Annotated in this window: 51 protein-coding genes and 1 pseudogene (1 of these 52 only partly in view); 30 read left to right on the top strand and 22 right to left on the bottom strand. The window is 69.9% G+C overall.

Annotation, left to right across the window (positions count from 1 at the left end):
• Positions 1-58: 58 nt before the first annotated feature.
• Positions 59-694, bottom strand: a complete 636-nt coding sequence (locus P2Q00_RS17885) for a TetR family transcriptional regulator (RefSeq protein ID WP_275773609.1) — start codon at positions 692-694, stop codon at positions 59-61.
• Between the two features lie 135 nt (positions 695-829).
• Between P2Q00_RS17885 and kbpA the strand changes: the two genes are divergently transcribed.
• Positions 830-1,585 carry an AfsK-binding protein KbpA gene (gene kbpA, locus P2Q00_RS17880; RefSeq protein ID WP_275773540.1) on the top strand — a complete coding sequence of 252 codons (756 nt, stop codon included), beginning with the start codon at positions 830-832 and terminating at the stop codon, positions 1,583-1,585.
• Positions 1,586-1,795: 210 nt separating this feature from the next.
• Positions 1,796-4,156, top strand: coding sequence for a protein serine/threonine kinase AfsK (gene afsK, locus P2Q00_RS17875; protein WP_275773539.1), 2,361 nt, complete (start codon positions 1,796-1,798; stop codon positions 4,154-4,156).
• Positions 4,157-4,399: 243 nt separating this feature from the next.
• On the opposite strand, the gene P2Q00_RS17870 is transcribed toward afsK, so the two are convergent.
• From P2Q00_RS17870 to P2Q00_RS17860, 3 genes are read right to left on the bottom strand one after another with little or no spacing between them, the layout of a single operon-like run.
• A complete protein-coding gene (locus P2Q00_RS17870; protein WP_425579572.1) occupies positions 4,400-5,158 on the bottom strand; it encodes an enoyl-CoA hydratase/isomerase family protein in 759 nt (252 codons plus the stop codon).
• 8 nt (positions 5,159-5,166) lie between these two features.
• The gene (locus P2Q00_RS17865) at positions 5,167-5,583 is read right to left on the bottom strand and encodes a Zn-ribbon domain-containing OB-fold protein (protein WP_275773537.1); all 417 of its coding nucleotides are present in this window, start codon (positions 5,581-5,583) and stop codon (positions 5,167-5,169) included.
• Between the two features lie 3 nt (positions 5,584-5,586).
• Positions 5,587-6,735, bottom strand: a complete 1,149-nt coding sequence (locus P2Q00_RS17860) for a lipid-transfer protein (RefSeq protein WP_275773536.1) — start codon at positions 6,733-6,735, stop codon at positions 5,587-5,589.
• A gap of 104 nt (positions 6,736-6,839) precedes the next feature.
• Here P2Q00_RS17860 and P2Q00_RS17855 point away from each other — a divergent pair, with 104 nt between their 5' ends.
• Positions 6,840-8,402: a FadD3 family acyl-CoA ligase gene (locus P2Q00_RS17855; protein WP_275773608.1), complete on the top strand. Its 1,563-nt coding sequence runs from the start codon at positions 6,840-6,842 to the stop codon at positions 8,400-8,402.
• 131 nt (positions 8,403-8,533) lie between these two features.
• On the opposite strand, the gene P2Q00_RS17850 is transcribed toward P2Q00_RS17855, so the two are convergent.
• Positions 8,534-8,740, bottom strand: coding sequence for a hypothetical protein (locus tag P2Q00_RS17850; protein ID WP_275773535.1), 207 nt, complete (start codon positions 8,738-8,740; stop codon positions 8,534-8,536).
• Between the two features lie 203 nt (positions 8,741-8,943).
• Positions 8,944-11,895, bottom strand: a complete 2,952-nt coding sequence (afsR, locus tag P2Q00_RS17845) for an SARP-family global regulator AfsR (RefSeq protein ID WP_275773534.1) — start codon at positions 11,893-11,895, stop codon at positions 8,944-8,946.
• 209 nt (positions 11,896-12,104) lie between these two features.
• On the opposite strand from afsR, the gene P2Q00_RS17840 reads away from it, so the two are divergent.
• The 7 genes from P2Q00_RS17840 to P2Q00_RS17810 all read left to right on the top strand — a co-directional run bounded on the left by P2Q00_RS17840 (position 12,105) and on the right by P2Q00_RS17810 (position 20,444).
• On the top strand, positions 12,105-13,331 hold the full coding sequence (locus P2Q00_RS17840) for an amidohydrolase family protein (RefSeq protein ID WP_275773533.1): 1,227 nt from the start codon (positions 12,105-12,107) through the stop codon (positions 13,329-13,331).
• Positions 13,328-14,257 carry an LLM class F420-dependent oxidoreductase gene (locus P2Q00_RS17835; RefSeq protein WP_275773532.1) on the top strand — a complete coding sequence of 310 codons (930 nt, stop codon included), beginning with the start codon at positions 13,328-13,330 and terminating at the stop codon, positions 14,255-14,257. Before P2Q00_RS17840 ends, P2Q00_RS17835 begins: the two co-directional genes overlap by 4 nt.
• Before the next feature lie 18 nt (positions 14,258-14,275).
• Positions 14,276-15,046, top strand: coding sequence for an SDR family NAD(P)-dependent oxidoreductase (locus tag P2Q00_RS17830; RefSeq protein WP_275773531.1), 771 nt, complete (start codon positions 14,276-14,278; stop codon positions 15,044-15,046).
• Positions 15,047-15,160: 114 nt separating this feature from the next.
• Entirely contained in the window at positions 15,161-16,279 is a 1,119-nt protein-coding gene (locus P2Q00_RS17825; protein WP_338059320.1) for an LLM class flavin-dependent oxidoreductase, read from the top strand.
• 6 nt (positions 16,280-16,285) lie between these two features.
• Positions 16,286-18,103, top strand: coding sequence for an N-acyl-D-amino-acid deacylase family protein (locus tag P2Q00_RS17820; protein ID WP_338059319.1), 1,818 nt, complete (start codon positions 16,286-16,288; stop codon positions 18,101-18,103).
• Positions 18,104-18,108: 5 nt separating this feature from the next.
• Positions 18,109-19,560 (top strand): aldehyde dehydrogenase family protein, encoded by a 1,452-nt coding sequence (locus tag P2Q00_RS17815; RefSeq protein ID WP_425579568.1) that lies wholly within the window; start codon positions 18,109-18,111, stop codon positions 19,558-19,560.
• Positions 19,561-19,667: 107 nt separating this feature from the next.
• Entirely contained in the window at positions 19,668-20,444 is a 777-nt protein-coding gene (locus P2Q00_RS17810) for an alpha/beta fold hydrolase (protein ID WP_275773528.1), read from the top strand.
• A 7-nt stretch (positions 20,445-20,451) separates the two neighbouring features.
• Here P2Q00_RS17810 and P2Q00_RS17805 read toward each other — a convergent pair whose 3' ends face one another.
• Positions 20,452-20,850, bottom strand: a complete 399-nt coding sequence (locus tag P2Q00_RS17805) for a nitroreductase/quinone reductase family protein (protein WP_275773527.1) — start codon at positions 20,848-20,850, stop codon at positions 20,452-20,454.
• Between the two features lie 174 nt (positions 20,851-21,024).
• Between P2Q00_RS17805 and P2Q00_RS17800 the strand changes: the two genes are divergently transcribed.
• Positions 21,025-22,437 carry a M14 family zinc carboxypeptidase gene (locus tag P2Q00_RS17800; protein WP_275773526.1) on the top strand — a complete coding sequence of 471 codons (1,413 nt, stop codon included), beginning with the start codon at positions 21,025-21,027 and terminating at the stop codon, positions 22,435-22,437.
• 72 nt (positions 22,438-22,509) lie between these two features.
• Here P2Q00_RS17800 and P2Q00_RS17795 read toward each other — a convergent pair whose 3' ends face one another.
• A complete protein-coding gene (locus P2Q00_RS17795; RefSeq protein ID WP_275773525.1) occupies positions 22,510-24,879 on the bottom strand; it encodes a sigma-70 family RNA polymerase sigma factor in 2,370 nt (789 codons plus the stop codon).
• A 328-nt stretch (positions 24,880-25,207) separates the two neighbouring features.
• On the opposite strand from P2Q00_RS17795, the gene P2Q00_RS17790 reads away from it, so the two are divergent.
• The gene (locus P2Q00_RS17790) at positions 25,208-25,396 is read left to right on the top strand and encodes a GntR family transcriptional regulator (RefSeq protein WP_275773606.1); all 189 of its coding nucleotides are present in this window, start codon (positions 25,208-25,210) and stop codon (positions 25,394-25,396) included.
• 264 nt (positions 25,397-25,660) lie between these two features.
• On the opposite strand, the gene P2Q00_RS17785 is transcribed toward P2Q00_RS17790, so the two are convergent.
• Positions 25,661-25,888 (bottom strand): hypothetical protein, encoded by a 228-nt coding sequence (locus P2Q00_RS17785; protein WP_275773524.1) that lies wholly within the window; start codon positions 25,886-25,888, stop codon positions 25,661-25,663.
• Here P2Q00_RS17785 and P2Q00_RS17780 point away from each other — a divergent pair, their 5' ends adjacent.
• Both P2Q00_RS17780 and P2Q00_RS17775 read left to right on the top strand, forming a co-directional pair.
• Positions 25,889-26,335 carry a hypothetical protein gene (locus P2Q00_RS17780; RefSeq protein ID WP_275773523.1) on the top strand — a complete coding sequence of 149 codons (447 nt, stop codon included), beginning with the start codon at positions 25,889-25,891 and terminating at the stop codon, positions 26,333-26,335.
• A gap of 13 nt (positions 26,336-26,348) precedes the next feature.
• Positions 26,349-26,642 (top strand): DUF6087 family protein, encoded by a 294-nt coding sequence (locus P2Q00_RS17775; protein ID WP_275773522.1) that lies wholly within the window; start codon positions 26,349-26,351, stop codon positions 26,640-26,642.
• Positions 26,643-26,804: 162 nt separating this feature from the next.
• Here P2Q00_RS17775 and P2Q00_RS17770 read toward each other — a convergent pair whose 3' ends face one another.
• Positions 26,805-26,987 carry a DUF397 domain-containing protein gene (locus P2Q00_RS17770; RefSeq protein ID WP_275773521.1) on the bottom strand — a complete coding sequence of 61 codons (183 nt, stop codon included), beginning with the start codon at positions 26,985-26,987 and terminating at the stop codon, positions 26,805-26,807.
• Positions 26,988-26,997: 10 nt separating this feature from the next.
• Positions 26,998-27,852: a helix-turn-helix domain-containing protein gene (locus P2Q00_RS17765; protein WP_275773520.1), complete on the bottom strand. Its 855-nt coding sequence runs from the start codon at positions 27,850-27,852 to the stop codon at positions 26,998-27,000.
• Positions 27,853-28,053: 201 nt separating this feature from the next.
• On the opposite strand from P2Q00_RS17765, the gene P2Q00_RS17760 reads away from it, so the two are divergent.
• The 6 genes and pseudogenes from P2Q00_RS17760 to P2Q00_RS17735 all read left to right on the top strand — a co-directional run bounded on the left by P2Q00_RS17760 (position 28,054) and on the right by P2Q00_RS17735 (position 31,693).
• On the top strand, positions 28,054-28,494 hold the full coding sequence (locus tag P2Q00_RS17760; RefSeq protein WP_275773519.1) for an ATP-binding protein: 441 nt from the start codon (positions 28,054-28,056) through the stop codon (positions 28,492-28,494).
• The gene (locus P2Q00_RS17755) at positions 28,491-28,736 is read left to right on the top strand and encodes a hypothetical protein (protein WP_275773518.1); all 246 of its coding nucleotides are present in this window, start codon (positions 28,491-28,493) and stop codon (positions 28,734-28,736) included. Before P2Q00_RS17760 ends, P2Q00_RS17755 begins: the two co-directional genes overlap by 4 nt.
• Entirely contained in the window at positions 28,733-28,918 is a 186-nt protein-coding gene (locus tag P2Q00_RS17750; protein ID WP_275773517.1) for a hypothetical protein, read from the top strand. The genes P2Q00_RS17755 and P2Q00_RS17750 overlap by 4 nt, the downstream gene beginning before the upstream one ends.
• Positions 28,919-29,297: 379 nt before the next feature.
• Positions 29,298-29,634, top strand: a pseudogene (locus P2Q00_RS17745) (transposase); the annotation flags it as partial.
• A 513-nt stretch (positions 29,635-30,147) separates the two neighbouring features.
• Positions 30,148-30,612, top strand: a complete 465-nt coding sequence (locus P2Q00_RS17740; protein WP_275773516.1) for an RICIN domain-containing protein — start codon at positions 30,148-30,150, stop codon at positions 30,610-30,612.
• A gap of 325 nt (positions 30,613-30,937) precedes the next feature.
• Entirely contained in the window at positions 30,938-31,693 is a 756-nt protein-coding gene (locus P2Q00_RS17735; RefSeq protein WP_275773515.1) for a transposase family protein, read from the top strand.
• Positions 31,694-31,786: 93 nt separating this feature from the next.
• Here P2Q00_RS17735 and P2Q00_RS17730 read toward each other — a convergent pair whose 3' ends face one another.
• Positions 31,787-33,436: a trypsin-like serine peptidase gene (locus P2Q00_RS17730; protein ID WP_275773514.1), complete on the bottom strand. Its 1,650-nt coding sequence runs from the start codon at positions 33,434-33,436 to the stop codon at positions 31,787-31,789.
• Here P2Q00_RS17730 and P2Q00_RS17725 point away from each other — a divergent pair.
• Positions 33,435-33,782, top strand: a complete 348-nt coding sequence (locus P2Q00_RS17725; protein WP_275773513.1) for a hypothetical protein — start codon at positions 33,435-33,437, stop codon at positions 33,780-33,782. The genes P2Q00_RS17730 and P2Q00_RS17725 overlap by 2 nt on opposite strands.
• A gap of 161 nt (positions 33,783-33,943) precedes the next feature.
• Entirely contained in the window at positions 33,944-34,600 is a 657-nt protein-coding gene (locus P2Q00_RS17720; protein WP_275773512.1) for a hypothetical protein, read from the top strand.
• A gap of 12 nt (positions 34,601-34,612) precedes the next feature.
• Here the strand turns inward: P2Q00_RS17720 and P2Q00_RS17715 are convergent, their stop codons facing one another.
• Positions 34,613-36,124 (bottom strand): CehA/McbA family metallohydrolase, encoded by a 1,512-nt coding sequence (locus tag P2Q00_RS17715; RefSeq protein WP_275773511.1) that lies wholly within the window; start codon positions 36,122-36,124, stop codon positions 34,613-34,615.
• Positions 36,125-36,317: 193 nt separating this feature from the next.
• Between P2Q00_RS17715 and P2Q00_RS17710 the strand changes: the two genes are divergently transcribed.
• The 3 genes from P2Q00_RS17710 (at position 36,318) to P2Q00_RS17700 (ending at position 40,496) form a co-directional block, all read left to right on the top strand.
• Complete coding sequence (locus P2Q00_RS17710; protein ID WP_275773510.1) at positions 36,318-37,163, top strand: LLM class F420-dependent oxidoreductase; 846 nt, start codon at positions 36,318-36,320, stop codon at positions 37,161-37,163.
• A 132-nt stretch (positions 37,164-37,295) separates the two neighbouring features.
• Positions 37,296-39,881, top strand: a complete 2,586-nt coding sequence (locus P2Q00_RS17705) for a bifunctional FO biosynthesis protein CofGH (protein ID WP_275773509.1) — start codon at positions 37,296-37,298, stop codon at positions 39,879-39,881.
• Between the two features lie 54 nt (positions 39,882-39,935).
• Positions 39,936-40,496: a hypothetical protein gene (locus P2Q00_RS17700; RefSeq protein ID WP_275773508.1), complete on the top strand. Its 561-nt coding sequence runs from the start codon at positions 39,936-39,938 to the stop codon at positions 40,494-40,496.
• 87 nt (positions 40,497-40,583) lie between these two features.
• Here the strand turns inward: P2Q00_RS17700 and P2Q00_RS17695 are convergent, their stop codons facing one another.
• Complete coding sequence (locus P2Q00_RS17695) at positions 40,584-41,120, bottom strand: DUF2165 domain-containing protein (RefSeq protein ID WP_275773507.1); 537 nt, start codon at positions 41,118-41,120, stop codon at positions 40,584-40,586.
• A gap of 198 nt (positions 41,121-41,318) precedes the next feature.
• Between P2Q00_RS17695 and P2Q00_RS17690 the strand changes: the two genes are divergently transcribed.
• On the top strand, positions 41,319-42,434 hold the full coding sequence (locus tag P2Q00_RS17690; protein WP_275773506.1) for an ADP-ribosylglycohydrolase family protein: 1,116 nt from the start codon (positions 41,319-41,321) through the stop codon (positions 42,432-42,434).
• 16 nt (positions 42,435-42,450) lie between these two features.
• Here P2Q00_RS17690 and P2Q00_RS17685 read toward each other — a convergent pair whose 3' ends face one another.
• Complete coding sequence (locus P2Q00_RS17685) at positions 42,451-44,031, bottom strand: sodium:solute symporter family protein (protein ID WP_275773505.1); 1,581 nt, start codon at positions 44,029-44,031, stop codon at positions 42,451-42,453.
• A 125-nt stretch (positions 44,032-44,156) separates the two neighbouring features.
• Positions 44,157-44,942: an SDR family oxidoreductase gene (locus tag P2Q00_RS17680; protein WP_275773504.1), complete on the bottom strand. Its 786-nt coding sequence runs from the start codon at positions 44,940-44,942 to the stop codon at positions 44,157-44,159.
• Between the two features lie 80 nt (positions 44,943-45,022).
• Between P2Q00_RS17680 and P2Q00_RS17675 the strand changes: the two genes are divergently transcribed.
• Complete coding sequence (locus tag P2Q00_RS17675; RefSeq protein ID WP_275773503.1) at positions 45,023-45,862, top strand: hypothetical protein; 840 nt, start codon at positions 45,023-45,025, stop codon at positions 45,860-45,862.
• A gap of 135 nt (positions 45,863-45,997) precedes the next feature.
• Here P2Q00_RS17675 and P2Q00_RS17670 read toward each other — a convergent pair whose 3' ends face one another.
• The 3 genes from P2Q00_RS17670 to P2Q00_RS17660 all read right to left on the bottom strand — a co-directional run bounded on the left by P2Q00_RS17670 (position 45,998) and on the right by P2Q00_RS17660 (position 48,428).
• Positions 45,998-46,189 (bottom strand): DUF397 domain-containing protein, encoded by a 192-nt coding sequence (locus P2Q00_RS17670; protein ID WP_275773502.1) that lies wholly within the window; start codon positions 46,187-46,189, stop codon positions 45,998-46,000.
• A gap of 212 nt (positions 46,190-46,401) precedes the next feature.
• Positions 46,402-47,259, bottom strand: coding sequence for a helix-turn-helix domain-containing protein (locus P2Q00_RS17665; RefSeq protein WP_275773501.1), 858 nt, complete (start codon positions 47,257-47,259; stop codon positions 46,402-46,404).
• Positions 47,260-47,669: 410 nt separating this feature from the next.
• Positions 47,670-48,428 (bottom strand): GOLPH3/VPS74 family protein, encoded by a 759-nt coding sequence (locus P2Q00_RS17660; RefSeq protein WP_275773500.1) that lies wholly within the window; start codon positions 48,426-48,428, stop codon positions 47,670-47,672.
• A 213-nt stretch (positions 48,429-48,641) separates the two neighbouring features.
• Between P2Q00_RS17660 and P2Q00_RS17655 the strand changes: the two genes are divergently transcribed.
• Both P2Q00_RS17655 and P2Q00_RS17650 read left to right on the top strand, forming a co-directional pair.
• Positions 48,642-51,593, top strand: coding sequence for a D-alanyl-D-alanine carboxypeptidase family protein (locus P2Q00_RS17655; protein ID WP_275773499.1), 2,952 nt, complete (start codon positions 48,642-48,644; stop codon positions 51,591-51,593).
• Between the two features lie 202 nt (positions 51,594-51,795).
• Positions 51,796-53,706 (top strand): DUF8823 domain-containing protein, encoded by a 1,911-nt coding sequence (locus P2Q00_RS17650; RefSeq protein ID WP_275773498.1) that lies wholly within the window; start codon positions 51,796-51,798, stop codon positions 53,704-53,706.
• A 122-nt stretch (positions 53,707-53,828) separates the two neighbouring features.
• On the opposite strand, the gene P2Q00_RS17645 is transcribed toward P2Q00_RS17650, so the two are convergent.
• The 3 genes from P2Q00_RS17645 to P2Q00_RS17635 form a co-directional block, all read right to left on the bottom strand.
• Positions 53,829-54,695: a MerR family transcriptional regulator gene (locus tag P2Q00_RS17645; protein WP_275773497.1), complete on the bottom strand. Its 867-nt coding sequence runs from the start codon at positions 54,693-54,695 to the stop codon at positions 53,829-53,831.
• 78 nt (positions 54,696-54,773) lie between these two features.
• Complete coding sequence (locus P2Q00_RS17640; RefSeq protein ID WP_275773496.1) at positions 54,774-55,277, bottom strand: glutathione peroxidase; 504 nt, start codon at positions 55,275-55,277, stop codon at positions 54,774-54,776.
• A gap of 10 nt (positions 55,278-55,287) precedes the next feature.
• A complete protein-coding gene (locus P2Q00_RS17635) occupies positions 55,288-56,271 on the bottom strand; it encodes an ArsR/SmtB family transcription factor (RefSeq protein WP_275773495.1) in 984 nt (327 codons plus the stop codon).
• A 72-nt stretch (positions 56,272-56,343) separates the two neighbouring features.
• Here P2Q00_RS17635 and P2Q00_RS17630 point away from each other — a divergent pair, with 72 nt between their 5' ends.
• Positions 56,344-56,542, top strand: the 5' portion of a protein-coding gene (locus tag P2Q00_RS17630; RefSeq protein ID WP_275773494.1) for an MFS transporter. The gene runs 1,022 nt beyond the window's last position; only the first 199 of its 1,221 coding nucleotides appear in the window; its start codon is at positions 56,344-56,346; its stop codon lies off the right edge, out of view.

Here is a 56,542-nt window from a genome sequence, read left to right as displayed (position 1 = left end):
CACCTCGGGTGAACCACCGCCTGCCAGACAGGACTTGGGCCTGGAAAAAAGAGATGCGCTACTTCGTCGGCTTCTTGCCCGTGACGCCCAGGTGCACCAACAGCGCCAGATTCGGCTTGAGTTCAGCCTGCTTGACGCCCCATGTCTGGAAGCCCTTCTGGTGCGAGGCGACGGCCGCAAGCATTGCGACCAGCGAACCGGCGACCGCCGCCGGGTTCACGTCCTTGTCGACCCTGCCCTTGGACTGCAGTTCGGTGATCGAGTCGGTGAGGGAGTTGTTCACCGAGTTGAGGATCTTCATTCGGATCTTGTAGAAGCGCTTGTCGCCCTCGGCCGCACCGAGGTCGACGACGCGCAGAATCGCGTCATTCTTGCGCCAGAACTCCAGGAAACCGTCCACGAGTTCCTGCGAGGTCTGCCAGCCGGCCTTGCCGACCCAGGAGCGGCCCTCAAGGAGGGCGGTCAACTGGCCGCCCTCGGTGGCCATTTGCTCGGCGATCTCCAGGACGGCGCCCTCGACGTCCGGGAAGTACTGGTAGAAGGTCGCGGGCGAAGTGCCCGCTTTCCGGGCGACATCGATGACTTTGACGTCCCGGTAGGGGGAGGAGCTGAGCATCTCGCTTAGGCAGTCGAGCAGCTTCTGCCGGGTCGCCTGCCCACGCCGACCGGCCACGCGGCCGTCGACGGTACGCACTTGTCCTGTCATGTCGTCAGCTTACCGAGGGGTGATCGGAGCGCGATTCGGCCGACTGCAAATGGGGTGCATGAGTGGGGAGAGGCAGGTGTGCCTGGTCCTGCGGGGTGCGTGAGTCGCCGTTAGTTTGGCGCTATGGCCGAAAACAGGGCATCCGCGTACGGAGAGGGCGTCCCCTGCTGGGTGGACGCGCAGCTTCCCGACGTGGAGGCGGGCAAGCGGTTCTACGGTGAGCTCTTCGGGTGGACCTTCGAGGACCGGTCGGAGACGCCCGGCGGCTCCGTGTGGGCCCGGCGCGAAGGGGAGCCCGTCGCCGCGCTCGCACGCAAGACGGACGGGCGGCTGCCCACCGTATGGACCGTGTACTTCGCGACGCCGGACGCCGAGGCGCTGGCCGACCGGATCTGGGCGGCCGGCGGGCAGGTCGTCACGGCGCCCACGCCCGTCGCGGAGCTGGGCACGACCGCGCTGGTCACCGACCCCGAGGGCGCCGTCTTCGGCCTCTGGGAGCCGGGCAGCCACCCCGGCTTCGGCAAACGGCACGAGCCCGGCACCTTCGTCTGGGCCGAGCTGTACGCCCGCGATGTCGAGGTCGCCAACATGTTCTACGGCGAGCTCTTCCACGACGCCCTGTTCGGGCCGGACGCCAGGCCCGACTTCGGGCGGGCGGCCGTCTCGGACGTCTTCCCGGCCGAGATGCCGCCGCATTTCCTGGTTCACTTCGGCGTCGAGGACTGTGAGGCCGTACTCGGGACGGTGGGACGTCTCGGCGGTCGGATCCAGGCGCCACCATTCGAGACGTCGTACGGAAAGGTGGCTCTCGTCACCGACAATCAGGGGGCGTCGTTCGCGGTGCTGGAACGATTGAATCGGTTGAAGAAGACCGACTGAACGACCGAATGAAAGACCGACTGAAACAGACCTAGGCGTGAAACGTACCGTTTTGCGGTGAGACATCCTGACTCGGTCCCGGGTTCGCAACCAGTGCCCCGGACAGGAAGAATCGGGGTGCGTGCCGCCATGGCGGTGCGGTGGTGAGACGCTGCACGGGGTCGCGTAGAGATGTGGCCGGCGCGGCCCGTACGGGGAGGTGGCAGGCAAGTGGTGGATCAGCTGACACAGCACGATCCGCGGCGTATCGGGCCGTTCGAGGTGCTGGGGCGGCTCGGTGCCGGCGGCATGGGGCTGGTCTATCTCGCGCGCTCGGCGTCCGGGCGGCGGGTGGCGATCAAGACGGTCCGTACGGAACTCGCCGAGGACCAGCTGTTCCGCGTCCGCTTCTCGCGCGAGGTCGAGGCCGCACGGGCGGTCTCCGGCTTCTACACGGCGGCCGTGGTCGACGCCGACGCACGCGCCGCCGTGCCGTGGCTGGCCACCGCGTACGTCCCCGCGCCCTCCCTCGAAGAGATAGTGAACGAGTGCGGGCCGCTCCCGGCCCAGGCGGTGCGCTGGCTCGCGGCGGGTGTCGCGGAGGCGCTGCAGTCCATCCACGGCGCCGGACTCGTCCACCGCGACCTCAAGCCGTCGAACGTCCTCGTCGTCGAGGACGGCCCCCGGGTGATCGACTTCGGTATCGCCTCCGGTGTTTCGAACACGCGTTTGACGATGACGAATGTGGCGGTGGGTACGCCCGCCTATATGTCGCCGGAGCAGGCGAAGGACTCGCGGTCCGTGACCGGCGCGAGCGATGTCTTCTCGCTCGGTTCGATGCTCGTCTTCGCCGCGACCGGGCACCCGCCCTTCCACGGCGCCAACCCGGTCGAGACCGTCTTCATGCTGCTGCGTGAGGGCCCGGACCTGGAGGGCCTGCCGGAAGAGCTGCGCCCGCTGATCGAGTCCCTCATGCAGATGGAGGCGACGGGCCGCCCCAACCCCGCCGACCTCCAGGCCCAGCTGGCCCCGCACCTCTTCGGCTCCGGCTCCGACGACAGCGGTACGGCCTCGGCGTGGCTGCCCGAGCGCGCGGTGAGCCTGATCGAGGCGCGCCGCAACGGCCGTCCGGCGGCGAAACCGGGCCAGGGTGGCGGCCGCAGCGGAGGCGGTGCGCGACCCGCGCCTCTCCCGCCCCCGCCCTCGCACGACCCCGTCGTACCGTCGTCCCCCGTGTCCGTCGGCGCCCCCGACACCGGCCCCGTCCGCCTCGCCGGCGCCCAGGTGCCCATCGGGCCCGGACCGCGGGTCTCCGACGTCCGCGCCGCCGCCGTGAAGGCGCCCCCTCCGGAGGCCGCCCTGGCCGCCTCCTGGTCCAAGCCGCGCCCCGGCGTCAACGGCGCAGACCCTGCCGTGGGCCCTGTCGTACCGTCGTCGCTACCCGCGCCCCCGGAGGCCGCGGCAGGCTGGCGCCCCTGGCGTTTCCGCATGTCGAACGACGTGTGGGGCACCCCGTCGGTCTCCGGCGACCTCGTCTACGTCACCTCCTTCGAGGTGCACGCCCTGGACGTGGCCACCGGCCGCCGACGCTTCAAGACGCGGGACGTGGCCTGGTCGATGGCGGTCGCCGACGGCCGTATCCACGCCTCCGACGGGCCGACCCTGTTCGCCCTGGAGGCCCGTGAAGGCGCCGACCTGTGGCGGCTGCAGACGGACGCCTGGGTGTACTCCCTCAAGGCCGACCGGGGCACGGTCGTCACCGGCACGCGCGGCGGCGGCGTCCAGGCCTGGGAGGCCTCGGGCGGCCAGAAGCTGTGGGAACTCACCGGCGCCCAGACCGACTTCGAGTCCCCCGAGGCCGGGCCCGCCGTCCACGAGGGCACCGTGTACGTCTGGCAGGACGCCCGGCTGCGCGCCCTGGACGCCCGCACGGGCAAGGAGCGCTGGTCCTACCCGATTGGCGACGCCGCCTCCTGCGGCGGAGTGCCGGTACGGGTGACGCATGCGCCGGACGGATACGTGTACGTCTCCGCCGGCACCCGGGTCCTGGCGATCGACGTGGCGAGCGGCCATGTGAAGTGGCACTTCGAGGCCCCCGCGGTCTTCCTCTGTCCGCCCACCTTCGCACCCGGCCCCGCGGTCACCGGCGGCGGCATCTACCTGGTCGACTACCTCGGCACGGTCTACGCCCTCGACGCCACCGACGGCCGCGACCGCTGGCGCATCGCCACCGAGTCCCGGGCGTCGATCGATCCGGTACTGGTGGCCGCCGGGCACGTCCACGTCGGCAGCGGCAAGGGGCTGTACACCCTGGACGCGGTCACCGGCACGCCCAAGTGGCGCTTCCAGGCGGGCGGCGACATCGTCGGCGCGCCCGCGGTGGCCGAGGGCCGTATCCACTTCGGCTCCACCGACCACCTGCTGTACACCCTGAAGGCCGACGACGGCCGGCTGAGGTGGAAGCTCGCGACCGGCGGTGAGATCACCGGGTCGCCGGTGGTCAAGGACGGCGTCGTGTACGCGTGCAGCAAGGACCGGTGCGTGTACGCCCTGGACGCGGAGAAGGGGACGGGAACCGCCCGGACCGCATGAGTTCTTGCTGGTGACGGCCGTCGTACCGAGTCACGGAAGGGTGTGGACGGCGGCCGTCCCACCTAGACGCTACGCCGGGTGCGCGGTGGTCGCCACGCGGTCCGGGTCACGGGATGTTCTTCGCCCCCGCCGCCCCTACCCGTCCCGTCCCTGGGGGCTGCCGCCCCCAGACCCCCGCATCGGCCTGAACGGCCTCGTCCTCAAACGCCGGACGGGCTGAAAGAAAATCAGCCCCTCCGGTGCTCACCGCGTTCGGAACGACGCCCGCCGCCCCGCGAACAGCTCCGCCTGCCGCTCGTCCGGGAGGTTCCCGAGCGAGACCAGGTGGCCCGCCTGCGCGAACCCGGCGGCGACGGCGCTCTCCCTCGCCGCCCACAGCGCCCGCACGGTCCCCTGGACACCCTCCGGCGGATACCCGGCGATGACGGCAGCGCACTGCTCGGCGGCCGCCAACGCCCCGCCGGGCTCGGTGAGTTCGGAGACGAGGCCGATGTCGTAGGCCCGCTGGGCGGAGATGCGCTCCGCCGTCCCCATGAGCATCATGCGGGCCGCTTCGCCGTACGGCATCCGTTGTGCCATGAGCACCGACTCGTACGCGCTGACCATGCCGTAGGTGGTGTGCGGGTCGAAGAAGGCGGCGGTGGTGTCGGCGACGAGGAAGTCCGACTCGCCGAGGAGGTAGAAGGCGCCTCCGCAGGCCATGCCGCGCACCGCGGCGATCACCGGCTTCCAGAGGTCGTTGGACTTGGGGCCGACGCGCAGCAGCGGATCGTCCGCCATGTAGGGGGAGTTGGGCTGCCGGACCTCCGCATCCCGGTCGAGGCCGGTGCAGAAGGCGCGCTCGCCGGCGCCGGTCAGGACGACGGCCCGGACGGAGTCGTCGAAGCGTAACTCCCGCCAGATCGAACGGAGTTCGTCACGCATGGCGAGGTCGATGGCGTTGAGGCGCTCGGGCCGGTCGAGGGTGACGACGGCGACGCCGGTGTCCTTGTCGGCGAGCATCTTTACGTTCACGGGCGCTCCAGGACCCACTGCGGCAGCCCGTCCTCGGTGAAGACGACCTGCACCTTCGCACCGATGCGGAGGCGCTCCGGGGGGACGGAGTCCAGGCGGGCTCCGGCTTCCGTGACCAGGTTGCCGACGAGGCGGATGCGGGGGGCCTCGGTGAGTTCGACGACGATCACGTTGTACGGGGCCTGGTCCGCGTAGGCGGGGAGGAGTGGGGGGTGGGGGACGACGTAGGACCAGATGCGGCCGTGGCCGGAGACCGCGCGCCACTCGCTGTCGAAGGACTGGCAGTGCGGGCAGCAGGGGCGGGGCGGGAAGCGGAGTTCGCCGCAGTCGGTGCAGGCCTGGATGTGGAGTTCGCCCTGGCGGGCGTAGCCCCAGAAGGGGGCGCCGTCGGCGTCGATGACGGGATCGAGCATGGGTCAGCTCCTCAGGAGGAGAGCGGAGGTGGGGACGCCTTCCCCTGCCGTGACCAGGCAGGTGGCGGCGTCCGGGACCTGGGCGGTGCTGGTGCCGCGGAGCTGCCGTACGCCTTCATTGATGAGGTTGAAGCCGTGGACGTAGGCCTCGCTGAGTCCGCCGCCGCTGGTGTTCAGCGGGAGGCGGCCGCCGATCTCCAGAGCTCCTTGCTCGGTGAAGGCCCCGCCTTCCCCTCGGCCGCAGAAGCCGTAGCCCTCCAGGGAGAGCGGTATGAGCGCCGTGAACGCGTCGTAGATCTGGGCGACGTCCACGTCCTGGGGGGTGAAGTCGGCGTGCTTCCACAGGTGCCGGGCGGCCGTCCAGGCGGGTCCGGTGAGCGGGTCGTCGTTCCAGTAGTTGACCATGCCGTGGTGCTGGGCGGGCAGGCCCTGGGCGGCGGAGTGGACGTAGACGGGCGGGCGGCGGCAGTCGCGCGCCCGCTCTGCCGATACGACCACGCAGGCCAACGCGCCGTCCGTCTCAAGGCAGTTGTCGAAGAGGCAGAGGGGCTCGCTGATCCAGCGGGAGGTCATGTACATCTCGCGGGTCAGGGGGCGGTCGTACATGACGGCGGCGGGGTTCTGGTTGGCCCGGTTGCGGCAGGCGAGGGCGACGTTGAAGAGGTGGTCGCGGGTTGCGCCGTACTCGTGCATGTAGCGGCGGGTGAGCATGGCTATCTCGTCGGCGGGGCGGAGCAGGCCGAAGGGGCGGGTCCACTGGGCGGGGGTGGGGAGTTGGGCGGTCGTGTTCTTCCAGGGGCGGGGACCGCTGCCGCGCTTGCGTGACCGCCAGGCGACGCCGACGCTGGCCTGACCTGCGGCGATGGCGGCCGCGAGATGCGCGACCGTGGCGCAGGAACCGCCGCCCCCGTACCCGACCTTGCTGAAGAAGGTCAGATCCCCGAGGCCGACCGCCTTCGCCAGCTCGACCTCGTCCGTCTCCTCCATGGTGTACGAGGCGACGGCGTCGACCTCGCCGGGTGCGATGCCGGCGTCGTCGAGAGCGGCAAGGACGGCGCGACAGGCGAGGGTCTTCTCGTCCTCGTCGAGGTGTTTGGCGAAGGGGGTCTGTCCTATGCCGACGATCGCGGTGGCGTCCTTGATTCCGGCCATGTCGGGGCACCTCCGCGTGATGTCCGGGCAGCTGACAGTCCGTCAGGCTACAGCTAATCTGACGGGTAGTCAGCTAGTCGTAGGGGGCTGTTGTGCGCGGTGACATGGAGTGGGGCAGCATCCCGGGTCTGGTCCGGTCGGCGGCCGAGCGGTACGCGGACACCGAGGCCGTGGTGGACGGCCGTACCCGGATCTCGTACGCCGAACTGGGCGCCCGTGTCGAACGGTCGGCGGCGGCCTGTGTCGCGGCGGGCGTCGTGCCGGGCGACCGGGTGGCGGTCTGGGCCCCGAACTCGCTGGACTGGATCGTGGCGGCGCTGGGCGCGGTGTCGGCCGGGGCGGTGCTCGTGCCGGTCAACACGCGCTTCAAGGGCACGGAGGCGGCGGATGTGCTGCGCAGGAGCGGGGCGCGGCTGCTGTTCGTGACGGGGACGTTCCTGGGGACGTCGTATGTGGCGTCGCTGCGGCGGGCGGTGGACCGGGGGCCGGGGCTGCCTGATCTTGAGCAGGTGGTGGTGCTGTCGGACGACGCGCCCGAGGACTTCCGTACCTGGAAGGACTTCCTCGCGGGCGGGGACGGGGTGGGGCCGGCCGAAGTGCGGGCGCGCTCGGCGGCGTTGGACGGTTCCTGGCCGTCGGACATCGTCTTTACCTCCGGTACGACGGGCCGTCCCAAGGGTGCGGTGATCACGCATGCGCAGACGTTGCGGGCGTACGAAATCTGGTGTGATCTGGCGGGGTTGAGGCAGGGCGACCGGTATCTGATCGTGAACCCGTTCTTCCACACCTTCGGTTACAAGGCCGGAGTGCTGGCCTGTCTGATGCGTGGCGCGACGATGGTTCCCCAGCCGGTGTTCAACATCGACACGGTCCTCGCCAACATCGCGGCGGAGCGGGTGTCGGTGCTGCCCGGCCCGCCGACCCTCCATCAGTCCCTGCTGGACCACCCGGCGCGGGATGCGCATGATCTGTCCGCCCTGCGGCTGGTGGTGACGGGTGCGGCGGTGGTGCCGCTGCAGCTGGTGTCGCGGCTGCGCGGGGAACTGGGCGTGGAGACGGTCCTGACCGCGTACGGCCTCTCGGAGGCCAGCGGCATCGTGACGATGTGCCGCCGCGGCGACGACCCCACGGTGATCGCCTCGACGTCCGGGCGGGCGATACCGGGCACGGAAGTGCGGGTCGAGGCACCGCTCGGCGAGCCCGGCGAGGTCCTGGTCCGCGGCTTCAATGTGATGCGCGGCTACTACGAGGACGCGGCGGCCACGGCGGAGGTGGTGACGGGGGACGGCTGGCTGCGGACCGGGGACGTGGGTGTGCTGGACGCCACCGGGAACCTCCGGATCACCGACCGGATCAAGGACATGTTCATAGTCGGCGGCTTCAACGCCTACCCGGCGGAGATAGAGCAACTCCTCGGCCTGCACCCGGAGGTGGCGGACGTGGCGGTGATCGGCGTACCGGATCCGCGGCTGGGGGAGGTCGGGAAGGCGTATGTGGTGCGGCGTCGGGATTCCCCGATGACTTCGGACGACCTGATCGCCTGGGCCCGGCGGGAGATGGCCAACTACAAGGTGCCGAGGGCGGTGGAGTTCGTGGCGGAACTGCCTCGGAACGCGAGCGGGAAGGTGGTCAAGGGGGAGTTGCGGGGGCGCGAGACCCGGCCCTGACGCACATCGGCCCTGACACAACACATCGGCCGCGACACAACACATCGGCCGCGGTGGCTCCCCCTCCGAGCCACCGCGGCCGATCCCCCGTCGCGGCCGATCCCCCGTCGCCGCCCGGTCGCCCCCGGTGCTTACGCCTCCTCGGAGCCGGCGTGGTTCTCCAAAGTCGAGGCGAGGGCCTCCGGCACGAGGCCGGCGTGGTTCTCCAGCGGCTTGACGGTCTCGCCCCCGGTCGTGCCCCCGGCGTGGTTCTCCGCAGGCTTGATCGTCGCGCCTTCCTCCGAGCCGGCGTGGTTCTCCAGAGGGTTGATCTTGTGCTTCTTCGAGGCGTCGGTCATCGTCCGCACCTTCCTGTCGAACGTTCTGGATGAAGAGGCCCGCCCGGAGGCTCCCCCGAGAGCCGCCGGACGGGCACTGCGGCCGCTCACCCTAGTGATGCGGCCAGGCGCCGAGCCGTCTGCCCCCCGACGCGACGGACCAGCACTGATGAGCATGGTGGCCCGCGATAAACAAACAATGAACGTGCGCTGCGGGCCATCGCTCAGGCGGCTGCCGCCGGCCTGAGCAGCGCCCTGACCTGCTCGGCCTCGGCCGCGCCGAACTCCTCGTGGATGCTGAGCGCCTCGCTCCAGCAGGCCTTGGCCCGGTCCGTCTGCCCCAGTCGGCTGAGCGCCTGTCCGAGCGTGGTCAGGACGTTGGCACGCATCCAGTCGCCCCCGATGACCTTCAGGGCGAGCGCCGTCTCCGCGTGCTGTGCCGCGAGCGCCGGCCGGCCTCCCGCGAGGTGGGCCTCGGCGATACGGAAGTTCGCCGACCCCTCCCAAAGTCGCTGCCGGTTCTCCTGGAACAGCCGCAGCGCCTCGTGGAGTTCTTCGAGTGCCTCGTTGTAGTGGCCGGCCGCGCTCAGCGCGATGCCCAGCGCGAGCCGGCCGTTGGCCAGCCGGACCGTCATCCCCAGCTGGTCGTAGATGGTGACCCCACGTCGAGCGAGTTCGACGGCGCTGTCCATACGGCCCAGCTTGACGTGGATGCGCGAGAGGTTGCAGAGGGCGCTGGCCTCGCCGGGCAGGTTCCCGTCCGCGCGGTAGTTGGTGATCGCCTCCTGGAGGTGGCGTTCGCCGTCGTCGTGGCGGCCTTCGTAGAAGGCGATGATGCCGCGGTCGTTCGGAGCCCAGCAGCATGGCGCGAGATCCCCCGCCTGCTGGGCGAGGAGCGTGGCGAGCCGGGCCTCCTCGTCGGCCTCTGCGAACCTGTCGGAGGCCAGCAGGAGGACGCTGGTCAGCGCCGTACGGGCGCGTCCCTCGGCCCGGCCGTCGCCCGTTTCGTGGGCGAGGTCCCGCAAGGCCACCGCGGTCGTCTCGTACTGGTGCGAGTTGGCACCGGACTCCGCGAGGTCCTTGGTGACCCACAGCAGATCGACCGCGCGCCGCAGCATTCCGCTTCCGGCGCTCTGCCGTGTGCAGGCCAGCAGGGAGTTGGCCTCCGAGTACAGCCAGTCGACCGCGGCCTTGGGGTCGGTGAAGGCCAGTCCGGGATGGCGGGTGGCCTCCAGATGCTTCACCAGGCGGTCGCCGGGGCGCTCGATCGAGTAGACCCCGGCCGCCGTGGCCAGATAGAAGTCCAGCAACCGCGACATCGCCGCATCCGGCTCGCTCGGCGGCCACTCGTCCCGCTCCGCGCACGCACGCGCGTAGAGGCGTACGAGGTCGTGGTACCGATAGCGGCCGGGAGCCGCCGACTCCAGGAGCGAGGTGTCGACCAGCGACTCCAGCAGGTCCTCCGTCTCCTCCACGGGAAGGTCGAGGACCGCCGCGGCCGCCGCCAGCGAGATGTCCGGCCCGTCCGCCAGGCCCAGCAGCCGGAACGCCCGTGCCTGGGGCGGCTCCAGCGCGCCGTAGCCCAGTTCGAAGGTCGCCTTGACGGCCAGATCGCCGGCCTGGAGTTCGTCCAGGCGCCTGCGCTCGTCCGCGAGTTTCGCGGCCAGTACGGAGACCGTCCAGGTGCGGCGGGCCGCCAGCCGGGACGCGGCGATGCGGATCGCCAGCGGCAGGAAACCGCATGCCGCCACCACGTCCAGGGCGGCCTCGCGCTCGCTCGCCACCCGTTCCTCGCCCACGATCTTCGTGAAGAGCGACAGCGCCTCGTCGGGGGACATCACGTCCAGGTCCACCAGATGGGCCCCGGCGAGATCGACCATCCGCACCCGGGACGTCACCAGCGCCGCGCAGCCCTCCATGCCCGGCAGCAGCGGCCGTACCTGCGCCGCGTCCCGTGCGTTGTCGAGCAGGACCAGCACCCGGCGGCCGTCCAGCACGGAGCGGTACAGCGCCGCCCGCTCCTCCAGGGAGTCCGGGATCGCCGAGTCGGCGGTTCCCAGGGCCCGCAGGAACGAGCCCAGTACCGTCTCCGGTTCCGCGGCCCGTGACCCCGCGCCCTGCAGGTCGACGTACAGCTGGCCGTCAGGGAAGGCCGTCCGGGCCTGGTGGGCGACGTGCACGGCCAGTGTGGTCTTGCCGACGCCGCCGATTCCCGCCAGCGCCGACACCGCCATCACACGGCCCTCGGCCGAGGACAGCACCTCGCTGAGTTCGTGGACGATCGCCGCGCGGCCCGTGAAGTCGGGGACGGTGGCGGGCAGTTGGGCCGGGCGGACGGGGGTGGCGGCCGGTTCGGCCTGCGGGGCGGACGACTCCGCCAGCGACGGGTCCGCCTGCAGGATCCGCTGCTGCAGCTCCCGCAGCCCCGGCCGCGGGTCCACACCCAGCTCGTCCGCCAGCAGTCGGCGGGTGTCCGCGTAGACCGCCAGCGCTTCCGCCTGGCGGCCGCTGCGGTACAGCGCCAGCATCAGCAGTTCGCGCAGGCGCTCGCGCAGGGGGTGGGCCGCGGTGAGGGCGGTCAGCTCGGACACCGACTCCGCGTGGCAGCCCTGCTCCAGGTCCATGTCCAGGCGGGATTCGAGGAGTTGGAGCCGCCACTCCTCCAGGCGGACCCGCTGGGCCTCCGCGTACGGGCCGGGTACTCCGGCCAGCACCTCTCCGTCCCACAGCGCCAGCGCGCGGCCGAGTACCTCACGGGCGTGGCACAGGTCCCCGGCGCTCTTCGCCTTCTCCGCCTCGGCGGCGAGGTCCTGCGCCACCGCCAGGTCCAGCGCGCCCTCGCCGAGCCCGCGCACCGCGTACCCGCCGGACTCGCTCACCAGGACCCCGGGGTCCAGCACCTTCCGCAGCCGGGAGGCGTAGGTCCGCAGTGCCGCCAGCGCCTGCGACGGCGGTTCCTCGCCCCACACGGCGTCGATCAGCTCGCCCGCGGTGGCCGTGCGGCCCTCGCGCAGCAGCAGGGCGGCGAGCAGGGCGCGTTGCTGCGGGGAGCCGGTGCTGAGCTGCTCCACTCCACGCCGGGCCCGTACCGGACCGAGCACACCGAAGCTCAGCGCGGCAGGCTCCGCAGAGGAGCCGGCCCGCCTCTGTTCCGGCACTCGCGGTACACCGTCCATCGCCGTCTCCCTAGACACAGTGGGCAACTCCGTCAGTTTGCCTTGTTCATGGCGGATGCGTCAGCTGTGGAGAGCGCTTGCACAGGGAGACGCGCGGGATATCACAAGGCCCTCACCTGCTCTTCGCACACTTCTGAACAGATCCGAGCAGCAAGAAGCCCACTACCGCATAGCTGACGGACCGTCAGATCGGCGCTACCGTGGCCGCCATGGACACGAAACCCGAGTTTCCGCTGATCATCTCGGTGGACGACCACACCGTGGAGCCGGCCGACGTCTGGCAGAGCCGTCTGCCGAAGAAGTACCTCGACACCGGCCCGCGCATAGTCCGTGCGCCGCTGAAGGAGATCTCCTTCCTCGGTGGCCGCTTCCGCCCCGTGATGGGCGCCTCCGGCGAGGACGGCCCGCTCGGCGACTGGTGGCTGTACGAGGGCCTCCAGCGTCCCCTGACCCGCCTCGACACGGCGGTCGGCTACAGCAGGGACGAGATAAAGCTGGAGGTCATCACGTACGAGCAGATGCGCCCGGGTTCGTACGACGTCCCGCAGCGCCTCGCCGACATGGACGTCAACCATGTCCAGTCCTCCGTCTGCTTCCCCAGCTTCCCGCGCTTCTGCGGCCAGACGTTCACCGAGGCCAAGGACCATGAACTGGGGCTGCTCTGCGTCCAGGCGTACAACGACTGGATGGTGGAGGAATGGTGCGGGCCGGACGCGCAGGGCCGGCTGATACCGCTCACCCTCATCCCCCTCTGGGACGCCGAGCTGGCGGCGGCGGAGGTACGGCGGAACGCCGCTCGCGGAGTCCGGGCGGTCGCCTTCTCCGAGATACCCCCGCACCTCGGCCTGCCGTCCGTCCACTCGGACGACTGGGACCCCTTCCTCGCCGCCTGCGACGAGACCGGCACGGTCATCGCCATGCACATCGGCTCCAGCAGCCGTATGCCGTCGACGTCGAAGGACGCACCGCCCGCGGTCGGTTCGACGATCACCTTCGCCAACTGCTGCTTCTCGATGGTCGACTGGCTGATGAGCGGCAAGTTCGAGCGCTTCCCGAACCTCAAGGTGATGTACGCGGAAGGCCAGATCGGCTGGATCCCCTACATCCTCGAACGCGCCGACGTCGTCTGGGAGGAGAACCGCGGCTGGGGCGGCGTCGCCGACAAGGTCCACCGCCCGCCGTCCGAGATCTTCGCCGAGCACGTCTACGGCTGTTTCTTCGACGACGCCTTCGGCCTGCAGAACCTCGACGCGATCGGCCTCGGCAATGTGCTGTACGAGACCGACTACCCCCACTCCGACTCCACCTGGCCGAAGTCGCGGGAGGTCGGCGAGGCGCAGATGGGGCATCTGGAGCCGGACGTCGTGGAACGGATCGTGCGCACAAACGCCATCGAGCTGCTGGGGCTGACCCCCGAGGGGCTCTGGCGGCGATGACCGTCACCGTCCTGTCGTACGGGATGCAGCTGCCCGTCCAGTCCCAGAGCACGATCTACGCCGAGGGGTGGGAGGCCGATGCCGGCCCCGAGGACCTGGTGGAGATCGCCCGCGCCGCCGACCGCTCCGGCTTCGGCTACCTCGCGAGCTGCGACCATGTTGCGATCCCGCGCCGGCTTGCCTCCGCCATGAGCACGGTCTGGTACGACCCCGTCGCCACCCTCGCGTTCCTGGCGGGGGTGACGGAGCGCGTCCGGCTCCTCAGCCACGTCGCCGTCGTGGGGCTGCGGCATCCGCTCCTCACCGCCAAGCAGTACGCCACCCTCGATCACCTCAGCGGGGGGCGGCTCGTCCTCGGCGTCGGGGCGGGCCATGTACGGGAGGAGTTCGAGGCGCTCGGGGTGGACTTCGAACGGCGCGGGGCCGTGCTCGACGAGTCGATCGACGCTCTGCGCGCAGCTCTGGGCCCGGACGAGTTCCCCGAACACCACGGCAAGCTCTACGACTTCGAGGGGTTGGGGCAGCGCCCCCGGCCGGTGCAGGAGAACATCCCCCTGTGGGTCGGCGGCTCTTCACCCGCCGCCGTACGCCGGGCCGCGCTCAAGGGCGACGGCTGGCTGCCGCAGGGCGACCCGCGCGACCGGCTGCCCGCGCAGATCGAGCGGATACGGCGGCTGCGCGAAGAGGCCGACATCGATGGGCCGTTCACGATCGGCGCCATCACCGAGCCCCTGTACATCGGTGCCCCCGACTGGGACGTGGGTCGGCGGACCCTCACCGGTTCCCCGGACGCGCTCGCCGAATCCCTACGGGCGTACCGCGCGATGGGCGTGCACCAGATCCAGGTGCGGTTCCGCTGCCGGAGCCGCACGGAACTCATCGACCAGATGGCGGCGTTCGGCGCCGAAGTGGCCCCCAGTCTCTGAGAAGTCAGGAGTTACGGCATGGGCAAGCTGGACGGACGCGTCGTGATCGTCACCGGGGCGGCGCGCGGACAGGGGGAGCAGGAGGCCCGCCTGTTCAGAGCGGAGGGGGCCGAGATCGTGGTCGCCGACGTCCTCGACGACCAGGGCGAGGCCCTCGCGAAGGAACTGGGCGCGCGCTACGTCCACCTGGACGTGGGCCGGGAGGACCAGTGGCGGTCCGCGGTGAGCGCCGTGAAGAACGCGTTCGGGCGGATAGACGGCCTGGTCAACAACGCCGGGATCCTGCGCTTCAATTCGCTGCTGGACACTCCGCTCGACGAGTTCATGCAGGTCGTGCAGGTCAACCAGGTCGGCTGCTTCCTCGGCATCAAGACCGTCGCTCCGGTGATGGAGGACGGCGGCACGATCGTCAACACCGCCTCCTACACGGCCGTGACCGGCATGGCGGCCGTGGGCACGTATGCCGCCACCAAGCACGCCATCCTCGGCCTCACCCGCGTCGCGGCCCTGGAACTCGCCGACCGGCGCATCCGCGTCAACGCCATGTGCCCCGGCGCCATCGACACCGCCATGTCCAACCCGGCCCAGCTGGACCCGACGGCGGACGCGGAGGAGACGGGCCGGGCCCTGGACGAGCTGTACCGCAAGCTCGTGCCGCTGGGGCGGATCGGAAAGCCGGAGGAGGTGGCGCGGCTGGCGCTGTTCCTGACCTCCGACGACTCGTCGTACATCACCGGGCAGCCGTTCGTGATCGACGGGGGGTGGCTGGCGGGGGTCAGCATCATCTGAATACGGGTGTATCTGACTGCCCATCAGGTATTGACCCTCCATGCGGGTGGTGCCACAGTTCGTCAAAACTGACGGTACGTCAGAAACCTTCGGAACCGGGGACGGTGAACCGCCTTGGAATTCGGGCTCTTTGTACAGGGATACGTGGGCAAACGCGCCGAGACCGATCCGCTCGCCGAGCACAAGGCGCTGATGGAGGAGACCGAGTACGTCATCCAGGCGGACAAGTCAGGCTTCAAGTACGCGTGGGCTTCCGAGCACCACTTCCTGGAGGAGTACTCGCACCTCTCCGCCAACGACGTGTTCCTGGGGTACCTGGCGCATGCGACGGAGCGGATCCACCTGGGGTCGGGGATCTTCAACCCTCTCGCCCAGGTCAACCACCCGGTGAAGGTCGCCGAGAAGGTCGCGATGCTCGACCATCTGACCGGGAATCGCTTCGAGTTCGGCAGCGGGCGGGGGGCCGGCTCGCACGAGATCCTCGGGTTCATACCGGGTGTGACCGATATGAACTACACCAAGGAGATCTGGGAAGAGACGATCGCCGAGTTCCCGAAGATGTGGATGCAGGACGAGTACGTCGGCTTCAAGGGCAAGCACTGGCAGCTGCCGCCGCGGAAGGTCCTGCCGAAGCCGTACGGGAAGTCGCACCCCGCCATGTGGTACGCGGCCGGGTCGCCGCCGTCGTACGCGATGGCCGCGCGCAAGGGACTCGGGGTGCTCGGCTTCAGCATCCAGAAGGTGTCCGACATGGAGTGGGTGCTGGAGCAGTACAAGACGGCGGTCGTGAACGCCGAGCCGGTCGGGGACTTCGTCAACGACAACGTGATGGTGACGACGACGGCCATCTGCGCGCCGACGCACGACGAGGCGATACGGATCGCCACGGCTGGGGGGCTGCACTATCTGCCTTCGCTGGTGTTCCGGTACCACGACACGTTTCCGCGGCCCGAGGGCTTCCCGGTGTGGCCGGAGACGCTGCCGGAGTACACGCCCGAGTTCGTGGAGCTGTTGGTCGAGGAGGAGCTGCTGATCTGCGGGGATCCGGACGAGGTGCTCACGCAGTGCAAGCGGTGGGAGCAGGCGGGGGCGGATCAGTTGAGCTTCGGGTTGCCGGTGGGGGTGCCGAAGGAGGAGACGTTGCAGACGATTCGGTTGATCGGGGAGCACGTGATTCCGAAGATCGATACGGATCCTGTGCATCGGACTTCCCGGTTCCGGGCGGCCTCTTGAGCGTCGTTGCGGGGTGCGGGTGCGTTGTGGCTGGTCGCGCAGTTCCCCGCGCCCCTAGGGAGGCATGCCAAACGCACCTTAAGGAGGCACCGCATGCTTGATCATGTCATCAAGGGCGCCACCGTTGTCGATGGGACGGGCGCTCCCGCCTACACAGCCGACGTCGGGATCCGTGACGGGCGTATCGCCGCCATCGGGATCGTCACCGAGGGCGCACGGACGACGGAGGACGCCGCCGGGCTGGTCCTCGCCCCGGGCTTCGTCGACCCGCATACGCACTACGACGCCCAGTTGTTCTGGGATCCGTACGCGACCCCGTCTCTCAACCACGGGGTGACGACGGTCGCCGCCGGAAACTGTGGTTTCACGCTCGCCCCGTTGAACCCGTCCCGTCCCTCCGACGCCGACTACACGCGCCGCATGATGTCCAAAGTGGAGGGCATGTCGCTGGTCGCCCTCGAAGAAGGGGCGCCCTGGAGCTGGAACTCCTTCGGGGAGTATCTGGACGCCCTGGAGGGGCGGATCGCGGTCAACGCGGGGTTCATGGTCGGGCACTGTGCTCTTCGCCGGTATGTGATGGGGCCCGATGCCGTGGGCGGGCAGCCGAGCGAGGAGCAACTGGCCGCGATCGTACGGCTGTTGCACGAAGCCATGGACTCCGGTGCCTGGGGGTTCTCCACCACCCAGTCGACCACCCACTCCGACGGCGACGGACAGCCGGTCGCGTCCCGGCATGCGAAACCCGAGGAACTCCTCGCCCTCTCCCGTGCCGTCGGGGAGCACGAGGGGACGCAGATCGAGGCGATCGTCGCCGGGTGTCTCGACCAGTTCAGCGATGCCGAGATCGACCTGTTCGCGGAGATGAGCGCGGCGGCCGGACGGCCCCTGAACTGGAACGTCCTGACCATCGACGCATCCGTGCCCGAGCGGGTGCCCCGGCAGCTGTACGCGAGCGAGCGGGCTCGGAAGGCGGGCGGCAGGGTCGTCGCTCTCACGATGCCGATCCTCACGCCGATGAACATGTCGCTGGGGACCTTCTGCGCGCTGAACCTGATCCCCGGATGGGGCCCGATCCTCGGTCTGCCGGTCCCGGAGAGGATCGCTCGGTTGCGCGACCCGGACGTACGTGCCGAGATGTTGAAGCGCGCCACGTCAAAGGAGGCGGGTGTCTTCCGGCGGCTCGCGAACTTCGGGCGGTACGTCATCGGAGACACGTACAGCGAGGCGAACCAGGGCCTGACGGGAAGGATCGTCGAGGACATAGCGGAGGAGCGGGGGCAGGACCCCTTCCACTGCCTGACCGAGATCTGTGCGGCCGACGACCTCCGTACGGTCCTGTGGCCCATGCCCACCGACAACGACCCCGCGTCCTGGGCGCTGCGTGCCGAGACCTGGCAGCACGAGGACGTGATGCTGGGTGGGTCGGATGCCGGGGCGCACTTGGACCGCATGTGCGGAGCCCCGTACACCACCCGCTTCCTCGGCGACTGTCTGCGCCGCCGGAAGCTGGTCGGTCTGGAGCAGGCGGTGAAGATGCTGACCGATGATCCTGCCCGGTTGTTCGGGCTGCGGGAACGGGGCCGGGTGGAGGAGGGCTTCCATGCGGATCTGGTGCTCTTCGACCCGGAGCGGATCGACGCGGGTACGGCCACCCTGGTGCACGACCTGCCGGGTGACAGTCCGCGGCTGGACGCCAAGGCGATCGGGGTGCGGGCGGTCTGGGTCAACGGGGTCGAGGCGATCCGGGACGACGTGGTGAGCGGTGCCGTACCCGGGAAGGTGCTGCGCTCCGGGCGGGACACCAGGACGGTGAGCACAAGGTGAGTCAAGTGACCGACGGGCAGCGGCTGTTCGTCGGCGGCCGATGGGTCGAGCCGGACGGCGGCCACTACGCCGTCGTCGACCCGGCGACCGAGGAGACCATCGGGTGGGCTCCGGAGGCCTCGCGGGATCAGGTGCACGCGGCGTGTGCCGCGGCCCGCGAGGCCTTCGGGCCGTGGTCGAGGACCTCGCCCGAGGAACGGGCGGCGGTACTCGGGCGGACGGCCGACATCATCGCGAGCCGGTTCGCCCCGTACGCCGAACTGGCACAGGCGGAGACCGGTGCCACGACCGGGACGGCGCGGGCGATGCAGGTCGGGGTGGGCGTGGCCCGTTTCCGGCGGTACGCGCGCGTGGAGCCCGCGGAGTGGGCGATTCCGCCGCAGATCAACGAGGCGGGGCCGATGGGGAGGGCGGGCGTGATGGGCGCGCTGGCGGTGCGCCAGCCCGTCGGGGTCGTCACCTGCATCACGTCGTACAACAACCCGTGGGCCAACCCGGCGGGCAAGATCGCACCTGCCCTGGCCATGGGCAACACGGTGGTCGTGAAGCCGGCCCCGCAGGATCCGTTGTCCGTCTACCGCATGGCGGAGGCCCTGGAGGCGGCGGGCGCGCCGCCGGGGGTCGTCAATGTGGTGTCCGGCGAATCGGTGGAGGTGGGGGAGGCGGCGGTCGCGTCCCCCGGCGTCGACATGGTGAGCTTCACCGGCTCTACGGCGGTCGGACAGCGGATCGGTGAGGTGTGCGGGCGGTCCATGAAACGGCAGTTGATGGAGCTGGGCGGGAAGGGGGCGGCGGTCGTCTTCGACGACACGGACGTGGGCTCGGCGGTGGCCGGGATCGGGACCACCTTCTCCTTCTACAGCGGGCAGATCTGCACGGCGCCTACGCGGGTGCTGGCGCAGAGGGGTGTGTACGACCGGTTGGTCGAGCAACTGGCGTCGTATGCAGGCCGGTTGAAGGTCGGCGACCCGAGGCAGCCGGACACGGTGGTCGGCCCGGTGATCTCGGCCGCGCACCGGGAGCGGGTCGAGTCGTACGTCGAACTGGGGCGCAAGGAAGGTGCGGTGGTGGTGACGGGGGGAGAACGGCCGGGCTGTGACCGGGGCTTCTACGTTGCTCCGACCCTCCTCGCCGACTGCACCAACGACATGCGCGTGGCCCGGGAGGAGATCTTCGGGCCGGTCGTGTCCGTGATCCCCTTCGAGGACGAGGAAGAAGGGGTCGCCCTCGCCAATGACAGCGACTACGGGCTCATCGACTACGTGTGGTCGGGGGATGTGGCCCGCGCGTTCCGCGTGGCGCGGCGGCTGCGGGCGGGCGGGGTGGGCGTGAACACCGTGGGCCGCAATATGGAGGCGCCGTTCGGGGGGTTCAAGAAGAGCGGGGTGGGGCGGGATGTGGGGTCGTATGCGCTGCATGCGTACGGGGAGGTGCAGGCGATCGTTTGGCCGGGGTAGGCGCCGTCCCGTTCACTGCGTGAAGCACCACGCGGGCCCTCCACCCGCCCCGCCGCTTGGCCGACGCGCGCCTACCGCCGAAGCGGTCGGCAGGGCACCCTCGCCCCATGGAAACCACGGTGCAGGTGGATGGCGGCGAGGTCTGGGCGGACGACACCGGCGGTGACGGGATGCCCGTGGTGCTGTTGCACCCGGGGGTCGGGGACTCCCGGGTCTGGGATCCCGTGCTGCCGGGGCTGGGCGGGCTGCCGCGTGTGATCCGGTACGACGCCCGGGGGTACGGCAGGTCTCCCGCGCCCACAGTGTCGTACTCGCAGGTCGAGGATCTGAAGGCGGTCCTCGACCACTTCGGTGTACGGCGGGCGGTCCTGGCCGGTTCGAGCATGGGAGGTCAGACGGCGATCGGGCTGGCGCTGGCCGCCCCCGGCCGGGTGGCGGGCCTGGGCCTGTTCGTCCCGGGCATCTCCGGCTACCCCGACCTGGAGGTGCCGGAGGTGATGGAGCAGATCGGCAAGCTTGCGACGGCGGGTGACATGGACGGCGTCGTGGCCCTCGGCCTGCGGCTCTGGGGAGCGGCGGGCACGCCCCCGGACCAGGACGCCGCGGACGTGCTGCGGGCGGCGATCCCGGCCTGGTTCAGCACCTACGGCAAGGAGACCGAGGACGCCCCGCTCTTCGACCGCCTCGGCGAGCTCGACCTGCCCTGCACGCTGCTGCTCGGCGAGCGGGATCAGCCCCAAGTGGTGCGCTGCAACGAGGAGATGGCTTCCCGCATCCGCGGCTGCCGCCTCGTACGCCATCCCGACTGCGACCACTTCCCGACCCTGCGCGCCCCGCAGACGGTCGCCGAGATCGTCAACGAGCTGTACGGCAAGGCGGCCTGAGGGAGCTTCAGGAATCCAGGTCCACCCGTACCGTCAGCAACCCCGCCCCCATCGCCCGCACCGCCACGCTGTTCAGCGAGCGCAGTGCCCGCAGGCGGGCGATCGGGTCGTCGTCCGGCAGGAGGTGGGCCGTGCCGGTGTGCCAGCGGCCCCGCAGCCGGACCCGTACCCGCGGATCGGCCTTGATGTTGCGGATGTACTGAGCGCGCTCGCCGAACTCCGAGACCAGCCAGAACGAGTCGCCCACCCGCCGTCCGCCGACCGGCGTCCGGCGGGGCAGGCCCGAGGTGCGGCCCGTGGTCTCCAGGAGCGTCTGGAGGGGGAGACGGCGCATGACGGCGTTCAGGCGGCGCTGGAACGCCGTGACGTAGCGGTACTTGGTCTCTGAGTGGCGGGGGCGGGCCATGGTTACGGGGTTCCTGTTCTTCGGCTGCTTCGGCGGTGACGGTGTTCTTCAATGTCCCCCACCTTGCCCGGAGGAGAGGCAGCGGGTCTGAGGAACCGCACCTCACGCGCCATGTCATTAACGCCATGGACATGTCACATTAGGCGTAGACCACCCCCCACGAAAGGTCACTCCATGGCACACAAACGCCTGGCAGGCCTGACCGCCGGTGCCGTTCTGGTCGGCGCCGCCCTCCTCCTGCCGCAGACCGCGCAGGCCAGAACCACTGCGCACGTCACCGCCGACCGTGCCGCCACCCGCACGGTCGTCATCTACCGCGTACCGACGCGCCACCCCCTCCGGGACGCGGAACGGCTCGCCGACGCCGGATACGACCTGCTCGAACGTCGGCAGGGCGACAACCTGTTCGTCTCCGGAACCGCGTCGACCGCCGCCGCGCTACGGCGGCTCGGCTTCACCCCGGCGGTCGAGACCAGGCTGACGGAGACGGTCCCCTCCGCCACCGCACCCCGGCACGCCGCCGCCGTCGGCGACACCTACGACGGCGGGTACCACACCGTCACCGCCCAGTACACGCACATGGACCAGGCCGTCTCCCAACACCCCGATCTGGCAAAGGAAGTGACGTACGGTCAGTCCTGGCTCAAGCAGCAGGGGCAGGGCGGCCGCGACCTCAAAGCCATCTGCATCACCAAGCTCCAGACGAACGACTGCGCGCTCAGCCCGAACTCGACCAAGCCGCGGTTCTTCCTGATGAGCCAGATACACGCCCGCGAGCTGACCACCGGCGAGATGTCCTATCGCTGGATAGACGCGCTGATCAACGGCTACGGCAAGGACTCGGCCATCACCAAACTGATGGACACCACCGAGATGTGGGTGGTGCCCGACGCCAACCCCGACGGCGTCGACATGGTCGCGCAGGGCGGCAACAACCCCGTACTGCAACGCAAGAACGCCGACAGCTCCCACGGCAGCCGGTGCGGTGTGAGCGCGTACAGCCAGATCGGTGTCGACCTCAACCGCAACACCAGCAGCCACTGGAACACCGCCGGCACCTCCAGCGCCGCCTGCGACCAGACCTACGGCGGCCCGGCGGCCGACTCCGAGGCGGAGAACACCTCCTTGGAGAAACTGTTCCGCGAGCTGTACCCCGCGGTGCGCACCGGCACCGGTGACAGCGACCCGGCGCCGTCCACCGCCAAGGGCATGATGATCACCATGCACAGCGACGCCAGCATGGTCCTCTTCCCCTGGGAGTACGACTCCACCGTGCACACCGGCAACGACGCGTCCCTGCGCGCCCTCGCCGCCCATATGGCCTCGCTGACCGGCTACCAGTACGGCCAGGCCGGCGAGATCCTGTACGACGCCTCCGGCGGCACCGACGACTGGACGTACGACAAGCTCGGCCTCGCCAGCTTCACCATCGAGATCGGCGACAGCGACGGCGCCGGCTGCGACGGCTTCACCCCGCCGTACTCCTGCCAGGACAGCTACTTCTGGCCGAAGATCGAACCCGCCCTGCTCTACGCGGCTCAGCACTCCACCGCTCCTTACAGCACCGCATCCACGGCCCGGCGCTGATCCCCGCTCCCGAACGCGCCGGCCCCCGTTGGCCGGCGCGACGGCGGGCAAACGGGCCGATCTCGATGGTGATCACGGGCGCAGTCGGGCGACGGACAGCGTGGTCGTGGTCGGCGAGGACCCGCCCATCGGCCGGCTGTAGTCGGGGGTGGCCCGGGCGAAGGCCCATACGAGGCTGCCGTCCGGCAGGGCGGCGATGTCGCCGGCGATACGGGCGCCCACGACCTTGTCCGGAGTGACCGTCCTGCCGGACCAGTCGATCACCCGAAGATGGGTGCCGGAGAACCGCCCGGTGCAGGTGCCGTCCTTGCAGGACGCGCCGCTGATGCTCTCCCAGGAGACCAGCAGCCGGTTCTTCCCGTACGGGGCGATACGGACGTTCACATGGTCCGTGCCCGGATCGTCGGTCAGCCGGACCGGTGCACCGGCCGGGGTCGAGCCGTTCTTCAGGAAGGCGACCGCCACCTGGTGGGTGGCGGTCCGCGCGGTCACCGACCAGCCGCGCCCGCTGCTGTCCGCGCTGTTCTTGACGGCTGATGCGGCACCGCGCGAGGCGAATGCCGTCGCGTACCGGCCCGTGGTGGACCTGACCAGCCCGCCGGCGTTCCCGGGGAACGCGCCACCACAGTAACCGGCGGTGCACTGCTCCCGCTGCACCACCGGCGCCTCGTCCGGCGCGCCGATCCCGGTCGACACGAACAGGCCCGAGCGCCAGTCGTCGAAGCAGAGCGAAGTGAACGACCCGGAGGCCGTCGGGGACAGGGCGATGCCCTCGTTGTGGCTGCATCCCCAGTCCCAGCCGCCGGACAGCCGGGCGCCGGACGGGCCGACGTACGCGAGCTTGTCGCCGTAGTGGCCGTCGGCGAAGCCGCCTGCGCCGTGCACGACGAAGTACGCGCCGTACTTGCTGCCGTTCCACTTCAACTGGCTGTCCAGCACCGGGGAGGTGTCATTGCTCGCGGCTGAGGTCAGCCTGGTGCGGAAGGCGGGGGAGCCGTTCCGGTAGCGGACCAGCGCGGCTGCCGTGTCGCCCCACTTATTGCTGTCCGCGACCCTGGTCAGCAGCGCGAACCCGTCGTTGTGCGCCACCAGACCGCCGACCTCCTTGGCACCGGACACCACCGTGTCGGGGCCGCGCCGCGCGAGCGAGCCGGAGAGCGCGGTGACATGGACGCCGTCGGCGGCCGGCCAGGCCACCCGCACCGTCCCGTCCGGTGCGGCCTCCGTGTCGACACGGGTCCACTCCGGGACCTGGTTGTAGCCGGGGGTGAGATAGGGGAATGCGGCCGGCAGGGCGAGCGTCGAGATCGTCAACCCCGGTGCGGGCGAGCTGCTTCTGTGTGTCGGAGCTGACCGACGCCGGGGCTTGGCGGGGGCCTTCCGCGCACTGGGCGAGGAGGTCGGAGAGCTCAGCACATGCGTGGCCGCCGGGTGGGAGGCCGGGGCGGCGGCCGTCCTGCGGGGTGCGGCCTGGTGGGCTGCGTAAACGACCCCCGCGCCGGCGGCGACGGCCAGCACCGCGCCCACGGCGACGGCCTTCGCCGACGCGGAACCGGCGAAGCGGCCGTGCCTGGCACCGTGTTTGGCGGCGCGGTGACCAACCCGGCCCGCCGAAGGAGCCGGTGTCTGCGCCGGTGCCGCAAGCCACTTGGCCGCGAGCGGCATGGGCACCGGCACGAGGGCCAGCCCGGCCAGCAGCCGTTCCGAGGGGACCAGGCCCTGCCAGTACTCGGCGCAGGAGACGCAGTCGCGCGTATGACGGGCGAAACGCTTCCGCCAGACCGACGACGGACGCCCGTCCCACCCGTACGCCACCTCACCGAGACCGGCACACTGCGGTACGGCGGCCAGCGCGCGCACCACGACCCGAGCCGTCTCCACCTGCTGCTTCAGCCGCTGCACACGCACCGAGACATGCCCGGCCGGCAGTCCGAGCGCGCCGACCAGCTCCGCCCGGCTCAACTCCCCCGCCGCCTCCAGCCACCACAGCGCCAGCAGCTCGCGGTCGTCCGCGTCCAGCCACCGCGTGGCCAGCGCGGTCTCCCGCCGCTGGTCGGACAGTTCGAGCCGCAGGATGGTCAGATCGACGAAGTCGGCGCCCGGGTCGGCCGCGTCCAGCGACGCCTCGAACCCCTCGCCGTACGCCACCGGTTGCGCCTGCCGGGCCCGCCACCGGTCCCGTACCTGCCGCATCGCGATCGCCACGAGCCACGAGCGGAACGCGGCCGGATCACGCAGCTCGCCCAGGTGGTCCACCGCACGGATCAGCGTCTCCTGCACGGCGTCGTCCACGTCGAGGTGCCCGTCCAGGGCTCGGCCGACGATGTTGTAGAGCAGCGGCAGACACCTGGCCAGCAACTCGTCGAGGGCCCGCCGGTCCCCGCCCCGCGCCGCCACCACCAGCGCCGTATCGACGCGCTCGTCCCGCTCCACAGCTCGCATTCCTCGCTCCCCTGCTCTCTGCCCTGCGCGGGCCGTCTCCTGTGCGTCATGCGTCGTGCGTCGGATGCATGGGAGACGGCCCGTGCAGCACCCGGAAAACACAAATCGGCGAAACGGTTTCCCGAGACCGCTCAGAGCACCGGGCAGGACGGGAATCTGCACGACGGGAGTGACACTCCCTAGTGGTGTGGCGCGCCGGAAAGGTTGGCGGTTCGGAGGAGCTTTTACCAGGACGGGGTCACCGTGCGGGGCTTACGGTCCAGCAGCGATGGCAGCGGCACGGGGGCCATGCCAGTGAGTCGGGCGCAGCGGGGCATCAGTACGAGGCCTGTGCTGTGACGCCACCTACGCACCCGGTACCCGGTTTCCCGCCGTGGTGGATCTCGCCTCGGAGTTCGACGTAGCCGCGTCAACGGTGCAGAAGGCTGTGGCCACCCTCCGCGCGGAGGGGCGTCTCCGCACTGTGCTGGGGCAAGGCTCGTTCGTCGCCGACCGGTCGACCCAAGGTGACAACTAATCTGCTCTGCCATGGACGCCCCCCGGCCCCACACCAACCCTGACTCCGACTACCAGGTGTGCAGGATCTGCCCCTCGCTCCGCTTCCCTCGCGAGGACTTCGTGATCTACGACCGGCCGAACCGCGAGTGCCCGTTCAACCAGGCCGACGGTTACCGGTACACAGCCGAGGGGACTCCGGCCTGCGTCCACCCGCACAAGATCGGGCTGGAGCCGGACCGTATCGCGCCGACGTACACGCCGGAGCCCCCGGGTGAGGAGGCTGCTACGCCGTCGCCAGGGCGGAGATGGCGGGGATGGAGACCTTCCTTCCGCGCTCGGTGACACCGATCGTGGCGTAGACCCCGTCGAGGGCTTGGCGGCGGCGCTCGGTTTGGGCGGCGCCGATCCAGAAGCGCTCGTTCACCGGCCCGAAGGCCTCGCGGTAGCACCGGTGGGTGTAGTCGCCGAAGTCCCAGGTTCCGCCGGCCTGTCCGTCCTCCATGTCCGTCATGTGCACGAACAGCATGCCGGTGCGCTCGTGGCGAACGGGCTCGGCGAGGACGTCCCCGAATGGGTCGCGTACTTCGACGCTGCCGAGCACGCCGGTGCCCGCGCGGTCTCCGTCCGGGACCTTGCCGGGCTTGGCCGTCCCCGCAAACAAGCGAGCACCCACTTCGAGGATGCGCTGAAACTCAGGAAGCCGGGGTTCGACCGCGTCCGCGTCATGGACCGCATTGGGCTCGCCGCCGCGCTGTTCGACGAGGGCGAGGCCGAGAGGGGCGCGGCGGCGGCCCAGCAGGCGCTCGACGACGCCGCTCGGGTTGACTCCACACTGGTGGCCTCCCGGCTCAACAGTCTGCTCGACGCGGCCCGTCCGTACGAGACCGCCGCCGTCCACGAGGTGCGTACGAGGGCGAAGGATCTCGCCGCCGCCCGGCCGACCACCATCGCGGCCTGAGACCATCGAGCGCATGGGCAAGCACAGCCGTCCCGGACCGCCGAACCAGCCGACGCGCGCTCTCCCGCGCGTCGATGCCGACGACCCGCTCGCCGCGTACACCAAGCGGCGACGTCCCCCGATGGACCAGTACCGGCGTTACCGGCCGCTGCACGGCGGTGCCAGCCACTGTCGGCCCGAGGAACCCAGGGCCTTGGAGGAGTGGGATGGTTTCGCCTACGTCCCTGTCGGCACTGCCCCCGACCTCGCAGCAGCCACAGCCTGGGCTCACGGGCTCGACTCCCACGAATCGACCGATCAGGAATAGGGATGGCTCGGTGCCCTGCGCCGGATCTTCAAGCCTCTGCCGCCCGTCGCAGGAACCGCCACGACGGTCATCTCGGCGGATGCAGCCGGGGCGGCCTTCAATGCGACGCCGTCGGGCCATGCGGCGGTCGTGGCGGATCCGGCCGATGGTCCGGCCATGGGCTCACCGTCCGGCGGATGACTTCAACAGGTCGATCAGGGCGCCGAAGGCGATGGGGCTGACGGTGACGATGGTCCGGGGCGGGTCGTTGTCGGTGAGGTGGACGGCGTCCGGGGTAGTGGATATGTGGACGCAGGCCTCCCCCTCTTGGCAGTGGGACGACTTCCGCCAGGTGCGCCTGGTCATTTCGGCTCCTTCACAGCTTCTGGGCGATGGAATGGATCAGGTCCCGGGACTTCTCGGGGCTGAGAGCGGCGGCCTCGACGACGTCCAGGAGGCGCCGGTACTTCTCCAGGTGGGCTTCGGCGTCCAGGAGCACCGGACCGTGGAACTGGTCCAACTGCACGGTGTCCAGCAGCGGTACGGGACCGCACAGGTAGTTGATGGACTGGCCCGACCCGGGAAACGCTCCTACGTCGAAGGGGAGCACGCGCAGGGTGATGTGCTCCCGCTCGCTCATGTCGAGCAGGTGCCGTAGCTGATCGCGCGCCACGCGCCGACCGCCGACCCGCATGTGCAGGGCGGCCTCGTGGACGACAGTGCTGTACGGATTCGGGTCGTCGCGGAACACGAAGTCCTGGCGCTTGATCCGGTGCGAGACGCGATGCTCCACCTCTGGCGGGGTGGGGGCCGGGATGGCATGGCTGAAGATCTCCCGGGCGTGCTCGGCGGTCTGGAGCATGCCGGGGATGTGGGCGGTGAAGGCGGTACGGACGGCCGTCGCGTGGTGCTCCAACTCGGCGAGGTTGAGCAGCCCCGACGGAAGCACCTCGCGATACGCCTCCCACCACCAGCCGCGGGTCTTCTCGGCCGCCATGTCCGCGAGGGCGTCGACGTAGGGCTGGTTCGTGCACGAGTAGATGCCGGCCATCGCCCGCACGCGGTCCGGACTCACGCCGAACCTGGCCGACTCGACATTGCTGAGTTGACCCGAACTCGTGCCGAGCAGCTGCGCGGCCTCGGTCGAGGTCAGCCCCGCCCGTTCACGGAGTTTGCGCAGCTCGGTGGCGAGCCGGACGCGTCGGGCTGTCGGCGCGGGCCTTGGCGTCATGAGACCTCCTCCTACCGGGCGTACGGCGAGCTTGTCACCCACACGAGGGAGAAAGCGCATAGATTCTTCGAATTTCCGCAAAGGAACTTTGCGAGACCCTTATCGTCATATCCAGGCACCCCGCCTGGAAGCGCACCGTGGGACGCCGCGGCCGAGACACCAGGCATCCGTCCAACTCCCCTGTGTGATCGGAGACTTCCGTTGGCCACCGTATCCCCGTCCTGGAACTACACCCTGCATCTCCCGCGCGATCCACGCGCATCGGGCATCGCGAGGGGCACTCTCAGACTGATTCTCGCCGCTCACGAGATGCCCGAGCTCACCCCCACCGCGGAGCTCCTGGCGGCGGAGCTTCTGGCCAACTCGCACTGCCACACCAAGGGGCCTTACAGCCTCCGCCTGCTCTCGACGCAGCCTGGCCGGGTCCGGGTGGCCGTCTGGGACACCGACCCGCGGGTACCGCCGGGCTTCGCGAACGACGCGGCTCCCGAACCCCCGCCGGACGCCGAGCACGGCCGAGGACTGCACCTGGTGCGGGCTTTTGCGGACGCACGCGGCGTATCCGTGCTCCGTGAGCTGGGCGCGTCGAAGGGCGGCAAGCTGCTGTGGGCCGAGTGCGGGGGCGGGGCGGCGACGTGGTGAGCGGGCTGCCGGAGATCCGGACCGTGGACGACCTGCGCAGTGCGCTCAGCCGCTACGGCTTCCCGGGCGACCGGGAGCGGTTCGAGGAGGAGCTGGCGGCCGCCATAGGAGCCTCCCCGACCGACGACCTCGCGGCCGCTGCAGCCGTGTTTCGGGCCTACCGGCACCGGGTTCTGATCAGGAACTCGCCCGAGATCATGGCGGTCCTGGAAGACGCTCGCGCGGAAGACGGCGGCGCGTGAACGAAATCCCGTTGGAGGAGGCCGAGCTCGCCAGGAAGGCGTTCGGCGACCTGACGGAGGGGGAGCGGGACGTCGTCCGGGAGGCGCTCTCGGCCATCGCTTGCGACCCGGCGATGGGCCGAGATTTCTGGCTGGCGGCCTCCGTCCGTGGAATACACGTACACGACACCCCTCGCTCGTGACTCGTGATCCACAGGTGGTGGATTGACCTACCGCCGCCCCAACTCCGCCCGTATGTCGGTCGCGTACGCCGACTTGCGTCGATGCACCTCTGAACTGGTGGGCTCACGTCCTGCGGGAGCCCACCATGAGCCCCTACTTGCCGATGGTCACGCTAGTGCGAACTCATGCGAGATGCCCGTTACGACAGCATTTCCACTTTCGGAGCAAGCGCGACTCGACGTGGCTCCGTACCTGTCCCTGGGGATGGGGGTGACCCATTTACCGTAGACCGTGAGCCTTTTCCAACCTCATTTCGTGCAGGCCAGATGCAGAGTGATACTGGCTCGGACGACGTGCGGCACCAGTTCGCGGCCGTGGCCCTCCTAGCCGTTGGACCATGTCCTGCTCGTCACCGTCGGCACCAGCTTCCCCACAGCCGCCCATCGCGCCTCCTGCGCCGGCCTCGCCCCGACCACGAAATCCTCGGGGACCTCGATCCACGGCGGACACGCGCCACGGGCGGCAGCCGGCAGCTCAAACGGGCGGCGCCCGTCCGCGTTCGCTGGCCTGCACGATCCCGCCTCCCGCAGCTCCAGCTACTTATGACCGCTGCCGGGCCCGCGGGAAGACCCACACGCAGGCTCTGCTCCGCCTGGCCCGCCACCGCATCAGCGTGCTGTTCGCGATGCTCCGAGACGGCACCCTCTGCGAACCCAGAACCGCACGCAGCGCTTGACGAAAAGCACAGAGGCACCCCGCCGCCATCGTTTCTGCCCTCATTCGCCGGGCGGGCCGGGGGTTGCCCTCAGAAGCCGCACCTCAACTGCCGTCCGCGCAGCGTCCCTCCAGACTTCGCGTGTCCCTGGGACACATCCAGGGATGAGAGGTGCCCTGGGATGCGTCCCAGGGATGCCCCGCGGCACAGCCCCCGGCCAGCCGGGGGGGTGAGGTGGGAGCGCGCGGCCTTCGTGCCCGCAGCCACCTTGCTGAGCAGCGACGACGCCCTGAAGATCACGATCTGCAGCTGCCGTGCGTGACGTGCTGTCACCATCCCGCCGCGTCCCAGGGGGGGACCTCGGCGTACTTGAGGTGCTCGCCGACGTGGCACCTGGCATTAGGTTCGCCGCAGGCTGGTCGCCGCGGGGGCAGAGAGCGCGCGGTGAACCAGGCTGACCGCCCTGCTGCACGACACGTTCTGAGGATGGGTCAGGTGCGGTAGGCAGCAATCACGGAGGAGCAGGAAACACCGATGCGTAGCAAGCGAATAGTCCAGGCTTTGATGACGGCGGCCGCGATCCCGGCCATTGTTGTGGGCGTCTCGCCCCAGGCCTTTGCCGGCAGCGGCATCACGTGGGCGGACGTTCATACCGGTTACTGCCTTGAGTACCTGACCGACGCCTTCGGCAACCTCGTCGAGGTCCAGACCAACTCGTGTGGAGGCGGGAACCAGGACTGGGCGGACTACCAGAACAGCGACGGCAGCTGGTTCGAGAAGGCCGGGGGCAAGAACGTCTGCCTGACGATGTACTCGGACCATGACGTGTACCTGGAAGGCTGCAGGGGCAACGACTGGGAGCGCTGGTACGAGGAGCGTCAGTCGGACGGGCACTGGAAGCTGAAGAACAAGGCCACCGGGTGGTACCTCGACAGTAACTGGAACCACGAGGTGTACGGGGAGCCGGCGAACGCCGGCGACTATCAGGAATGGAAGTAGTCGTCCCCGGCCCGGCCGTGCGCTGAAGACACCGCTGGCTGAGTTCCGCGTCGGCCTGCGCGAGAGCGGACCGGCGCCGAAGTGCCCGCCGGTGGCGCCGAACCCGACTTTGCCGAAGGGCTGACGCGGACCCGCCTCGGCCCGGCGACCTGCACTGCTTGATGTGCTCCTCGGGGTTCACCCCGAGGAGCACATCACGTCCAACGGCCTTGAGCCGTTTCCAAGCTGTCGGTTCTGACCGCGAGTTGTACAGTCCTGCGCAACGACGAAGCTCCTGGTAGACGGGTTCTCGACCAAGATCACCTGTGTCCGCCAGGAGCTTCGCGTGCTTGTCTACCCGTCCTCGATTGATCTGTGCAGCCGCACTTTGCCGTTCCTGACGGGACAACTGACCGTGAGGCGTAAGGAGATCGGGACGCGGTGGCGACGTCTCTCCGCTGCACGTCAGGCCCTGCTCGCCCTGGCTCATCTGCGGTGCGGAGACACCTACGCACAACTCGCCGCCGGGTTCGGCATCGGGATCGCGACCGTCTACCGCTACATACGTGAAGCCGTCGAGGTCCTGCCCACCCTCGCCCCGTCCCTGGCCGAGGCGATGAGGGCGATCCGAGCGAAGGCGTTCGTCATCCTCGACGGCACCCTGCTGCCGATCGACCGCATCGCCGCCGACACCCCGTACTACTCGGGGAAACACAAACGCCACGGCATGAACGTCCAGGTCCTCACCGATCCGTTCGGACGGCTACTCTGGGCCTCGCCCGCGCTGCCCGGCTCCACGCACGACCTCACCGCCGCACGGCAACACGGAATCATTGAAGCCCTCGCCGATGCGGGGCTCAGGTGCTGGGCCGATAAGGCGTATCAAGGCGCCGGCGACCTTGTCCGGGTGCCGTTTCGAGGCCGCCGTCTCAAGCGATGGAAGCGCCGCCACAACACCACCCACGCCAAGATCCGCTGTGTCGGCGAGCAGGCGATGGCCACCCTCAAAGGCTGGCGCCTCCTGCGGAAACTCCGCTGCAGCACCAACCGCATCACCGACGTCGTGAAAGCCGTCCTGGTCCTTCACCATGCATCAGCGTGAGGTTGGAAAACGCTCAATGCCGTGTAGGGACGGATGCCCCGCGGCGCACCCGCTCGGGGTGTGCCGCGAGACACTGCGGCTCGGCGTCGCACCCTAGGGCTTGACGAGGGCGTTTTCCTTGCCGATGCCGGACTTGTTGCCCTCGGTGTAGAGGCTCAGCTCTCCGTCCGACCAGCGGACGAGAGTGTCGTCAGGCCACGGGTTGTCGCTGAAGTCCCCGCCCGTGACGAGCATGGCGTGCTCCCACAGGTCGTTGGGGGCCTTCCACTTGTGCTCGCCCCAGGTGTCACCGGTGCCGGTGAAGTCGTCGTACAGCGTGAGCTCACCGTCGGACCAGCGCACGACGAGATCCCACGTGTCGCCCTGTGTGTAGTCGCCGGAGCCGATCTCAACGGCGTGGGTCCAGAGCCTGTTCGGGTTGACGACCTTGATCTCCTTGCCGAGGCTGGTCCCCGTGTTCTGGTACAGCGTCAGTTCGCCGTCGGACCAGCGCACGACGAGGTCGTCCTGCCACTTATTTCCGCCGTAACGGCCGGCGGTCATCGCCTCGGCGTGCTTCCACGTCTCGTTCGGCGCGACGATCTGCTTCTCGCCGTGGAAGCCGTTCTCGTCCACCGATGGGTACAGCGTGACCTCGCCGTCCGACCAGAGCACGAGCAGGTCGGAACCGTTGTCACCGGTGAAGTCGCCGGCTACGACCTGCTTGGCGTGGTCGGCCCACAGCTTGTTCGGCTTCTGGACCTTGAGCTCCTTGTCGAAGTAGTTCAGGCTCTTGTCCGCGCCGCGGTAGATCGTCAGCTCGCCGTCCGACCACAGGACGAACATGTCCATGCGGTCTTCGGAGACCGGCCCGTTGAGGGCGAAAAAGCCGGAGGCGATGTCCTTGGCGTGCTTCCACGTCGACGCGGCCGGCAGTACGACGGGGGCCGGCATCTTCCCCGCCACGGCTGCGTCGTAGATCCGCTTGAGGTCGCTGTCGAAGTACGAGGAGTAGGACGTGTCGTTGCTGTGTCCGCCGGTCTGCCAGCCCCCCGTCACGCCGATGACCTGCGGGTGGTCGCCACCGATGATGAAGGGGCCGCCCGAGGTCCCGCGCACGTAGCCTTCGCAGTCGATCTGGGAGAATGTGCCGCCCTTCCAGTCGCCTGAACTGGCGGTGGTGAACTTCTTCATCGGCGAGGTGCAGTCGAGCGGGTCCTGATGGGGCTTGTACTTGCCGTCGTCGTCCGGCAGCCACGGGTAGCCGATGACCCTGGTCTTGGGATGGTCGAAGCCTGTGCCGTACCCGATCGGTATCGCTCCCACCACGTCCTGGACGTTTTTGCCGTCCGAGCGGGGCTCGGTCTTCAGCAGGGCGAAGTCCAGGTCCGTGTAGTCATGGTCACCGCCCTTGCGCAGGTAGCGTGGGTCGGCGTAGATCTGCCCGACCTTGATCGGGAAGAGGCCGTACGGCTTGGGGTCGGCCTGGTGGTGCTTGGGCACGAACACGAGCTTCTTGTGCTGGTCGGTGCTGTCGAAGCAGTGCGCAGCGGTCAGCACCAGATCCTTGCTCGGGGAAGGGACTACGGTTCCGGCGCAGAACCGGTAGTTCAGGTCGCTGTCCTGCCAGAAGAATGTGCCGACCTCCTTGATGCCCCCGAACGTGTGCGAGGGCGAGGTCCGGGCGACGGCCTTGCCGCGCTGGGAACCGGCTGTCTGCTCCGGCAGGGGCTGGTCCTCGTTGACCGGGACGGCCTGTGCCATGCGCTCCGGGGTCCAGAACTTCTCCAACTCCGTCGTGGGCGCCGTGTCCCCGGGAGTGCCGCTCGCGCTTGGCGATGCGCTGGGCGTGTCCGGCGGGGTGGACGGAGAGGCGGGCGGCGTGCTGGCCGCCGTGCCCGTGGAGGGCGACGCGGACGGCGTGCCCGGAGCGGTCGGTGTGGCCTCCTCGGAAGGGGAGGCGGACGGTGACGAACCGAGCGGCGAGCTGCTCGGTCCCCCTGTCACGGAAGGTGTGGAATCGGCCCATGCGGACGTCGAGATGAAGGTAGCCGCTATCGCGGTGGCGGCAACCAGGCTGTGTCTCAGCCTCAAGTTTCCCCCTTGCTGAGGTGTTCACGAGCCGTGGTCAGCGGCCCGGTCTGTTGCGATCTTGGACCCTAGCCGCACCCATCCTCGAACGTAAAGGCGATGCCATGAAGCAACCAAGGGACTGTGAAATGGCTCTAACGAGCTGGACTGTTAAGGGCGCACAGCGAGGGGGAACGGGGCATGCACGCACCCGCACAAGCACGGCCGGTCGGGCTCACTGTCGCGGCGGCTTTGCTCTGCCTGATCACCGTTTCCTGCGGCAGCGGCGGCAGCACCACGCCAAAGTCACCCGCGTCCCGCACTACCGCCGAACATGGCTACGAAGCGGCGTACGACGCCGGATGGCGTGAAGGCAAGCGGCTCTTCAAGGACGGTGGCAAGGGCGCCGCGATCCGCGAGGTGGTGTGGGGAGGCTGCGTCCACCGGTCACTTACGGCTCAGCCGCACAACGTCGTGGAGAAGGACCGCGGGGCCTGGGTGCTGGGCTGCAAGCAGGCCGTGGGATCGGGAACGGACCGTCACCCGCCGACCAGGGGGGTGACACGCCGCGAATCCGATCCGGACCTCCTGGCCCGGTTCCGGTCCTGGGCCCTTGCGAACGGAGCCGAGCAGCCCGCGCAGCATGTCGGTCAGGTGGTCCTCGTCCACCTCGGGGACCGGGATTACGACGTCGAACTCGTCACCGCCTACACCGACGCGAGTGCGAAAGCCGAAGTGAAGCAACTGGCGGACGCATTCGCGACCTGGTGGGACGGCGACGACGGCGACAACGCCAGAGCGTGGAACCTCATCGTCTCCGCCAGGGATGGCGCGCGCCTCACCACCCGCAACCTCTGAAGCCCGCTCACCTCACCCGGCAACCCGCCCCAAAAAGATCGGATTGGTGAACGCCGCCATCACCCCCGGCACCGGCCCCACCGCCGTCTCATGCCGCAACTCCGCCCGCACATAGGCCGCGTAGGCCGGCGTCGTACGCCACTCCACCGTTCCGGACCCCGACACCGGCAGCGGGTCGCTGGTGAACAGCACCCCCTGGTCGGTGATGAACCGGACCGTGCAGCGCGGGGCGCCCGAGGCCTCCAGGCGGACGATGACCGGGGCGTCGTGGTCGACCTCCAGTCGCTCGCCGATGCCCGCGTGCTGACCCTTGTCCCCGCTCGCCGTGAAGGACACGGACACGTTCTTCGACTCGGCGATGTATGAGCGCCCCGCCCGGATGCCGGCTTGGATCGCCTCCCGGGTCAGGTCGTCGGCGAGGACGACGGTCTGGGGGGTGCCCACCGCGTCCGGGTCCCGGTGTGCGTCGCTGTTGCCCATGGCCGGAAGCCAGTCGCGTCCCTCCCGCACCGAGGCCACCAGCTGGTTGTCCCACTCCGCCAGCGTCACCTCGTCGTCCGGCGTGTACGGCCCGTTCCACACCTCGATCGCGTCCGCCTCGCCGAACCCGAACTTCCAGCCGCAGCCGACGCAGGTGGCGTGCGGATGGGCCGGGACCACCAGGCCGCCGGCCCGGTGGATCTGGCGGGCGAACTTGCCGAAGCGGTTGTCGCGGGCCCGGTAGCGCCAGTCGACGAAAGTGCCGGGCTCGGTCCCGAGGGCCACCACGTGCCCGTTCCGTGTGGTGACCTCCTCGCCGAGCATGATCAGCAGGTCGTCGCCCGCCTCGGCGGCCCAATGCGGGTGCGAGGAGTGCGTGTTGTGGTCCGAGGAGTTGATGAAGTCCAGGCCGGCCGCGCGCGCGAGCGCCGCGATCTCGGCCGGGGTGCGGCGGCCGTCGGAGTACCAGGAGTGGAGGTGGCAGTCGCCGCGGTACCAGGCGCGGCCCCGCCCCTTGGCGCGGGACGGCGGATACACGGGTTGCGGAGTCCCGCCGGGCTCGCCGTACGTCAGCGTGATGGTGAGCTCGTACGACAGCCCCTGCGGGGCCACCGTGTACGGGCCGAGTGCCACATACCAGGTGCCCTCCCGGACCGGCCCGGGCACATACCCCGGCGTCGCGTCGTCCGCGCGCACGAAGAACTCCGAGCGCGCCCCGCCCGACCAGCCCCTGAAGCCCCGGCCGCCCAGGTCGGTGCCGCGCTCGTCGAAGATGCCGATGTCGAGGGCGTTGCCCTGGGTGCCGGCCGGTACGGACGGCTTGTCGTAGGTGTAGGAGACCTTGATCTCCCGTACGCCGGAGGGGACTTCGACGGGTACGTACACGAAGTCCGGCGACCCCGGCGGCAAGGTGCCGCGCAGGGTTCTCGTCTCCTGGTCCTGGCCGTCCGCCGCTGCGAAGCTCACGCTTCCCAACGTAAGGGCGGCGGCCGCTCCCGTCACGAACAGAGCGCGTCGTCCGATGCCGTGCGCGTCCTCATGCATGCGGCCACTGTCGGGGGCGGCCGTGAACTCCTGTGGAAGGAGAGGGAATCGGCGTGCCGATATGTCATGTACACGAGCGGGGTGGTCTGCCGTGTCCCGCCTGTGAATGCGATGACGGATGTGAATGTGATGGCTGATGTGATGCCGACCGGTCGGTATGGACATTTATGGTCCGGCCCGGTAGAGATGGGACATGCGTATCGCCGTAACGATCTTCCTCACCGACGAGACGATCACCCCGACCCGGCTCGCCCGTGAGCTGGAGGCGCGCGGTTTCGCCGGCCTGTACCTGCCCGAGCACACGCACATCCCGGTGGAGCGGGCGACCCCGTACCCGGCGGGCGGCGAGCTGCCGCCCGAGTACGGCCGCACCCTCGACCCCTTCGTCGCGCTCGGCCAGGCCGCCGCGGTGACCGAGAACCTCAGCCTCGGCACCGGCATCACGCTGGTCGCCCAGCACGACCCGATCGACCTCGCCAAGCAGATCGCGACCCTCGACCACCTCTCCGGCGGCCGCTTCACCCTCGGCCTCGGCTTCGGCTGGAACGTCGAGGAGGCCGCCGACCACGGCGTCGAGTGGCGTACGCGGCGGGAGCTGGTCCGGGACCGCATGGCGTTGATGCGCGCGCTGTGGAGTGACGAACCCACCGCGTACGAGGGGGAGTTCGGGGGCGTGCGGGCCTCGTACGCCCACCCGAAGCCGGCCCAGAAGCCGCGCGGACCGGTCGTCGGCCCGCGCACGCTCGTCGGCGGGGCGGCCGGCCCGAAGCTCTTCTCCCACATCTGCGAGTACGCCGACGGTTGGCTGCCGATCGGCGGGCGCGGGCTGTCGGAGTCGCTGCCGGTGCTGCGGACGGCCTGGGCGGACGCGGGCCGCGACCCGGCCGCCCTCCAGATCGTCCCGTACGCCGTCTTCCCCAGCCCCGGCAAGCTCGCGCACTACGCGGAGCTGGGCGTCGAGGAGGTCGTCGTACAACTGCCGCCGGCGGGGGAGACGGAGGTCCTGCGGGTGCTGGACGATTACGCCGAGTACGTGTAGCCGCGGGGTGGGCAGCCACCCCAGGGGCGCGGGGAACTGCGCGACCAGCCACAACGAACCCGCACCCGGCACTGCACCGCACCATCCCCGGACTGTCTCCAAGCCCGCAGACCTCGAACGTATGCTCAAGGAATGACGACTTCCGCGACCTCCGGAACCGGCCCCACCGAGAACTCCATGCGTCGCGCCCTCAAACGAGCAAGGGACGGCGTCGCCCTGGACCTCACCGAGGCAGCCGTCCTCCTCCAGGCCCGCGGCGAGGCCCTCACCGACCTCGCCGCCTCCGCTGCCCGGGTCCGGGACGCGGGCCTGGAGGCGGCCGGCCGCCCCGGCGTCATCACGTACTCGAAGAGCGTCTTCATCCCCCTCACCCGGCTGTGCCGGGACAAGTGCCACTACTGCACGTTCGTCACCGTCCCCGGCAAGCTGCGCCGGGCGGGGCACGGGATGTTCATGTCCCCCGACGAGGTCCTCGACATCGCCCGCAAGGGTGCCGCCCTCGGCTGCAAGGAAGCCCTGATCACCCTGGGCGACAAGCCGGAGGACCGCTGGCCCGAGGCCCGCGAATGGCTCGACGCGCACGGCTACGACGACACCATCGCCTACGTCCGCGCCATCTCCATCCGCATCCTGGAGGAGACGGGCCTGCTGCCCCACCTCAACCCGGGGGTCATGTCCTGGACGGACTTCCAGCGCCTGAAGCCCGTCGCCCCGTCCATGGGCATGATGCTGGAGACCACCGCGACCCGGCTGTGGTCGGAGCCGGGCGGCCCGCACTACGGCTCTCCGGACAAGGAACCGGCCGTCCGCCTGCGCGTGCTGGAGGACGCGGGACGCTCCTCCGTCCCCTTCACGTCCGGCATCCTGATCGGGATCGGCGAGACGTACGAGGAGCGGGCGGAGTCCCTCTTCGCGCTCCGCAAGGTCTCCCGGGCGTACCACTCCATCCAGGAACTGATCATCCAGAACTTCCGCGCCAAGCCGGACACCGCGATGCGCGGCATGCCGGACGCCGAGCTGGACGAGCTGGTGGCGACGGTGGCGGTGGCCCGGCTCATCATGGGCCCGGCCGCCTGCCTCCAGGCGCCGCCGAACCTGGTCGACAGCGAGTACGAGCGGCTGATCGGGGCCGGTATCGACGACTGGGGCGGGGTGTCCCCGCTGACCATCGACCACGTCAACCCCGAGCGCCCCTGGCCGCAGATCGAGGAACTGGCCGTACGGTCGGAGGCCGTGGGCTTCGAGCTGCGCGAACGGCTCTGCGTGTACCCGGAGTTCGTGCAGCGCGGCGAGCCGTGGCTGGACCCGCGGCTGCGTCCGCACGTGCGCGCGCTGGCCGACCCGGAGACGGGCCTCGCGCGTCCGGAGGCGACCGTCGAGGGGCACCCGTGGCAGGAGCCCGAGGAGGCCTTCGTCGCCTCCGGCCGTACGGATCTGCACACCTCCATCGACACCGAGGGCCGTACGTCCGACCGCCGCGACGACTTCGACGAGGTGTACGGCGACTGGGCGGAGCTGCGGGAGGCAGCGGCGCCCGGCATGGTGCCCGAGCGCATCGACACGGACGTACGGGCGGCGCTGGCGACGGCGGCCGACGACCCGACGAAGCTGACCGACGACGAGGCGCTGGCGCTGCTGCACGCGGACGGACCGGCGCTGGACGCGCTGACGCGGATCGCGGACGACGTCCGCAAGGCAGCCGTCGGCGACGACGTCACGTACATCGTCACCCGGAACATCAACTTCACCAACGTCTGCTACACGGGCTGCCGCTTCTGCGCCTTCGCACAGCGCCGCACCGACGCCGACGCCTACACGCTCTCCCTGGACCAGGTGGCGGACCGGGCGCAGCAGGCGTGGGACGTGGGCGCGGTCGAGGTCTGCATGCAGGGCGGCATCCACCCGGACCTGCCGGGGACGGCGTACTTCGACATCGCACGGGCGGTGAAGGAGCGCGTCCCCGGAATGCACGTCCACGCCTTCTCGCCCATGGAGGTCGTCAACGGCGCGACGCGGACGGGGATGTCCATCCGGGAGTGGCTGACGGCGGCGAAGGAGGCGGGCCTGGACACCATCCCCGGTACGGCCGCCGAGATCCTCGACGACGAGGTCCGCTGGATCCTGACCAAGGGCAAGCTCCCGGCGGCGACCTGGATCGAGGTGATCACCACGGCGCACGAGCTGGGCATCCGGTCGAGCTCGACGATGATGTACGGGCATGTGGACCAGCCGAGGCACTGGCTGGGGCATTTGAGGACCCTGGCCGACATTCAGCAACGCACCGGCGGCTTCACGGAGTTCGTGACGCTCCCCTTCATCCACACGAACGCGCCGGTGTACCTGGCGGGCATCTCCCGCCCGGGTCCGTCCACCCGCGACAACCGCGCGGTGACGGCGATGGCGAGGCTCCTCCTGCACCCCCACATCCCCAACATCCAGACCAGCTGGGTGAAACTGGGCACGGAGGGCGCGGCGGAGATGCTCCGCTCGGGCGCGAACGACCTGGGCGGCACCCTCATGGAGGAGACGATCTCCCGCATGGCGGGCTCCTCCTACGGCTCGTACAAGTCGGTCAAGGACCTGATCGCGGTGGCGGAGGCGGCGGGGAGGCCCGCGCGGCCGCGTACGACGCTCTACGGCGAGGTGTCGGAGGAACGGCAGCGGGCGGCGGCGGTGTCGGACGGGCACTTGCCGGAGCTGCTGCCGGTTCTGGACTGAGTACGATGATCCGACCCCTGTTCCATGAGGACATGGGGATGTGGAGCTGAGGAGATGCGTGCCGTGCCAGCCCCGAAGGTCTGGGTGACCGGTCTGACGGTGGGAGCGATCGCCGCTGTCGTCGTCCTGGCCGTACAGGCCGACAAGGGGCAGAAGCCCCACGCGGTCGCCGCCCGGCCGAGCGCCTCGGCGTCGCCGGGCGTGCATCCCACGCCCACGAAGGTCAAGGCCAAGGTGCCGGACGGCTCCGGCACCGGCCGCCGCGTCGTCTACTCCCTCGGGCAGAAGACGGCGTGGCTGGTCGACGCGAGCGGCGCGGCCCGCCGCACCTTCGCCGTGTGGCCGGGGACGGTGAGCCCGGACCCCGGCCCGTACACGGTCGGCACGCGCGCCGAGGGCCCGCTGACCGGCTCGGACGGCGTGAAGATCGAGCACATCGTGTACTTCTCCGCCAAGTCCGGCGTCAACATCGCCTTCTCCAACGCGGTGGACGGATCATCGCCGCCGCCGGCCGCGTCCGGCACCCCGACAGGCGGTATCCGCATGCGCACGGCGGACGGGGCGGCGCTGTGGACGTTTGCTTCGGCGGGCACGAAGGTCACCGTGGTCAAATAGCGCAAAGCGTGGAGGTGTCCGGTCCCGGCCCCGGTCGCATCAGCTTGAACGCTGATGCGACCGGTCCGGACAACGGAAGTTTCGCGGTCAGGCAGCCGAGTCGGTCCGCCGGTCGGTCAGCAATACGACGAGCAGTGCGACCCCGCTGAACACGATCACGCGGGTTGCCGCCTCGAGCCCGTTCCAGGTCTTCGACTGCCACATGGAGAACCACTCACCGCCGATCGCGATGAAACCGGCGCCGAAGAGCAGCAGAAGCATCAGCAGGCCGTAGGTGGAGATACTGCGGGCCCGGGTGTAGTCGCGGCGGGCCCACAGCCAGGTGCCGTAGATGAGGACGAGGGCGGCGAGGGTCTCCCAGACGATGATGGCGATGTAAGCGGCGTTCTGCAGGCCCTTGCTGGTGATCGCCCGCCACATCAGGTCGTCGTCCTTGAACGTGGTGTCCATGGCCAGAACGTGTTGCACGAACGCCTGGTTGGTGCCGAAGTCGGTGATGTTGCCGAAGGCGACGAGGGCGATGTAGAGGGCGACGCTCGCGGTGAGGAGGGCGGCCGTCAGGGTGAGGGCGCGGGTGTGGGGGGTTGTGGGGGCAGCCGTGTCGGTAGCCGTGTTGGTGGACATGACAGCCATCTTCCCCGCAACGACCGGTCCGCCTACGCAAATTGATTCAGATCGATGGCGTCGCATCAGCCAATACCTGACCACTCGCGACCAGACCTGTCATATCTCGCATACCACTCCGCCCCCTGAACCGACCGTTCACGTTCGATTACAGTGCTGAGCTGTCATGAGTCGGGCGGTGCCAGTGGGGAGGTCTTGGTGAGTGCGCCAGCCGGGGCCATTTGGGGCCGTGTCGAGCAGCAGGATTTTCGGAGCCGGGTGCGGGGGACGCTGCTCGGGGCCGCCGTGGGGGATGCGCTGGGAGCGCCCGTCGACGGGCTGGACCTCGACGGGATCCGGGAGGGGTACGGGGCCGAGGGCGTCGCGGACTTCGCTTTCGCGTACGGCAGGCGCGGTGCCGTCACCCACATCACCCAGCTGACCCTGTTCACCGTCGACGGGCTGATACGTGCGCAGGTGCGCCGCGACACCGGGGCCTGGCATCCGCCGACCGATCTGCACCGGGCGTATCTGCGGTGGGCGGCCACCCAGCGCGACTGGGGGCCGGACGAGCGTCGTAAGGACGATGGGTGGCTGGCGCGGGAGGAGTGGCTCTACGCCCGCCGGGACCCGGCCCGCTCTCTGCTCCTGGGGTTCGGGGACGAGCACATGGGGACCCTGGACGCGCCCAAGAACCCCGGTGAGATCGGGCCCGAGGCGACCGTGCGTTCCGCGCCCTTCGGGCTGCTGGTGGGCTGGGAGCCGCAGTTGGTGGTCCAGCTGGCGGTGGAGTGCGCGGCGCAGACCCATGGGCATCCGACGGCCTATCTGTCGGCGGGGGCGTACGCCGTGATCGTGCATGGTCTGGCCCGCGGCGAGACCCTCGACGGGGCCGTGCAGCGGGCGCTCGCGCTGCTCGCCGCGCGGCCGGGGCATCAGCCGGTGTCGGACGCGCTGCAGCATGCGCTGGGCGCCGTACGGCAGGGTATGCCCACCCCCCTGAGGGTCGAGGAGCTGGCCGGGGACGGGTCGGCGGAGGGCGTGCTGGCCGCCGCCGTGTACTGCGCACTGGTGGGGGAGGACTTCCGGCACGGGCTGTGCCTCGCGGTGAACCAGGACGGCCCCTCGGGCGCGACGGCCGCCCTGACCGGTGGCCTCCTCGGTGCCCTGCACGGCGAAACGGCCCTCCCGCCGGCCTGGCTGGCCGAACTGGAAGGCCGTCCCACGCTGCTGGAACTCGCCGACGACTTCGCCATGGAGATGACCCAGGGGCCCGCGCTGCACGGGCCGGCGGGGTCGTCCCCGGGGTGGCTCGCCCGCTATCCGAGAGCCTGATCCACGCCGTTTCTGATTACTCCTTCACCGCCGTGCCCACGGCACCCTCCGCCGGCCCCGCCGGAGTCGGGATCGCCGCCGCGGCCGCGCCGTCGTCGTCCGTGTTGACGCGGTCGATGATCGCGAGGCGGTCCGGGGTGTCCTCGGGCTTCAGGTAGCCGATGAGGATGTAGAGGACGAGGGAGACGGCCAGGGGGACCGAGACCTGGTACTCCAGGGGGACTCCGCCCTTGACCTTCCAGTTGATCGGGTAGTTGACCAGCCAGAAGGCCAGCAGGCCCATCGACCAGCTGGTGAGGGCGGCCGTCGGGCCGGAGCGGCGGAACGGGCGGAGCAGGCCCAGCATCATCGGGATCGCGATCGGGCCCATCAGACCCGCGACCCACTTGATGACCACGGTGATGATGTCCTTGAAGGCGGGCGAGTTGACCTGTGTCGCCACCGACATCGACAGACCGAGGAAGATCACGGTGGTGACGCGGGCGGCGATCAGGCCGGACCGCTGGTGGTGGCGCCACTCCCGGGCCCGCCGCGAGATCACCGGCGCCACATCACGGGTGAAGACGGCCGCGATCGCGTTGGCGTCGGAGGAGCACATGGCCATGGTGTGCGAGAAGAAGCCGACGATGACCAGGCCCAACAGGCCGTGCGGGATGAGCTGTTCGGTCATCAGGCCGTAGGAGTCGGAGCCGTCCGGCTTCTGGGCGTGGACCAGAAGCGGGGACATCCACATGGGGAAGAACAACACCACCGGCCAGACCAGCCACAGCGCCGCCGACAGCCGCGCCGACCGCTCCGCATCCCGCGCGCTGCCCGTCGCCATGTAGCGCTGGGCCTGGTTGAGCATGCCGCCGTTGTACTCGAAGAGCTTGATGAAGAGGAAGGCAAGGAGGAAGACCGTGCCGTAGGGGCCGACCAGTGGCTTGCCGTGGCCCTGCAGGGCCGGCTCGTCCCAGGCGCCGAAGAAGCCGATGCCCTTGTCGTTCAGTTTCAGTACGACGGCGACGAACATCGTGACGCCCGCCAGCAACTGGATGACGAACTGCCCGAGTTCGGTCAGCGCGTCCGCCCACAGGCCGCCGATCGTGCAGTAGACAGCGGTGATCGCGCCGGTGATGAGGATGCCCTGGTTGAGGGTCAGACCGGTGAACACCGACAGCAGCGTCGCGATGGCCGCCCACTTGGCGCCCACGTCCACGATCTTCAGCAGCATGCCGGACCAGACGAGGGCCTGCTGGGTCTTCAGGTCGTAACGGTTCTTCAAGTACTCAAGGGGGGACGCCACATGGAGGCGCGAGCGCAGCCGGTTGATGCGCGGCGCGAACAGCTTCGAACCGATGGCGATGCCCAGCGCGATCGGGAAGGACCAGGTGACGAAGGACGTCACGCCGTATGTGTAGGCGATGCCCGCGTAGCCCGTGAACATCACCGCGCTGTAGCCCGACATGTGGTGCGAGATCCCGGACAGCCACCACGGCATCTTCCCGCCGGCCGTGAAGAAGTCGCTGACGTCGTCCACGCGTTTGTGGGACCAGACGCCGATCGCCACCATGACGCCGAAATAGCCGATGAGCACGGCCCAGTCGAGACCGTTCATGTACGCCTCCCAAGGGTCAGCCCGGCGCTCATCGTGGGCGTTGTCGCGTGAACACGACAAGTGAGCGTAGGGTCAAAGGGAGGTAAAATCATTCTGCCTGATGGTTGTGGTTCATCTACGTGAACTCATCGCATCAGCTCCCCGGCGTTGACCAGCAATGACTGTCCCGTGATCGACCGCGCCCGGTCCGAGGCCAGGAACACCGCCGCGTCGGCCACATCTCCGTCCGTCGCGAGATCGGGGAGCGCCATGCGGCTTGTGAGGCGCTGCAGTACGTCGGCCTCCGGCACGCCCTCCGTCTGGGCCGTGAACTGCACGTACGTCTGCACCGGCGGTCCCCACATCCAGCCCGGCAGCACGGTGTTGACCCGGATGCGATGCGGTCCGAGCTCCCGGGCGAGGGAGTACATCGCGCTCGTCAGCGCGCCCTTCGAGGCCGCGTACGCCGCCTGCTTCACCTGGGTGGGGGCCGCCACCGAGGACTGCGTCCCGATGAACACCACCGAGCCGCCGCACGTCTTCAGCGCTGGCAGACACGCCCGCGTCATCCGCAGCGACCCCAGCAGATTCACATCGATCACCGACTGCCAGGTCATGAAGTCCGCGTCCTGGAGGCCGCCGAAGTAGCCGTCCATGGCGGCCACATGGACCACCGCGTCGATCCGCCCGAACCGCTCCCGCGCGAGTGCCGCCAGCGCGTCGCACTGCGCCTCGTCCCTGATGTCGGTCGCCCGGAACGCCGTGTGCGCCCCGTCCGGATCGATCTCGGCGGCGCTCTTCGCGAGGTTGGCCTCCGTACGCGCCCCGAGCACCGCATTGCCCCCGTCGCGCACGACCGCCGCCGCGACCTGATGACCGAGCCCGGCGCCGACCCCCGACACGACGACGGTCTTGCCCGTGAGCAGTGACATCCGAGCCTCCGGGGGTATGGCCAATTATCTGACGGGGCGTCAGAGTATGGGCGACCGACGGAGGATGGAAGGGGAGCGACATGAGTGAGGAAACCCGCAGCGACGTGTACGCCGAGCTGGCCGCCGTCGGGCCGTACGGGGTCCGGCCGGGCCATGCGCTGATCACCATGGTCGAGCCGCACCCGGGACACGAGTACGCCTACAACCGCTGGTACGAGGACGACCACTACTACGCCGGCGCGATGGCGATGCCCTGGATGTACGCCGGACGTCGCTGGGTGGCGACCCGCGACCTCCAACTCCTGCGCTATCCCGAGAAGTCGGCGATCGCCCAGCCGGTCACCGCGGGCTGCTACCTCTCGACGTATTGGATCACGGACGGCCGCTACGACGACCACATGCGATGGACCGTCGCGATCAACAAACGCCTCAACCGCGATGCCCGGGTCTACCAGGACCGTACGCACGTCTTCACGGCGTTCCAGGACCACGAGGCGACGGTCTACCGGGACGGGGCCGCCGGACCCCGCGACTTCCATGCCCTCGACCACCCGTATGCGGGCCTCGTCGTCGAGGTGATCGACGCCGAATCGGCGGAGCAGCGGGCGGAGTTGCTGGAATGGCTGCGGTCGCGCCATCTGCCGAAGCGGGTGGCGGGCTCACCGGCCGCGATGGTGACCGTCTTCCGGCCGACCCCGCTGCCCGGTGATCGCATGACGTATGTGAAGCAGGTCGAGGGCGTGGACACGAGGCTGACGCTGCTGTGGTTCCTGGAGACGGACCCGCGGGAGTGCTGGGAGGCGTACTACGCGGACCTGGATGCGCCGGTGCGGGAGGCGGGGCTGGGGAGGGTGGAGCTGGTGGCGCCGTTCGTCCCCACGGTGCCGGGGACGGACAAGTACGTCGACCGGTTGAGGTAGGGCGGTTCATGGCACTTCGGGGCACAAGCCGAGCCCTCTCGGCAGGGACGGCGACCGGTCGAGAGGGCTCTTCAGGTGCTGCTTGTGATGGTGTGGACGGCGAACGCGGTCGAGGATCAGCAGATCCTCCCCTCCCTACGCCTTGATCGAAGCGACGAAGGTGTTCCACGCGTCGGCCGGGAAAGCCACTACGGGGCCCTCGGTGACCTTGGAGTCCCGGACGGCCATAGCCGCGCCGACCGGTGACTTGATCTCGACGCACGCGCCGTTGCCCGTGGAGTACGAGGACTTGGTCCAGGTGTCCGTGGCGCCCTGAAGAATTGCCATTTTTGCTCCGTATTGCCAGTCGTTGAGTGCTGTCACCGGACGACGAGTCCAACTCCGGACCCATAGCGCGGTTTGCGCCAACCCTTGCTGTGTGGTGGCGTGATCGACGCTACTCGCCAACCTCGGCGTATGAAGCGACCATTCACTCGACTGGGTGGCATATTCCAGATGAGTCTTCCACTCCGACTTGGGGGCGTGTACGGTGCGGCGCTTCAGCGGGCGTATTCCTTCGCGATGTCCGCGATGAACTGCCGGGACTGGTCCGGATTCAGGGCCTGCGCGCGCAGGTGCTCGTACATCACGCTGTACTTCTGCACGTCGTTCGCCTTCTCCAGGTACAGGTCACTGGTGACGCCCTCGATGTAGACGACGCTGGAGTCCGACGCGTCCGGGAACTCAAGGATCGCGTACTGGCCGTTCAGCCCCGGATGGGCGCCCAGGTCGAAGGGGATCACCTGCGCGGTGACGTGCGGCAGTTGGGACTGCTCGACGAGGTGCTCCAACTGGTCGCGCATGAGGGAACGATTGCCCACGACCCGGCGCAGCGCCGCCTCGTCCATCACCGTCCACAGCCGGAGCGGGTTCTCCGGGGCGGTGATTCGTTCCTGCCGGCGCAGGCGCACCTGGACGCGCTTCTCGACATCGGCGGCGGCCGTCTCCGGCAGGGCGCCCGCGATGAGGGCCTCGGCGTACTGCCGGGTCTGGAGCAAGCCGGGGACGACCTGCGGATCGTAGACCCGCAGACTCGCCGCATCCGTCTCCAGCCCGATGTAGACGCTGTACGGAATGTCGCCGAAGGAATGCCACCACCCTTGCTGGCGGCTGTCCTTGGCCATCTGCATCAGCGAGTCGACGATCCGGTGGTCCTCCACCTCGTACACCCCGCACAGGTCGCGGACGTCGCGCTGGCTGATGCTGCGCCGGCCGTTCTCCAGCCGGCTGATCTTCGACTGCGAGACCAGCAGCCGCTCCGCCACTTCCTCGGCTGTCATGCCCTTGAGCTCGCGGAGCCGACGCAGCTCCTGGCCCAGCCGGCGTCGCCTGACGGTGGGATTGACATTGGACGCCACGAGACGTGCACCTCCGGCTGCGTGCCTGCGCTACCTGTACTTTGCCACTTTGCGTATCTGCTGTTGAGCAGACTGCCACCAAGGGGCTTCGTACCGCTGGGAAACGTTGGATATGCGCTGCATACACGCCAGTTCATGAGTTACATGGGTGCATGAGGTCATGAAAAGCGGCCGCGCGGGGCGGCGGAACCGTTACGGCATCCGTCTGGACGGATGGCGTACGGCCCCGCCGCCCCGCGCGGACCAGCGGCTCCCGTACCGGGTCTCGGGGACTGCCTCTGCAGGCTCGGTGCGGCGCTCGGCGGTGCGTGGTGCTGCGGTGCGTGGTACTGCGTTGCGTTGTGGTGCAGTTGCGGTGCGTGGTGCTGCGGTTCGTGCCGTTCGTCTGTCGCTTGTCGTGGGACTGCGGCTCAGTGGGCCACGACGCGCGCCATGGAACCGCGGCGCGGCTGCATCGGAACGCCACGAGCGGGTTCCGGTGCGGACCTGGCCGGTCCGGCGGCGGCCTGACGGCCGGCCGGGGCCGGGCTGCGGCGCGGCTGGGCCGCCACACCGTTCTGGACGTCCATGACGGCGTGCGCCACGAGACCGCCCATGGGGTCGTGCCTGATCAGATCCCGCAGCCGGGACCGGGACGAACGTCCCTCGTTCCCCGGATACAGGTGCTTGCCGAGGCCGACCGCGTGTGCCAGTGCGGCGAGCGCAGCGGTCCGCGGGTCCGGCGGTACGCCGGTGCGGATCGCGGAGTCCAGCCGGGCCCTGATCTCCCGGCTGATCTCGTTGTCCGTCGCCTGGTAGCGAGTCGTCGGCAGCACTCCGCACATCTGGCCCGCCACGGCATGCACCATGCCGCACCGCTCCAGATGCGAGAGGTAGACCTGGCGCAGCCCGAGACGCGGCCCGCCAATCCAGTTCACTGCACGCACGGGAGCGCCACGCCTTCGCAGCAACTCCAACGCACAGTCCAAAGTTGGATCTCCAGTCGGCCGTGGGGCTACCACGGCGATACGATCCCCGTCTGGGGCTATCCGTCCGGCCAGCGCCAGCTCCACTAGCTGTGCTCCGGCCAGACCGAGGTCGAGCGACTGCGGCTGTGCAGTGGTACCCGTGGCCGGGTCCAACGCCAGCAGCAGAAGCTCCTCCGGAAGTGTTCTGCGGCTCCTGCCCATCCATGCCTCCCCGCGTGGATGAAAGACAGGGTGACCCCTCTCACATCGGTCTGTCGAGGGTGCGTGACCTGTTTGTGAGGGAACCGGTAGGTATGTCGTTCTCGTCTACCGCAGGGGTTAAGCCCCCACACAGGACACTGGTACATGGTTCGGACAGCGTGTTTGAGCGGTGTTTCGGGCGGCGGTTCACGGTTCGGTAGGCGCACGGAGGGCGTGCGCACGGAGGAGGCATCGGTGGCGGGCGAGTCCCCCGACAGGTCGAAGAAGCGCGAGTCGTCGGCAGAACCGACGTCGGGGAAGACGGGCCCGGTTCCCGAGACCCGCACCCAAGAACGCGACGAACGCGATCCTCGCCTGGCGGTGGCCCGGGATACGGGGTCCGCCGGCGGATCAGCCGACGGTTCGGCGTCCGGTTCGGCGTCCGGTTCGTCCGGCGAGGCCGGGGCGCGCGGTGGCGTGGATACGGCGACGCGGGTGTTTTCGGTGCGAGGGCTTGTCACGGGTGCCGCTGAGGGTGCCGGGGACGCAGCGAGCGCTGAGGACGCCGAGGGTTCCGCGAGCGGCGGTGACGTTTCGGCGGACGCCGGGGCGGCCGAGGGCGAGGCTGTGACGGGCGGTACCGCGGGCGACGCGCCGGGTGACGCGAGGCTGCGTGCGGCTGTGGCGGCCTGGGTCCGGTCGGGCGACTCCAAGGGGCCTGAGAGCCCGGCGGGCGAGGAGACGGCCGCTGAGGCTGCCGGAGCCGGGGATTCAGGGGATGGCGAGGGCTCGGCGGGCGAAGTGCAGGCCGCCGGGGCCGGGGGTGCCGCGGACTCCGAGGGCTCCGAGGGCTCCGGTGGTGCGGCGGGCGAGGAGGCGGCTGCTGAGGCTGTCGGAGCCGGGGATTCCGGGGAGCCCGGGGAGTCCGAGGACGCCGTAGACGCCGAGGGTGCCGACAGCGCTTCGGCGGGCGATGCCGATGCCGACGGCGACGGCGAGCAGGGCGCTGAGGCGGGCGGCACGGGCCCGGGCGATGCGGACGAGCCCGAGGCTGACGCGACGGACGAGCCTGCCGACGCCGACGACAAGGCTGCCGAGCCCGCGGTGCAGACCGACGGCCCGGTGCAGGCCGAGGTCGAGGACCGGACGAATGCCGAGCCGGAGGCCGGTGGCGCTGCCGCCGACGACTCCGACGAGGACAGCGCGCCCGAAGCCGCGACCGACGGCGCCGATACGGCTGCCGCGGATGGCGAACCTGCAGCTGCCGACGGCAAGGGCGCAGCCGCTACGGACGGCAAACTCGCGGCTGCCGATGGCGCAGATGCAGCCGTCACCGATGGCGAGCGTGCAGCCGCTGACGCCAACGGCGCCGCTGCCGCGGACAGCGAACCCGCAGTAGCCGACGGCGCCGGTGCAGCCGCCGACGATGCTGAGGTGGACGCCACCGCTGGTGACCCCGCAGCAGCCCGCGGTTCTGACGCAGCCGCGCCGGGCGACGAACCTCCGGCTGCCGACCCCACCGAAGACGAACCCGCAGCCGCCGACGGCGAGGACACCCCCCAGGGGCCACCCGCAGTCGACGACGAAAGTGGTACGGGTGGTGCGGGTGGGAACAATGGCGACGCCGAAGGCGGAGCCGAGGCCGAGGCCGGGGGCAAGGGCGTCGATCAGCCCACCGCCGTCTTCAAGCGCCCGAGCGCCAAGCCTCAGGTCGACCAGCCCACCACCATGCTCAAGCTCGGCGGCGCCAAGAGCCCCAAGACCCCCGAGCCGTCCGAAGCCGAGCGCACCAGCAAATTCGTAGCGCTGAAGCCGCTCGACGAACCGCGCACGCCGCGCAAGCCCGCGGACGTGACCGCTGCCGTCCCCCAGGTCGGCCCCGAGCGCACCGCCCAGCAGCCGCTGCCCCCGAAGCCGCCGCTGGACCTGCTGGCCGAGCTGACGAACACCCCTCCGCCGCCGCAGACCCCGGTCCGCACGATCATCCGCCGGGTCAAGATCTGGACCCCGCTGGTCCTGCTCCTCGCGATCATCTTTGCGATCGTGCAGTCCGTGCGCCCGCTGCCCACCCCCACCCTCGCGCTCACCGCCGACGACTCGTACACCTTCGACGGCACCAAGGCCGGCCTCCCCTGGCCGAACGAGGGCCAGGGCTGGATGGACGTCAACGGCATCGGCACGATGGGGAGCTTCGGCAAGCAGACCCCCGTCCCCATCGGCTCCGTGGCCAAGGCCATGACCGCGTACATCGTCCTCAAGGACCACCCGCTCAAGCAGGGCGAGGAGGGCAAGAAGATCACGGTCGACGCCCTGGCGGAGAAGGAGGGCGGCTACGACAAGCAGCACGAGTCCACCCTCAACACCGTCAAGAAGGGCGACGTCCTCACCGAGAAGCAGGCGCTGTCGGCCATCATGATCCCGTCGGCCAACAACATCGCGCGCCTGCTGGCCCGTTGGGACATGGGCTCCGAGGCGGCGTTCATCAAGAGGATGAACGACACCGCCAAGGAACTCGGCATGAAGAACACGACCTACACCGATGCCTCCGGCCTCAAGGAGTCCACCGTCTCCACCGCCGAGGACCAGGTCAAACTCGGCAACGAGCTCGTGAAGATCCCGGCGCTGATGGACATCACGAAGCTGCCCTTCTGGTTCGACCCGTCCGGCAAGAAGTGGAAGAACTACGACGCTCTGGTCCCCTACAACGGCGCCATCGGCATCAAGACGGGCACGACCACCAAGGCCGGCGGCAATCTCCTCTTCGCCGCCACCAAGGAGGTCGGCGGCGAGACGGTCACCGTGGTCGGCGCGATCCTCGACCAGCAGACGGCGCCGATCATCGACACCGTCAACAACGTCAGCAAGACGGCGATGCTCGCCGCCCGGGATGCCCTGACCTCGACGAAGATACTGAAGAAGGGCGAGGTCGTCGGGTACGTGGACGACCAGCTCGGCGGGCACACCCCCATCGTGCTCACCAAGGACGTCGCGGCGGTCGGCTGGGCGGGCCTCAAGGTGAAGCTGTCCTTCGACGCCGACGACGTACCGCACACCGCGAAGGCCGGCGCGAAGGTGGGCACGCTCACCGTGGGCGACGGCACCAGCGGCGCGGTCAAGGTCCCGGTCGCGCTGCAGAAGGACCTCACCGAACCCGGCTTCACGGCGAAGCTCAAGCGCCTCGCCTGACAGCAGCCGCGGATGGCGTCGCACCCCGTCGGCGGGCCCACCAGGGAGCCCTCCGACGGGGTGCGTGCTAGCGTCACGAAACGGGGCAGGCCGTCGCTCACGGGACGCGGCCGGGAAATCCCCAGGGATGCAGCCGCGAACGGGCGGCCAACGGGACGCGTCCCAGAACAAAAGACAGGACACCCACGGGGAGTGCCTTCAGGTGGCCACTGCGGAGCCGACACACGCCGACGACGCCGATCCGGGCCGGGGAACCGGCCCGCGAATACGCGTGCCCGCACCGCGCACGGACGGCATGCACGACATGCACGACATGCGCGCCGGTGACACCGACACCGACCGTGAGCGGGTGACCGAGCGGGCCAAGAGCGACGAGGACCGACCGTCACGTGCGACGGCCGCTTTCCTCGCCCTGCGCGAGCGCATGCTGCGCCATCCGGTGCTCTCGGTCACCGCACTGGCCGGGGTACTCCACATCGTCTGGTTCTTCACTTTCGCGAACAGCGGCGGCGATCTTGCGGCGCAGGACGCATGGGCCGAGTTCGTCGGCCGGCACCCGGACTCGGCGTACAACCTGGCCTGGTACGGCGGTATGCACCCGGTGTCGTACAGCGTGGTCTCGCCGTATCTGATGTCGGTGCTCGGTGTCCGTACGACGATGATGATCGCGGGGACGGTCTCGGCCGGTCTGCTGACGATGATCCTCATGCGCAGCCGGTCCGTGAAGAACCCGCTGTGGGCGTCACTGGCGGGGCTTTTCGCGTTCCTGTGCAACGCGGTCTCGGGCCGGGTGACCTTCGGTCTGGGCACGATGTTCTCGCTGGGCGCGGTGGCCGTCGTCTTCTGCTGGCCGTACAAGTGGCGCTACAAGCGGTGGGCGAAGGCCCTGTGCGCGGCCCCGCTGGCCGCGCTGGCGACGCTGTCGTCACCGGTCGCCGGCCTGTTCGTGGGGCTGGTCGCCGTGGCCCTGTTCCTGCAGAAGCGCCGGCCGGGCGCCTGGGCGCTGGGGCTCACCCCCGCCGCGGTGGTGGCCGTGTCGGCCTGGCTGTTCCCCTTCTCCGGCACCCAGCCGATGACGATCTGGTCGGTGATCCTGCCGTTCCTGTACGCGGTCCTCGCCTTCGTGCTCGTCCCGAAGGAGTGGACGACGGTCCGCCTGACCTCCGCGGTGTACGGCCTCGCCGTCCTCGCGGTCTGGCTGGTCAGCTCGCAGATCGGCTCCAACATCACCCGGCTGGCGATGCTGTTCGCCGGCGTGACGCTGGTCGCGGCGCTCCCGTTCACCGTGCCGCGCTCACGCAAGTGGTACGTCACCGTGCTCGCGTTCCTCGGGTTCATCGGCTGGATCGGCTTCAAGTCGGTGGACGACATCATCCATACGACGCCCGCCGCGTCCTGGGCGCGCGAACTCGCCCCCCTCGTGAACGAGCTCCAGGGCGTCGGCGCCGAGAAGGGCCGCGTCGAGGTCGTCCCCGCCCGCTCCCACCGCGAGGCCTCCGCCCTCTCCCCGTACGTCAACCTGGCCCGCGGCTGGAACCGCCAGGCCGACATGGAGCGCAACCCCCTCTTCTACGACGACACCCTCAACTCGGCGAACTATCACGAGTGGCTGCAGCGCTGGGCCGTCCACTTCGTCGTCCTGCCGAAGGGCGAGCCGGACGGCGACGGCCGCGAGCGTGCGCTCGTGCGGCGGGGCATGCCGTATCTGAAGCAGATCTGGGGCGACGCCAACTGGCAGCTGTTCCGCGTCACCGACCCGACCCCGCTCGCCGACCCGCCCGCCACCGTCGACCGTGCGGACCAGGGCGAGCTGACCATCGAGGTCAAGAAGCCCGGCCGCGTCCTCATCCGCGTCCCCTACTCGCCGTGGCTCGGCCTGGTCGACGCCAAGGGGAAGGGCGTCAAGCCCCCGCAGGAGACTTACGCGTCCAAGCATCGCGCCGATGGTGCGCCCAAGTCGTTCTCCAACGTCAACGGTTGTCTGATGCAGACGTCGGAGGACGACAAGGGGGACAAGTGGACGGTGCTGTTGGCGCCGAAGGCGGGGACGTATCGGCTGGGGGCGCCGTATCAGTTGCCGCGCGGTACTCCGTGCCCTGACGAGTTGAAGTGACCGTCGGCTGCGGCTGGCGTAGCTGGGGGCTGCCGCCCCCAGACCCCCGCTTCGGCCTGAACGGCCTCGTCCTCAAACGCCGGACGGGCTGAAAGATCAGGCCCCGGCCGGGTTGAAAGTGATCACCGCACGGGGAAGGCGACGTCACACACCGCATCCTCCGGCCCCGCCGCATCCCAGTCCGCGAAGTAGATCTCGCGGCAGGGGCCGGCCATCTCCAGGCCCTCGCGGGCCATCCACTCCTCCACCGCCTCGAAGGCCGCCAGGATCTGCGGATGGGCCACCTGGGCCTTGGTGATGCGGGTGTATGCGAGGCGCTGGGCCGGCTCCACCCGGACCTTCGTCTCCCAGGCCCGACCCTTCGCCTCCGCCCACTTCCGCGCCGCCGCCTCGTCCGCGACCGGCACGCACGCCTGAGCCGGGCCGTCGCTCTCCATGGACACCTCGGCGTGGTAGACGACGTACGGCGCCGCCGTCGCGCCCCCGCACTCCTTGGCCGCCGCCTCCAGCCGCCCGAGCGATGCCCCGATCCACGCCGGCAACTCGTCCGCCAGCGTGTGCCGTGTCTCGGTGATCACCGTCTGCGCCGGCACGTCCACCGTCTCGACCACGAACTTTCCGTACATCTCGGAGCTCCTCCCCGACAGTCGTCCACGGAGGTACTCGGCGAGCGTCCGCTGCCCCGCGAGGCGCGTCTCGACGTCCGTCCAGTACGCGGCGAGCAGCCCGGCCGCCTCCGGCCCGTCCGTCTCGACCACCTCGGCGATCCGGGCGAGCGGCATGTCGAGCTGCCGTAGCAGCGCGACCAGCCGGGCGCGTTCCACCTGGTCGGCGCGGTAGTAGCGGTAGCCGCTGGCCTCGTCGACCTGGGCCGGTGCGAGCAGGCCGAGGCGGTCGTAGAGCCGCAGGGCCTTCGGCGAGAGCCGCGCCCGCGCGGCGAACGCGCCGATGGTGAGCAGTTCGTCGTCCACGCGAGCATCCTCCGTCACCGGACGGGTCCTTTCCGCCCGGTGACAGGAACGCTCGTCCTTGCCCCAGGGGCAAGGTCAACAGGTACCCACCGGCACCTAGGCGAGGGCGCTCTCCACCGCCGCCACGACCTCCGCCGCCTCCGGCTCGGTCTGCGGGGAGAAACGGGCGACAACCTTGCCGTCCCGCCCGATCAGGAACTTCTCGAAGTTCCAGCGGATGTCGCCGGTGTGCCCCTCGGTGTCGGCGAAGCCGACCAGGCGGTCGTACAGGGCGTGCCGGTCCTCCCCGTTGACCTCGACCTTCTCGGTCAGCGGGAAGGTCACGCCGTACGTCGCCGAGCAGAACTCGGCGATCTCCTCGGCGCTGCCGGGCTCCTGCCCGAGGAACTGGTTGCAGGGCACGCCGAGGACGGTGAAGCCCTTGTCGGCGTACTGCTTCTGGAGGTTCTCCAGACCCGTGTACTGCGGGGTCAGGCCGCACTTGGAGGCCACATTCACGATGAGGACGGCCTGGCCCGCGTACTGGGAGAGGTCGGCCGAGCCGCCCTGGAGGGTGTTGATCTCGACGGCGAGAGGGGAGTTGCTGTCAGTGGTCGTCATGAAACGGATGCTAACTCCGGTATGTGTCGGACCGTTGCGGGGCCTCGACCAGAACGTCCCCCGCCGCCGTCCGCTCGTACAGCACCGACCGCCCCGCCCGCCGCCGTTCCACCAGCCCCGCGTCCAGCAGTACGCGCAGATGCCGGCCGACCGAGCCGAGGCCCTGCCCGGTCACGGCGACGAGCTGGCTCGTGCTCATGGGGGAGGCGAGGAGTACCAGGACTCCGGCTCGCGCGGGGCCGAGCAGGGCGCCGAGGCTTGCGGGCACGTTCCGGCTGCCGGGGTCGGCGAGGGCGCCCGTGCAGCCGTAGACGATGGCGTACCGCTTCGGGATCTCCCAGTACGCCCAGCCGTGCCCGGGTGTGACCGGCACCAGGACGAGTTCGGCGCCGGAGATGTCGCGGGGCGGGAGTTCGAGCACATTCACCTGGAGCCGGTTGTCGCCGAGCCAGCGTGTCTGCCCCGGCTTCAGGGAGTCCAGTGCGGCCGCCCAGCCGTGCCGGCTGACCTGCGCGGTCCGGGCGGCCACGTCCGCCTCCAGGACGCGGCGACGGCGGTCCCAGTACGGCCGTACGGTCTCGGTCCAGACGTGGGCGAGGAGCGCGGCCGCCCGCTGAGGCAGGTCGTCCCGCTCCAGGGCGGCCGGGAGCGGGCCGCGGAGGGAGACGCGGAGGTCGGCGCGGGCCTGGGCGGGGTCGGTCGCCCGGACCTGGGCCAGCGTTTCCGCCAAGGGTTCCCCGTCGCGGGGGAGGGGCACGAGGAAGTCGGCGATCCAGGACCTGCCGAGCCCGGCGCGCACGAGTTGCGCGGTCACCGGGTCGGCCGCGAGGAGCGCGCGGTAGCCGGGCAGGTGGGCGCGGAGCCAGGCCTCCTCGCCGGGATGGGCAGCGGTTCCTGCGTGCAGCAGTTGCAGGCCTGCGAAGGTCTCTGCGAACGGGGAGAGCACGAACCGGCTGCGGGCGAGGGTGTCGGCGTTGAGCTGCCACCAACCCATGAGCACCCCCGGAGGTTTCGCCGATGCGCGAAACGATAACGACGCCGTCCCGGCTGCTCCGAGACTCCGTGCATGCGCAGCTACCGACAGCTCTTCCGTACCCCGGAGTACACCCCGTTCCTCCTCTCCTTCGCCGCCCATGGCGCGGCCCAGACGATCAGCGGCCTGGCGCTCGCCACGCTGGTCTACCGGGCCACCGACTCGCCGCTGCTGTCGGCGCTGAGCCTGTTCGGTCCGCAGCTCGCGCAGGTGCTGGGCGCGACCTTCCTGC

Source organism: Streptomyces coacervatus, from assembly GCF_029223485.1.
Taxonomy (GTDB): Bacteria; Actinomycetota; Actinomycetes; order Streptomycetales; family Streptomycetaceae; genus Streptomyces; species Streptomyces coacervatus.
This window is presented reverse-complemented; position numbering and strand designations above follow the sequence as displayed.

Bases quoted from the DNA above. Each gene is read 5' to 3' on its own strand.
- P2Q00_RS17720 (WP_275773512.1), top strand. From the start codon at position 33,944: ATGCACGCACCCGCACAAGCACGGCCGGTCGGGCTCACTGTCGCGGCG.
- P2Q00_RS17725 (WP_275773513.1), top strand. From the start codon at position 33,435: ATGCGCTCCGGGGTCCAGAACTTCTCCAACTCCGTCGTGGGCGCCGTG.
- kbpA (WP_275773540.1), top strand. From the start codon at position 830: ATGGCCGAAAACAGGGCATCCGCGTACGGAGAGGGCGTCCCCTGCTGG.
- P2Q00_RS17775 (WP_275773522.1), top strand. From the start codon at position 26,349: ATGGGCAAGCACAGCCGTCCCGGACCGCCGAACCAGCCGACGCGCGCT.
- P2Q00_RS17715 (WP_275773511.1), bottom strand. From the start codon at position 36,124: ATGCATGAGGACGCGCACGGCATCGGACGACGCGCTCTGTTCGTGACG.
- P2Q00_RS17855 (WP_275773608.1), top strand. From the start codon at position 6,840: ATGGAGTGGGGCAGCATCCCGGGTCTGGTCCGGTCGGCGGCCGAGCGG.
- P2Q00_RS17800 (WP_275773526.1), top strand. From the start codon at position 21,025: ATGGCACACAAACGCCTGGCAGGCCTGACCGCCGGTGCCGTTCTGGTC.
- P2Q00_RS17805 (WP_275773527.1), bottom strand. From the start codon at position 20,850: ATGGCCCGCCCCCGCCACTCAGAGACCAAGTACCGCTACGTCACGGCG.
- P2Q00_RS17660 (WP_275773500.1), bottom strand. From the start codon at position 48,428: ATGGGCAGGAGCCGCAGAACACTTCCGGAGGAGCTTCTGCTGCTGGCG.
- P2Q00_RS17865 (WP_275773537.1), bottom strand. From the start codon at position 5,583: ATGCTCGATCCCGTCATCGACGCCGACGGCGCCCCCTTCTGGGGCTAC.
- P2Q00_RS17695 (WP_275773507.1), bottom strand. From the start codon at position 41,120: ATGTCCACCAACACGGCTACCGACACGGCTGCCCCCACAACCCCCCAC.
- afsR (WP_275773534.1), bottom strand. From the start codon at position 11,895: ATGGACGGTGTACCGCGAGTGCCGGAACAGAGGCGGGCCGGCTCCTCT.
- P2Q00_RS17770 (WP_275773521.1), bottom strand. From the start codon at position 26,987: ATGACCAGGCGCACCTGGCGGAAGTCGTCCCACTGCCAAGAGGGGGAG.
- P2Q00_RS17835 (WP_275773532.1), top strand. From the start codon at position 13,328: ATGACCGTCACCGTCCTGTCGTACGGGATGCAGCTGCCCGTCCAGTCC.
- P2Q00_RS17685 (WP_275773505.1), bottom strand. From the start codon at position 44,031: ATGAACGGTCTCGACTGGGCCGTGCTCATCGGCTATTTCGGCGTCATG.
- P2Q00_RS17680 (WP_275773504.1), bottom strand. From the start codon at position 44,942: ATGTCACTGCTCACGGGCAAGACCGTCGTCGTGTCGGGGGTCGGCGCC.
- P2Q00_RS17860 (WP_275773536.1), bottom strand. From the start codon at position 6,735: ATGGCCGGAATCAAGGACGCCACCGCGATCGTCGGCATAGGACAGACC.
- P2Q00_RS17850 (WP_275773535.1), bottom strand. From the start codon at position 8,740: ATGACCGACGCCTCGAAGAAGCACAAGATCAACCCTCTGGAGAACCAC.
- P2Q00_RS17670 (WP_275773502.1), bottom strand. From the start codon at position 46,189: ATGGCAATTCTTCAGGGCGCCACGGACACCTGGACCAAGTCCTCGTAC.
- P2Q00_RS17710 (WP_275773510.1), top strand. From the start codon at position 36,318: ATGCGTATCGCCGTAACGATCTTCCTCACCGACGAGACGATCACCCCG.
- P2Q00_RS17635 (WP_275773495.1), bottom strand. From the start codon at position 56,271: ATGGGTTGGTGGCAGCTCAACGCCGACACCCTCGCCCGCAGCCGGTTC.
- P2Q00_RS17785 (WP_275773524.1), bottom strand. From the start codon at position 25,888: ATGACGGACATGGAGGACGGACAGGCCGGCGGAACCTGGGACTTCGGC.
- P2Q00_RS17840 (WP_275773533.1), top strand. From the start codon at position 12,105: ATGGACACGAAACCCGAGTTTCCGCTGATCATCTCGGTGGACGACCAC.
- P2Q00_RS17730 (WP_275773514.1), bottom strand. From the start codon at position 33,436: ATGGCACAGGCCGTCCCGGTCAACGAGGACCAGCCCCTGCCGGAGCAG.
- P2Q00_RS17765 (WP_275773520.1), bottom strand. From the start codon at position 27,852: ATGACGCCAAGGCCCGCGCCGACAGCCCGACGCGTCCGGCTCGCCACC.
- P2Q00_RS17870 (WP_425579572.1), bottom strand. From the start codon at position 5,158: ATGCTCGCCGACAAGGACACCGGCGTCGCCGTCGTCACCCTCGACCGG.
- P2Q00_RS17795 (WP_275773525.1), bottom strand. From the start codon at position 24,879: ATGCGAGCTGTGGAGCGGGACGAGCGCGTCGATACGGCGCTGGTGGTG.
- P2Q00_RS17700 (WP_275773508.1), top strand. From the start codon at position 39,936: ATGCGTGCCGTGCCAGCCCCGAAGGTCTGGGTGACCGGTCTGACGGTG.
- P2Q00_RS17705 (WP_275773509.1), top strand. From the start codon at position 37,296: ATGACGACTTCCGCGACCTCCGGAACCGGCCCCACCGAGAACTCCATG.
- P2Q00_RS17830 (WP_275773531.1), top strand. From the start codon at position 14,276: ATGGGCAAGCTGGACGGACGCGTCGTGATCGTCACCGGGGCGGCGCGC.
- P2Q00_RS17810 (WP_275773528.1), top strand. From the start codon at position 19,668: ATGGAAACCACGGTGCAGGTGGATGGCGGCGAGGTCTGGGCGGACGAC.
- P2Q00_RS17675 (WP_275773503.1), top strand. From the start codon at position 45,023: ATGAGTGAGGAAACCCGCAGCGACGTGTACGCCGAGCTGGCCGCCGTC.
- P2Q00_RS17740 (WP_275773516.1), top strand. From the start codon at position 30,148: ATGCGTAGCAAGCGAATAGTCCAGGCTTTGATGACGGCGGCCGCGATC.
- P2Q00_RS17640 (WP_275773496.1), bottom strand. From the start codon at position 55,277: ATGACGACCACTGACAGCAACTCCCCTCTCGCCGTCGAGATCAACACC.